The sequence below is a fragment of the Pseudomonas sp. GX19020 genome (genome assembly GCF_023371075.1).
Classification (GTDB): domain Bacteria; phylum Pseudomonadota; class Alphaproteobacteria; order Rhodobacterales; family Rhodobacteraceae; genus Pseudogemmobacter.
Window position 1 is genome coordinate 57,672 of sequence record NZ_JAMCCR010000007.1, and the last position, 56,961, is coordinate 114,632.

Sequence of the window (56,961 nt, forward strand, 5' to 3'; positions counted from 1 at the left end):
CAGCCGGGCCGCGATTTCGCTTCGCGGTCCGTCGGCTGATACAGGGCCCCCAATCGTCGGGAAAATGATCCCCGGATCGTTTTCTGATCCTCCTCATATCCCGACGCGGCTTCGGCGCTGTTCTGCGCCCCACCTTCGCCAGAGCGCACGACCGGGGTATTTCAATGCCCGCCGTGTTCGTTTCCTGCGACCACGCCAGCGGTGACTGTCCTCCACGGCTTGGCGTTCTTGCGGGAAGAAATGACAGCCCGGGCGCTGCGGTCAGCATTGGCATCGCAGCATTTGCGGCTGTCGCAGGTGACGCCGCCGATCTGCTCATGCGCCAGGATCTGTCTGAGCAGACCTGGTAACACCGGCGCATCGCCGATGTGGCTGCCTGTGATCTCCACAGCCCGAACCTCCCGAAATCCCGCATCGTCTCTCGGCCCAGTGGCCAGCGGCTTCACCTGCAAGGAACCGATCCCAGCCACGCCATGCGTTCCGATTGGTTTGCCTGGCCGAAAAATTTGAGACATAAAGGATCACAGCTGGATGTGAGAATGAGCATGGCCGATCCCGTCGAAGACCGTGAACTCGCCCGACAGAGGTTGCGCCTGTGGGTCTCGATGCTGAAATCGGTCCGCAGCATCGAGACCGAATTGCGAGGTCGTCTGCGCAGCAGTTTTGACACCACATTGCCCCGTTTCGATGTGCTCGCGGCGCTGCATACCGCACCGCGGGGGCTGACGATGACGGATCTGTCGCAGCAACTTATGGTGTCGAATGGCAATGTCACAGGCATTGTGGACCGGCTGGTCGCGGATGGTATGGCGCTGCGGCAAAACGAAGAAACCGACCGCCGTGCCTTTCGCATTTCGCTGACCGAGGCAGGGCGCGCGAAAATGACGGAGATGCTGGAGGAGCATCACGGCTGGATCGACGAGTTTTTCGCGGGAATCTCAGAACATGACCTTGCCCGGGGCATCGCGATCATGATGGACCTGCGCCACAGCTGTGGCCGCGCGGTCTGAGATCGCGCCCGCGAAGCCCGGTCAGAACTGTCGCCTCTTCCCCGTATGCGGCAAGATCGCAAATATTTTACGCGCTTATATGATTTAAGCTTGAAGTAGTTCGGCTTCATTTCGCATGATAATCACAGGCTCATGATCGCGGAGACCGCCATGCCTGGCGCGACGGCTCATACTGACGGCCTTACCAGTGATGATTTGCTGACCGAACCCGGTATGCCGGTCCTCCTGCCAGGTGCTTCCATATATCCCGAACATCCCGATGCAGCGGTCGAACTGACTGGCCAGATGGTGGACAGGGGCACCGCGGACCGGATCCGGCGCCACTCGTTGACGCGCGTCTTTGAACCACCCCATTGAAAGGAGTACCGATGTGGTATCACATCTCTGACTGGAACGCAGTCTATGACAATGCGCCCAATATCCCGCGCGGCGCGGACTGGCCGGCGGCCTGGGTCGAGCCAGCTGCCACGTTTCGCACAGACCAGGCTGCGAAAGGCCTGCTGGAGGCGGGTCTGAGCTATGGCCCCGGCGCGCGGCAGATCTTTGACCTGTTCCACCCCGCCACCCAACCGAAGGGGCTTGTGGTCTTTGTGCATGGCGGCTTCTGGATGGGGCTCGACAAGAGCTATTGGTCGCATCTTGCCGCCGGGCCGCTGGCGCAGGGCTATGCGGTCGCAATCCCGAGCTACACTCTGGCGCCCGAAGCCAGGATCCACGCGATGACGCAGGAGATCGGCGCCGCGATCACGGCGGCGGCGGCGAAAATCGCGGGCCCGCTGCGGCTGGTGGGCCATTCGGCGGGCGGCCATCTGGTGACGCGGATGGTCTGCGAGGATACACCGCTGGCGCCGGAGCTGCGCGACAGGATCGCGGCGGTTCTGTCGATTTCGGGGCTGCATGACCTGCGCCCCATGCGCAATATCTGGCGCAATGCGACGCTTGCGATCGACGCGGCAGAAGCGGTCTCGGAAAGCCCGGCCTTGCAGGTGCCCCTGGCAGGAACGCGGCTGACGGCCTGGGCGGGCGCGATGGAGACTTCGGAATTCCTGCGGCAGAATGCGCTGATTGCGAATATCTGGGCCGGGCTCGGCGTGGCCACAAGGGCAGTGGTCGAGCCAAATCGCCACCATTTCAACGTGATCGACGGCCTGGCGCTGCCGGATCATCCACTGGTCGCGGCGCTGCTTGATCTGCCTGCCTGAGGACGCGGTATCAGAAAAGCCCGGCCTTGCGGCCGGGCTTTTGTCTTTCGATCAGAGGGTCGCCACCGGCAGCCGCCGCTTTGCGCATAGCGTCATCAGAACGATGAGGAACAGCGCTTCGGCAATGACAAAGGCGGTGAAGGCCATCGGAAACCCGCCGCTGCCGCGAATGATCACGCCCATGATGCTCGGTGCGACAAAGCTCGACAGGATGCCGAAGACCTCGGCATAGCCGATCGCGGCCGAAGCCAGCGCCGGGGCGTAGGTGTCCGAGATCAGTGCAAAGATCGCACCGCCGCCGATCACGGCGATGCCGCTGATTGCCGCCATGAGAACCAGAACCGCAAAGGGCAGCGCCCAGAGCGTTGCGGCCAGAAACATCAGGCCGGTGAGGATCGCCATGATGACCGAGACGCGGATCAGCTTCAGCTTGTCGCCTTTGTCGGCCATAAGTCCGCCGATCACCAGGAAGACCACCTGCGACAGGCCCATCAGCGTGCCGATCAGCGCAGCGCTGGCCTCGGGCATTGCCTGATGCGTGATAAAGGCCGGTACAACCCAGGTGGCCGTGCCCGCGATGGCAAAGGTGCAGGACGCGATGCCGAAGCCCGCGATATAGACCCAGGGCTTGCGGAAGATCGAGGCAAGCTCCAGCCTGTCGGGGTTAGGTGGCTCGCCAGACCATCTGAACCCGGCAAAGGCTGACCCAAGCGCCGCCGGGCCGGGTTTTGCGAACAAAAGCACCAGCCCCGCCGCAAGTGCGGTGCCGCAGGTCAGGATCGCAAAGAAATTGCGCCAGCCATAGCTGATGGTCAGCGGAATCCCGATGGCGAAATCCAGCGTGATCGCAAGGCTGTAGGCCGCAAGGATCAGACCGACCACCAGCCCGCGCCGTGCGGGCGGGAACCAGGCCAGCAAAAGCTTCATCACCCCGATAAAGACGCCCGCGTCGAAAAAGCCGATGATCAGCCGCAGCGTCAGCAATTGACCGTAGCTTTGCACATAGATCTGCAGGCCCATGCCGATGGTGGTGCCGATCAGCCCGGTCAACAGCATCGCCCGCGCCGACCAGTCGCGGCTGAGCGCCGACCAGACCACCATGCCAAGCCCATAGGTCAGCGCGAAAATGCCCTGGGCAAAGCCGGCCTGGGCCTCGTCCAGCCCGAGATCGGGTGACAGGAAAGGCAGAACGGCGGCCAGACCATACCAGTCCGCCGCCAGCATGATCTCGCAAAACAGCCCGAGCGCCAGCACACCCCATTGCCAGCGCCTGATCCTTGCCTGATCAGGCGGGGCAAGATTGTCCCATGTTGTCATTTCATCAGTCCCTGTTGGTTTTTGTTTTTTCGCCGGTTCCAGGCCGTCCCCCCCTCCCGCCCCGGCGCGGGAGAGGGTGCCGGGGTCAGGCCCCGGCGGGTGGCGGCAGGAAGTGGATATTGTGCAGTGCAGCCAGGCGCACCACCTCGGCCGGGTCCGGCACCTGATGGATCGCCTCGAAGAGCGCGCGCAGATCGCGGGTGGGCGCGACCCAGAACAGGCAGGTGGCTTCACTGCCCGAGAGATTGAAGATCCCATGCGGGATGCCGCGCGGCATCACCACCAGATCGCCGGGACGGGCCTTTTGCTCGGCCCCGTTGAGGCGGATCGTATATTCTCCGCTGAGCACCCAGATGAACTCGTCCTGATCCGGATGGACATGCGGCGGCACGAAGGTGTCGGCGGGGAAAATCGCATGCCAGGCCATGCTGTCAGGCCCGGCCTGTTTCAGCGTATAGGTCTGGCCGAGAATGTTCCAAGTCACGCCGTCCCAGGCACCAGATTGCGCGGTGATGCCGCCGGGCATGGCGGGCACTGTGCGGGCAAGGAAACCGGTCACGAGGCCGGCGCTTTCAGGCGTTTCTTCCAGAACGAGGTGACCCGTCGCCGGAACCAGCGCAAGCTCGGCCCCGGGCAGCTGTGCCAGCCAGTCCTGCGCCTGACCGGTCGGGCGCAAACGGTCTTCTGCTCCCCAGAGCAGCAGAACCGGCATCGTCAGACGCCAGAGCCTGCGTGCCAGATCCGGGTTCCCGTCGGGATGGGGTGCCGAGAGTTTCAGAAAGCCACCGACCTCGCGCCCGAGGGCCGCATCGAAAGCCGGATCCGGGGCGGCGGGGAAGAGCGGCAGGATCCTGGCCGGATCATGCGCCAGATAGGCCGGCAGTTCAGGCGGGGTGATTGAGGTCATCGCAGGTGCGGGGGCGGCCTCGCTGATCAGACCGGCCGGTGCGATCAGCACGAGGCCCGAGACGCGCCCGGGCTGTCGCACCGCGAATTCGGCCGCGATCCAGCCGCCAAGCGAAAATCCCGCCAGCGCGAACTGCTCCATCTTCAGCGCGTCAAACAGCGCCATGTAATGGAAGACCACATCCTCGATGGTCGTGATCCCGGGCGCGTCGTCGCTGAGACCAAAGCCGGGATGGAAAGGGATGACCACCCGATGCGTGGCCGCCCAGTGCCGCGCGGCCTCGAACCCGGTAAAGGTGCCGGTGCCATGCAGAAAGACGAGATCGGGCCCTTGCCCGAGGGTCAGAACGGCGGTGCGGATGCCATTCACGACCAGATCCTGCCGGTGAAATCCGGCGGTCAGATTTGCGAGTGGGTCAGACATGTCTGCTCCTGTGATGTTGGTGGGGCAGCGCCTCAGGCGGCGCAGCGGATTTCACGCAAAGACGCGGCGAGCTGGGCCACGCCGGTCTCGAGCCGTTGTGCCAGCGCCCCGGTCGGGGCGTCATCCGCGTCGAGTTCCGGCGCGCAGGCATAGACTGCCGTGGGCATGGTCAGCGCCTCAAAGAAGCCAAAAAGCGGGCGCAGCTGATGTTCGACCACCAGCGCATGACGCAATCCCCCGCCGCAGGCCGTGATCAGCACCGGGCGGCCTTTCAGGACACCCGGCGGGATCTGGTCGAAGAGATGCTTGAAGAGGCCCGGATAACCGCCCTGAAACACCGGGCAGCCGATGATCAGCGCCGGCGCCGCCTCGATCCGCGCGATAAGAGCCTGAGCGTCAGAGCCCATCTCCTCGCGGCGAAAGGCGGCAATGCCGGGGCCTGCATCCAGCAGATCGCAGGTCTCTGCCCCGATCCCATGCAACCGGTCCAGCCGGTCGACCGCCGCCTCGACGAGGCGGCGCGGGCTGGCGGGGCGCCAGCTCGTTGCGGAAAACGCGAGGACCGGGGGCACGTCATTTGCCCCCGTCTGCCACGCCGAACACCGTCCAGGGCGCATTGGGATCGGTGGTGCCCATCAGCGCGCGGCCGCATTCCTCAAAGATCTGATCCGACATCAGGATATGCTGGGTGCCCGCGTGAATATCGCGGTAAACCCGCTGCATGACGGTATTGTGCAGCGAGGCGCCGCGCGCCGCCCTATGGGCAAAGGTCGCAATGTCAGAGATCACATCATGGCTGTAGCGCAGGCAGAGCTTGATCATCGTCATCTGATGCTGGCTGAGCGGTTGTCCGGCCTCCAGCGTGTCCGATGCGCTTCTCCAGGTCTCCAGCACCAGGGCCCGCATGGCGCGGAATTTGGCCTCGTTCTGGGCAAACTGGAACCTGAAACTGGCGCTCTGGGCCGAGGGGCCAAAGGCATCGCGGCGGGGGACGATGACCTTGATCAGCTCGTCGAGTATCCGCCGCCCGGTGCCAAGCGCAAAGGAGGTATGGGCCCAGGCGCTGAAGCCGGCAAGCCCGATCGTGCCCTGATGCGAGCCGCGCAAAGGCGCCTCGATATCGAAATCATAGACCATTTCATCGGGGACAAAGATCTCGGTTCCCTCTTTGACGGCGTAATCAAAGCTGCCGGTGGCGCGCAGCCCCAGCACATCCCAGTTGCCTTTCAGCTCGATCGTCTCGCGCGGGTGATGGGCGATGATCACTTTCGGGCCTCCCGGCCCCATGATCATCTCGCCCGCCTCATCCACAAGGAAGGCGCCGGTATGGATCCAGTCGGCGTGCTGGATACCGCTGCCATAGGCCCATTGGCCCCAGATCATGTAACCGCCATCGGTCTTGCGGGCGAAACCGCGCGGCACGCCATTGCCGGCGATGGTGATATCAACGCCTTTTGCGAAGACATGATCCACCCCGGCCTGGTCAATATAGACCGCCATGGTGGTGCCTTCCATATTGTTCACGCCGACATACCAGCCGGCGGAAGCATGGGCATAGGTGATCTTTTCATGGATCAGCATCGCATCGAAATGGCTGATCTCAGGGCCGCCGACCACGCGGGGATAAAGCATGGTGAAAAGCCCGGCTTTGCGCAATTCGCGCACGACCTCATCGGTCAGATGCCCGAGCCGTTCCGCTTCGGCCGATTGCGCCTCGATCAGTGGCAGAAGCGCCTCTGCGCGTGCCATCAGCTCTGTGGCGGTCGGCGGCTCTGCGGTCACGTTGATGTTCATCCGGATACCTCTCTGTAGCGCGGCTCGTATCTGCACCCCTTGCCGGGGCTGGCCGCTTTTAAAGAACTGCACAAATCGGCCCGCCGCGCCGCGCGGGCGGAGACAGGGCCGATCTGTCGGACGATCCTGGTGGTTGGGGCCGGCCCGCCTCAATCCCCCCGAACAGGGGGGCTGTTGCGGCGGGGTTGCGGCAGGAATGCTTTGACTACGAAATTTTTACACCCGAATGATCGTGAAAGTTGCAGACAGAATTGACCGAATCATCCTCTCCTCTGAAACTGTGCGACGCAGGCCACTTCCGGCCGCACTTTCGGACTGGACCATGACCGCAGCGCCACTCTCTGCCGATCTCAGCGCTGCGGAGCTGATGGAGGTTATTTCTGCGGCCTCCATCCCGTTGCTTGGCGCGCAATGTCATGCCGCGCTGGAACGGCATTGCGGCGCTTCGGGAATGGGGATCTATGTTCTGCGCAGCGGCGTGCCGGATCTGCTGTATTCCAGCGGCGTGCCGGGTGGTTTTCTGGAAGATTATGCAACGCTTTACGGCACCGATGATCCGCTGATCCGGCAGCTCAGCGCGCAGGTGCCCGTCACCGATGGCCGGACCTGTCTTGGCGAGGCGGACTGGGCCCGCAGCGGGTTGCGAGAATTGCTCAGCTCCTGGGGGCTTGGGCATAATATGTGCGGGCTGATCCCGATCGACGCGGCGACGATGGGGGTCATCTATACTGCCACGCTGCAGCGCACCGGACCTTTCACGCCCCAGGCGCGCGAGCAGCTGGTTTTTTTGTGCCGTGGCGCCGGGATCGCACTGCGCTCGCTGGTGCGGCCTACCCCTGTCGAAGGCGACCTGCCGCCGCAGCAGGCGCGGGTCGCAGCCCTGGTTTGCGAAGGGTTTTCAAACAAGGAAATCGCCCGGGCCGTGGGGCTTTCGGAACATACGATCAAGGAATATGTCCAGCGCCTTGCGCAAAGGCTGCGGGCCGACAATCGCACCGCTCTTGCCGTCGCCCTGCTGCGCCAGGGGTTTTTGCATTAGGCCGGGGGATCTGGCCCGGGGGGCAGAAGCAAAAAAGACCGCCCTGGGGCGGTCTTTTCGGGTCAGGGCCGATGCTGCGGCTTACAAGCCGCAATCATTGACATAGGTGTCCTGGTAGTCATCGAAGATCTTCTCGACCACCGAGGTGGCATAGCGGCCATCCTCACGTTTCACGACTTTGGTCAGGTAGAAATCCTGAATCGGGAAGTGGTTCTTGCCGAACGAGAAATCGCCGCGCAGCGAGGTGAACTCGGCTTTCTGCATCGCGGTTCGCAGCCCGTCCCGGTCCGACATTTTGCCATCCACCGCTTTGACCGCGCTGTCGATCAGCAGCGCCGCATCATAGGCCTGCATCGCGAAAGTCGCGGGCACTTTGTCATATTTCGCGATAAAGGTATCGGTGAAGGCCAGTGATTGCGGCGTGTCGAGATCAGGTGCCCAGTTCGACCCGGCAAACATCTCAAGCGCGGCATCCTGCTGTGCCGGAAGGGTGGATTCGTCCACCGTAAAAGCCGAGAGGAAGGGAATGCCGCTCATGCCGGCCTGGTTGAACTGCTTGACCAGATTAACACCCATGCCGCCCGGCATGAAGGCATAGATCGCATCCGGGCCGGTCGCGGCGATCTGCGCCAGCTCGGCCGAGAAATCCAGCTGCCCCAGCGGGACCAGCATCTCATCGGCAATGCCGCCTTTATAGGAATGCTTGAAGCCTTCCATCGCGTCTTTGCCGGCCTGATAGTTCGGCGCCAGCAGATAGACATTCTGGTAGCCGCGATCCTGGGCTACCTTGCCCGAAACCTCGTGGATCTGGTCATTCTGATAGGAGGTCACGAAGAGGTTCGCGTTGCATTCCTTGCCCGCCAGCGTCGAGGTGCCGGCATTGGTCGAAATCAGGAAAGCGCCGCCTTCTGTGACCGGCGGCATGATCGCGTTCAGGATGTTGGAAAAGATCGGGCCGACCACGAAATCGACCTTATTGCCCTCGACCAGTTCGCGCGCCCGGCTGACGGCGACTTCGGGCTTTTGTTCGTCATCGACAATGATCAGCTCGACCTGCCTGCCGCCGATCTGGCCGCCCAGATCGTCAAGCGCCAGCTGGAAGCCGTCGCGCGCCTGTTCGCCAAGGACGGCCGCCGGCCCCGACAGCGTGTAGATCAGGCCGATCCGGACAACATCATCATCGGCCCGCGCCACGGATGCGAGCCCGGCGAGGATGCTGCCAGCCAGCAGGGATGCTTTCACTTTATTCATTTATTACCTCCATCGGGCCTGTTGGCGCCCAGTGTTTTCTGGTGGCCGGTCTGTTGGCGGCCAATTTTTGTTGGACGCGCGCGCGCCAGGCGGGCGCGCGCCGTCAGGTCTCGTGATCAGTCAAGCGCCGGGGGCGGCACGAATTCCAGCTCGTGGAAGCCGGCGATCCGCACCACTTCGGCCGGGTCCGGCACATTATGGATCAAAGAAAACATTTCCCACAGCTTTGCCGTCGGGGAAACCCAGAACATTGCGACCACGTCCGCCCCCGACCGGTTGAAGAGCCCATGCGCAATGCCGCGCGGCAGGACAACCAGATCGCCCGGGCCAGCACGGCGCAGCTTGCCGCCGACCTCGGCCTCGAGTTCGCCCGAGAGGATATAGACGAATTCATCCTGGGTGAAATGAATGTGATGCGGCACAAAGGTGCCGGGCGGGAAAACCGCATGCCAGGACATCGAGCTTTCGCTGCAGGATTTCGGCGTATAGGTCTGGCCCAGAATGTTCCAGACGATGCCTTTGATGCCATCTTCACCGGCGACCACACCGGGGGGCATGGGAACGGGCGGCAGCGGATAGGTCGGGGTGGTCATCTTTTGCTCTCCTTCTTCATCTCATTCAGATTTAAAAATTTTGTGTGTAAAGCTATTTCTGCGCCTCACTGGCGTTTCCGGGTCTGGTCATCCGAAAAACCGGCGGTCGAAGCATAGCCGCGCACGATGGCGGCGCGTTCCTCAGACGTGATCACCTGGTCGAGATCGGAGAAGCCCGCCGGCGCCCGGCGCTCGACCTCGTCGATCAGCCCTTCGGGGCCGCCAAGCCGGTTCAGCCGCACGATCTCGGCGGTGACGGGGCGGCGCGCCGCATCATAGGCGGCAAGTGCGGCCCGGATGGCATCCGGTGTCGTCGCCCCGGCCAGCAGATCCGCCAGTGCTCTGGTGTCAAGGATCGCCTGGCTCGCGCCATTTGATCCGACCGGATACATCGGATGCGCGGCATCGCCGATCAGCGTCACACGGTCATGGCTCCAGCCCGGCAGCGGATCGCGGTCGCACATCGGATATTCCAGGAAGACCGGCGTGGCGCGCACCAGCGCCTCAAGGTCGATCACATTCACATCAAAGGCGCGCACATGCGGGATCAGCTCTTCCAGCGTGCCCTGACGGTTCCAGTCCTCGCGTTTCGGGGTCGGGCTGCCTTCGGCGCCGGGGCGGTAGGTTACGACCCAGTTCATCAGCACCTTGCCGGGCGCGGATCCGGGTGCGATCGGGTAGAGCACCAGTTTATAGGTAAAGCCGCCCGCAACGATCATTGTGCGGCCATCTGCGAAAGCATCCGCCTCGACCGCGCCGCGCCACATCATGACGCCATTCCATTTCAGGCCGGGTTCGTTCGGGTAAAGCTGTGCGCGGATCGGTGAATGCACCCCATCCGCCGCGACCAGAAGATCGCCCTGTGCTGACTGGCCGGTGTCGAATTCCAGCCTGACGCCATCCGCATCCTGGTGGAATCCGGTACTGCGATGCGAAAGCTGCACGGCAGCGGGGCCAAGCCGGTCCAGCACCGCCTCGCGCAGCATATTATGCAGCCGCCCGCGATGGATCGAGAATTGCGGGTAGTCGCCGCCGGCCTCGACACCGCGCGGTTCGCGCCAGACCTCCTGGCCCTGCCTTGTCTGGTAACGCAATTCGCTGGTGCGAATGGCGATCCGGTCCAGCTCGGGCAAAAGGCCCAGCTCGGTAAGTTCGCGGATGGCATGCGGCAGCACATTGATGCCAACACCCAATTCGCGCATTTCGGGGGCGGCCTCGAAAATCTGGCAGGAAATGCCGCGCGCCTGCAACATCAGGGCCAGCGTCAGCCCGCCAATGCCGGCGCCACTCACCAATACATTCATGTCTTTCCTCACTTCCCTGTCGCGGCTGCCTGCTGTTATTGCCTGCGGCCGTCATTTGGGCCGATGCTTGAGGGCAGGGGCCGCGCCAGCTATCGCCACAGCGCCAGACTATCAGCAGAGCGCCATCTGATACGCTTTTTCCCGCATGCAGGGCCGTGAGGGACAAAAGACCTGCGCGGTCAGATACAGCCTGTGCAGAAAGCTTTTGCAAAGGTCGCCCGGCCCATGGTTGAATTGCCGTCTGAAACTATAAGCCTGAAATAAATTCCGCCCCTCACTGACCCGGTTGATCGCGTTAATGCACACCTTGCCGCCGCCGCCCTTGCCGCCTCTGTCGCCGCCCCCTTTGTGGAAGCGCAGCAGCTCGCTCGAGGAATTCGAGGCGGTGATGTCTGATCTCTTGCGCCCCTGCCGGGTGCGGGGCAAGGCGCGGCGCGGATACCGGACCGAGATCCTGCATCAGCGGGTCAATGGACTGGGGCTGACGGCGGTACGTCTGGGCGCGCCCGCTTCGGTCAGGGTGGCACCCGACCGGGCCATTTCGCTGTTGCAGATCCCCGTCGGGGGCACCTTCCTTGCACGCAGCGGGCGAAGGGGAGAGGAGAGCTTCCGCTCGGGCCTTGAGGCCCAGGTGGTCGATGCGCCAACCGCGCTGGATCTGGATTTCTCCCAGGACAGCCGGATGCTCATCGTCGATCTGAGCGCGCCGCAGATCACGGCACTGGCCTGTGGGCCGCTGCCCTCGGGCAGTCTTTCGCTTGCCACGCCGGAAGGTGCGCAGCTGTGGCGGCTGGCGCAATATCTTCTGACGGAACTGGAATCCGGCGTGCTGGTGGGCGACAGCCCGCTGGCGCTTGGCCTGGAGCAAAGCCTGATCGGCGCAATCGCCCGCGCGCTGAAAGCCCATATGCCGGCGGGCGGCGGGCGCGGCGCGGCCTGGGGCGCCGCCGCAGAAGCGGCGCTGCCCCCTCAGCCCGGCGCAGTGGCCGTTCAGTCGCCGAACACCAGCTCGCAAAGTGACAGGATGCTTTTGCGTGCCGAGGCGTTCATGGCCAGCCATCTTGACCAGGTGATCGACCCGGCGGCGATAGCGCAGGCGGTCGGGACAAGTGTGCGCAGCCTGCACCGGCTGATGCGTGACAAGCGCGGCACCACGCCGCTGGCAGCCCTGAAAGAGATGCGCCTGCAGCGCGTGCGGGCCGAGATCGAGGCCGGTCTTTGTCCGCCAAATGGCATCACCGATCTGGCACTGCGCTTTGGCTTCAACCATCTTGGCGCTTTCGCCACCGATTTCCGTCGCCGCTTCGGGGCGCCGCCATCCGAGCTGTCCCGCCGCCACGCGCAGCGCTGACTTACGGGGCGCTGACCCGCCTCAGACCTTGAGAAACCGATCCTTGATCCCGGGGCTGTCTTTCAGCGCCTGCGTGGTTCCTGACCAGACGACCCGGCCCTTTTCCACGACATAATGCCGGTCAGCGAAGCGGGTCAGCGCGTCGACATTCTTGTCGATGACAAGGATCGCCTCGCCTTCCGCCTTCAGTTTTGCAAGGCAATCCCAGATCTGATCGCGGATCAGCGGCGCGAGCCCTTCGGTCGCCTCGTCCAGCACCACAAGATCCGGGTTGGTCATCAGCGCCCGCCCGATGGCCAGCATCTGCTGTTCACCGCCCGAGAGCTGGTTGCCCATATTCGACGCCCGCTCTTTCAGGCGCGGGAAAAGTGCGCAGACGCGCTCAAGCGTCCATTTGCCCTTCTTTCCGCCGGAACGGGCGGTGGCGATCAGGTTTTCGGCGACGGTGAGATTAGGGAAGATCATCCGCCCCTCGGGCACCAGCCCAAGCCCCATCCGCGCGATCCTGTGCGGCGACAGGCCGGCGACGTCACGGCCATGCACCGAGATCCGGCCCCCGCGTGGTTTTACAAGGCCGAAGATCGTGTTGATCGTCGTGGTCTTGCCCATGCCGTTGCGGCCCAGAAGCGTGACGACCTCGCCCTGGCTGATGGACAGGGACATGCCGAAGAGCACCTTGCTGTCGCCATAAGAGGCCTCGAGATCCTCGACCAGCAGCATCAGGTGCCCTCCTCTTCTTCGCCGAGGTAAGCCTCGCGCACCTTCGGGTGATTGCGGATGTCTTCGGCGGTGCCGCCGGCGACGATTTCGCCGTAAACCAGCACCGAGATCCAGTCGGCAAGCTGGAACACCGCGCTCATGTCATGCTCGATCAGCATCATGGTGACGCGGGATTTCAGCCTGAGCATCAGCGCGACGAGGATCTCGGCCTCTTCCGGGCCGGTGCCGGCAAGGGGTTCATCCAGCAGCAAAAGGCGTGGCTTTGTCGCCAGGGCAATCGCGATTTCAAGCTGGCGTTTCTCGCCATGCGACAGGGTGCGGGCCAGCCGCCGGGCCTGGGCGTCCAGCCCGACCTCGGTCAGGCAGGCCATGGCCTCGTCATTCAGCGCGCGTTCCTGGGCGGCAACCTGCCAGAAGCGAAAGGAGGATCCCGTCCGCGCCTGAACCGCGATGGCGACATTTTCCAGCACCGACAGCCCGGGCAGGATCCGCGTCAGCTGAAACGACCGCGCAAGGCCGCGGCGCACCCGCCCCGCCATGTCGAGATGGGTGATGGTCTCGCCATCATAACGCACTTCGCCGCTGTCGGGCGCAAGCTGGCCGGAAAGCTGCGAGATCAGCGTGGTCTTGCCTGCCCCGTTCGGCCCGATGATCGCGTGGATCTGACCGGAAAAGACCTTCAGCGAAACGTCATTGGTGACGGCAAGCGCGCCAAAGGATTTGCGCAGCGACGTGACTTCAAGCAGGGGCTGGCTCATCTGTCATCTCCCTTGCCGCTGACGCGCCCGCCGATGCGCTCCACGAGGCGGGTCAGGCCACCGGGCGAGAACAGAACAACCGCCAGAAGCAGGATACCGAACCAGAGCTTCCAGTGTTCCGAGAACCGTGCGAGCGCCTCTTCCAGGCCGATGGTCAGAAGGGCACCGGCCAGCGCCCCGACGAGGTTTCCGACGCCACCCAGCACGACCATGATGATGAATTCACCCGAACGCTGCCAGCTTGAAAGCGTTGGCGAGACATATTGGAGCTGGTTCGCGATCAGCACCCCGGCGATGGCGCAGATCACGGCCGAAATCACATAGGCGACCATCTGATAGGGCATGATCCTATAGCCGATCGCCTCCATCCTGAGGCTGTCTTCGCGGGTGCCGATCAGCACCCTGCCAAAGCGCGACCGGGTCAGGCGGCAGAGAAAGCCGAAGATCACCACGAGGATCGCGAGGACCAGATAGAACAGCGTGATCTCACTGCGCAGCAAGTCCTGGCCGAAAAGGGTGGCGCGCGGCAGGCTCATCCCGTCATCGCCGCCAAAGGCCGAGAGCGAGATGAAGAAGAAGAACGCCATCTGGCCGAAGGCCAGCGAGATCATGATGAAATAAACCCCGCGGGTGCGCAAAGCGATGGCCCCGGTCACCAGCGCGAAGGCTGTGGCTGCAAGGCTTGCCCCCGCGAGATGCAGGAAGAAATCGGTGATCCCCCTTGTTTGCAGGAACAGCGCCGCATAGGCGCCGATCCCGAAAAAGGCAGCATGGCCAAAGGAAACCAGCGCGCCATAGCCCAGGATCAGATCCAGTGACAGCGCGGCGATGGCATAGATCATCATCCGCGTGACGACCGAGGTGTAATAGTCCAGCCCGGCAAGGTTCAGAAGCGGCGGCACGATGGCAAGGGCCGCGAAGATGCATAATGCGATGCGGATGCGGGGGTCGCCGGTACGGGTAATCTGCGAGGGGATCTGGGTCATTTGGCATGGCTCCGACCGAAAAGCCCGTTCGGGCGCCAGCAGAGAATGGCGATCATCAGAAGATAGACCAGCATGGGGGCAAGGGTGCGGCCCAGTTGATTGGCCACCGCCGGATCAAAGGCCATTTTCAAAAGCATCGGCCCGAAAATCCGCCCGACCGTATCGATGATGCCGACCAGCAGCGCGGCGATAAAGGCCCCCCGGACCGAGCCGACGCCGCCAATCACGATCACCACGAAGGCGAGGATCAGGATCGAATCTCCCATCCCCGGATCGACCGAGAGGATGGGCGAGACAATGGCCCCTGCAAAGCCGGCCAGCATGGCGCCAAAGGCGAAGACCACGGTGAAAAGGCGTGAAATATCAATGCCAAGTGCCGAGACCATATTGCGGTTCGAGGCGCCTGCCCTGAGCAGCATCCCGAGCCTTGTGCGCCCGATCACATACCAGAGCCCAAGTGCAAGACCGAGCCCCGCAAGGATAATCGCCAGCCGGTAGACCGGAAAGCGCATCGGCCCGGCCAGCGGCATCGAGCCCGAAAGGCTCTCGGGCATCGGGACGTTCAGTGGTGCCGCCCCCCAAATCATCTTGACCAGCTCAGAGGTGATCAGCACCAGCGCGAAGGTCGCCAGAACCTGATCGAGATGCGGTCGCTGATAGAGTCTTCGGAAGATCCCGAGCTCGAGCAACAATCCGACCACCAGCATCGCCGGCAGGGTCAGCGCCAGCCCGAGCCAGAAATTGCCGGTCGTCGCGGCGAAAGTCGCCATCAGATAAGCCCCGACCATGTACAGCGCACCATGGGCCAGGTTGATGAAATCCATGATCCCGAAGATCAGCGTCAGGCCTGCAGCAACGAGGAAGAGGAGGATCCCGAACTGAACGCCATTCATGACCTGCAACAAAAGCAGGGTGCTCATACGAGCCCTCCTTGCCAGGAGGCCACCTTTCCAAAGGGAGCGCGCGCCCCGGCCGGATCGCCGCAAGCTCTCATCATCATGGCTTCCTCTCTGTTTGCAGTTCGCTTCCAGCGTCATGCCGCGCCGGTTCTGCAATTTATTTTATATACGAAACATCTCGATTCAATCGGAATGCGGCCCCCCACGCAATTTTTTACATGCGGGCAGGGCCCGGGAAGGGCATTTTTCAGCTCTGGCGGGAAAAATCCCCGGCGCGGTGCGTGCGGCAAGGCCATTTGTGGCAACTGGCGGATAGGGCGGTCGCTCTCCAGGGCCGCCAGTCACATTTCAGCTCATAGGGCAGAGAGGAAATTGACGAACATATAGTGAACATATACTGTCCTGCGCATGGCAAGACCCCTTCAGGACAAGCTGGCGATCCTTTCGGACGCGGCAAAATATGATGCCTCCTGCGCCTCCAGCGGAGGCGAGAAGCGCGATTCCCGCAAGGGTGGTATCGGGTCTTCGGGCGGCGCCGGCATCTGCCACGCCTACACGCCGGACGGGCGCTGTATCAGCCTTTTAAAAATCCTGATGACCAATTTCTGCATCTTCGACTGCGCCTATTGCATCAACCGCGTCTCTTCGAATGTCGAGCGCGCGCGATTTTCGGTCGATGAGGTCGTCACGCTCACGCTGGAATTCTACCGGCGCAATTACATCGAAGGGCTGTTCCTGTCTTCGGGGATCATCCGTTCGCCCGATCAGACCATGGCGGATATGGCCCGCATCGCACGGGTCCTGCGCCAGGATCACGGTTTCAGGGGCTATATCCATCTGAAGACCATTCCCGATGCCAGCCCGGATCTGATCCGCGAGGCAGGGCTTTATGCCGACCGCCTCTCGATCAATGTCGAATTGCCCGCCGATGCCTCGGTGCGCCGCTTCGCTCCGGAAAAACGCCCCGAGACAATACGCTCTGCCATGGCGCAGGTGCGGATCGAGGGGGAGGCCGCGAAAGAGAAAACCCTGACCGGCAGGCGCCCGCCGCGCTTTGCCCCTGCCGGCCAGTCGACGCAGATGATCATCGGCGCAGATGGCACCGATGATGTGACGATCCTGCAAAGCTCGACCCGGCTTTACACCGGCTACAAGCTGCGGCGGGTCTATTACTCGGCCTTCTCGCCGATCCCGGACGCGTCATCGGCCCTGCCCCTGGTCCAGCCGCCACTGTTGCGCGAACACCGGCTGTATCAGGCAGACTGGCTTTTGCGCTTTTACGGCTTCAGCGCCGAAGAGATCGCGACCGGCACGACTGCCGGGCATCTGGATCTGGAGATCGACCCGAAACTGGCCTGGGCGCTGCAGCATCGCGGGCTCTTCCCGCTGGATGTGAACCGGGCCGCAAAGGATATGCTGTTGCGGGTTCCGGGCTTTGGCACCCGTACGGTCGACCGCATCCTGGCGGCGCGCCGCTCGCGCGGCTTACGCTATGAGGATCTCGTGCGGATGGGCGCTCTGATGAAAAAAGCGCGGCCCTTCATCACGGCCCCGGGCTGGTCGCCGGGCGGGCTGACTGACAGCGCCGGCCTGCGCGCCCGTTTCGCGCCACCGCCAGAGCAGCTGTCGCTTTTATGAGCTTCGCCGTCACCCTGCCCGAACAGGGGCAGTTCGGGGCATGGCGGCAGGCGGCACGGCTTGCGATCAGCCACCGCATCCCCCCAGGCGATATAGACTGGACCGGCGGGGCGGGGCTTTTCGCGGCCGATCCGCTGCCGGACGGCCCCGGCCCGCATCAGGCAAGGGTGCCCGGGCAATTCGTGAAACTGGCAGGCTCGGTCATCTGGCATTCTGCGCCAGAGCGGTTCGCCCTGCTCTATCAGGCGCTTTGGCGTCTGGACGCGCGCGAGGGGGACACTCTGTCGCAAACCGATCCGCTGGGGCGGCGACTGAACCTGATGACAAAGGCCGTGGGCCGCGACATCCACAAGATGCACGCTTTCGTGCGGTTTCGCGAACTGCCCTCCGAAGGCAGACGCCGTTTTGCGGCCTGGTTCGAGCCCGGTCATAACACACTGGAACCCGGCAGCAGCTTTTTCGCAAAACGCTTTGCCGATATGGATTGGATGATCGCCACGCCGCGCCTGACCGCCCGGTTCGAGGCCGGGCAGCTTGCCTTTCATCCCGGCGGGGCGCGCCCCGATCTTCCCGAAGATGCGTCAGAAAGCCTCTGGGCCACCTATTTCGCCAATATCTTCAACCCGGCACGAGTGAAACTTGATGCGATGCGTTCGGAGATGCCGAAGAAATACTGGAAGAACCTGCCCGAGACCCGGCTGATCCCTGATATGCTGAAAGATGCAGAAGCGCGGGTACAGCGGATGCGCGAGGCGGCGGCCAGCGCACCGCGCCCCGGTGCCGCCGCTGTTTCGACCCGCTACCGCGCCACGATGCCCGCAGCTCAGGATCTGCCAGAGACGCTGGCGGCGGCCCAGGATGCGGCGCTGCAATGCCGTCGCTGCGGTTTGTGCGAGGCGGCTACTCAGACTGTCTGGGGAGAGGGCTCTGCGACCGCCCGCCTGATGCTGGTCGGCGAACAGCCCGGCGACCGCGAGGATCTGGAGGGGCGCCCCTTCATCGGCCCCGCCGGACAGCTTTTGCGGCAGAGCATGGCCTCGGCAGGCCTCGACCCGGCTTCGGTCTGGCTTACCAATGCGGTAAAGCATTTCAAATTCAGCCCGCGCGGCAAACAGCGCCTGCATCAAAACCCGGCCCGGCAGGAAATCCTGCACTGCCGCTGGTGGCTCGGGCTGGAACTGGGCTTTATCCGGCCAGATCTTGTGCTGGCGCTTGGCGCCACGGCGGCGTTCGCCCTGACCGGCAGCGAGGCTCCGATGACCGCCCGGCGCGGGCAGATCGAAACCGGCCTTCATGGCGGGCCGGTGCTGATCACCTGGCATCCATCGGCAATCCTCCGGCAGCAGGACCCCGGGGCCCGGGCCCGGATGACCGAACACCTTGCAGCCGATATTGCGACGGCGCGCCATCACCCCCGAGTGAACGCAACGTCATCCCAGGGAACCTGAGAGCCGCTTTACCGTTGGACAGGTGTGAGTTCGTTTACTTGTTCTAAAAGGAGAGCTGACTATGGCAGAGGCAGCAGACGATATCCGCGCCAATCTGGAGAAGCAGATCACCGATCTGAAGAAAGAAGTTTCCAGAATGAGCAAATCTCTCGCGTCGCGGGCGTCAGACGCGATGGATGACGCGGAAGATGCCTTCGAGGAAGGCAAAGGCCGTGCGCGTCAGGTCGCGTCGCAAGTTCGCGAACAGGCCAGTCTTACGGTCGGCGCCATGCGCGAAAACCCCGGCACAACGGCAACCGTTCTGACCTCCGTTGGCCTGATGGGCGTTGCAGCGGGCTTTGTGCTGGCAGGACTTTGCGCCAGTGATCGCCGGCGCTGACGCCTCTTTCGGCATCTGATGGCCGGGGCCCGGCCTCCTCCCTCTCCCTGCCCCGCCCCGGCCTGCTGCGGCCCGTGTATTTAAACGCGGGCCGCGCCCTTATGGCCTCGCGACCAGGACAGCCCGAAGGAGAGCCCCAACCATGCTGAGACCGCTTTTATTCGTCGTGCCGGTGGTCCTGGCCGGCTTGCTGATTGGCTGGCTCAACATCCCCGGTGCCTGGTATGAGAGCCTCGCAAAGCCCGGCTTCAACCCACCAAACCAGGTTTTCGGCCCGGTCTGGACCGTTCTTTATGTTTTGATCGGCATCGTCGGCTGGAGGGTCTTTGACAGAATACAGGATCAGCCGCTCCGCTGGCTCTGGGCCCTGCAGCTGGGGCTGAACTTCGCCTGGTCGCCCGCCTTTTTCGGGCTGCAGAACATTGCGCTTGGATTGGTCATCATCCTTGCCCTGCTGGCGACGCTGGTCGCCTTCTGTCTGAGAGCCAGGACGAGAGAGCCGGTCTCAGCCCTCCTGTTTCTGCCCTATATCGCCTGGGTTGCCTTTGCTTCGCTGCTCAATATCGCGATCTGGCGCCTGAACTGAGCCGAAACGCGAATAACCACTCCCACGCTGCGCACCCAGGCAGATAAATCGGTGCTGATCATTGACCTTTTGCGAGGGCAGTCAGCTACCGCTGACCCTTTTTCGGGCGGCGGAAGCGGCTTTTCAGCCGCTCCCACCCTTTAAAGATCCCGCGCTTTGAGGGGCTCTCGAACATCTCGTCCGGGCCGTTCGGGTCGAGGATCTCATTCTCGGCAAGCCATGCTCCGATGGCAGAGAGGTCCGGAACCTCATACGGGACGAGGCTGCGACCTGGTCCGCGCAGCGCCCCGACCGTGGCGATCAGCGAGCCGGTCGCCTCCAGGCTGGCGGCAACCTCTGCTGGTGTGACGCCCAGATGTTCGGCCAGCAGATCATTGCGCAGCGCCGCGATTTCATCCTTCAGATCCGCATTGCCCGCCTCATCCGCCGAGAGGATCACATCGCATTCACTGTCGAGCCGCATCGAGCGGTTGTTGAAATTCGAAGATCCCACCCGCAGGATCTGATCGTCCACAACCATCACCTTGGCATGGACATAGATCGGCTGTCCGCCTGCGGTCTGCGGATGCCAGATGCGCAGACGGCCGTGGTGGTCGATCCGCTGCAACGCTTCGACCAGCTTCGCGCGGGCAGTGTCCATCGCCAGCGGTTCCAGCCAGCCATGGGCGGTATGCGGCATGATGATAACGATCTCCGGCGGGTCCGCCTCTGCAAGCCGTTCGGCAATGGCATGCGCGATCCTGCGCGAGGCGAAATACTGGCTTTCGGCATAGATCATCCGCTTTGCCCGCGCGATCATATCGATCCAGGCGGCCTCGATCTCATGGACCGGCTCCTGCCCGTCCATCTTCGGGATGGTCCGCGAAATACCAAGCCGCATCTTTGTGAATGAAGTCGCCAGCCCTTCGGGCCAGCAGTCGTGACACTGCGAACAGGGTTCAAGGCTTTCCCCGGTGGCAGTCAGCCAGCGCGCCCGCGCCAGATCGCCGATGGCCCGCGCGGCGTCCCCGTCAAAGGCGCTGGTCGCATCATGCCAGGGATCCGTGGGCCGTCCGCCCGGGCCGACACGGCGCGGATCATCATCAAGATGATCGCGCGTGTCCCATCGCTGCATGGTCAGATCAATGCCGCCCGCAAAGGCGATACTGTCGTCGATCGCCACGATCTTCTGGTGATGCGATCCGGCCAGCGGATGCTTTGCATCAAGCTTCAGCGTGATCCGGGGATGCGCCTTCCAGCGCAGAATGGTGAAGATCGTATTGCCGCGCAGCATCGCCCTGAACGCACCCGTATCCCAGCGAAGCAGCCTGATCTCAAGCGACGGCGTCCGATCCGCCAGCCAGAGGATAAAATCCCCCAGCCGCTCGGGCCCCCCGTCCCTGCTGTCGCCAAAGGTGATCCGGGTGTCGAAATCCCAGCCCACCAGCATGATCGAATGCCGGGCCTGAAGAAGCGCCTTGCGCAGGGATACGAAATAATCCGCGCCATCAACGACAAAGGCAAATCGCTGCGCGGTCTCGACCCTCCAGCAGGTTTCACCTGGTCGCAGCAGTGGGCTTTCGGACATTTTCCCTCACACCGCAATCATCACATCGGCAACGCCCGGGCCTGGCAGAGGTTCCCTCGCAACCGGCACGGGCATCGGCCTTCAGCGCGTCACTGCGGCGCTTCTGCACCCGCGCAAATGATGCGGTTGCCGCTTTTTTCCTGCAGCAGCGTGAAATGGGGATGTTCCTGCGCGGCGGCGTCCATGATGATATGGTCGGGTTCACCGGCCGATGCAAAAGAGATGCGACCGCAGCGCCCCAGTTTCGATCCGTCTGCCAAAAGGATCCGGCGCGTGGCGCTGGCAAAGACAGCCCGCGCGATCTCGGCCTCTTCAACGAGCATGCTGGTCGCGCCATCCGCCGCGCTCAGGCCATAGGGCGATGAAAACGCGATATCGGCCCGCACATTGGCGATTGCGGCAAGGGTCGTCATGCCACAGGTCGAGGCCGGTGCCGAAATGAAATCGCCGCCAAACAGAATGGTGCGATTCTGGCGCGCGCGCGACGTGGCCGTGCTCAGATGATTGGCGACCTCGACCGAATTGGTGAAGACCAGCAGGCCGCTCAGCCCGGCCAGTTGCCCGGCAAGGCAGGCGGTGGTGCTGCCCGCATCGATCAGCAAGGTCTGGCCGGGGCTGACAAGCCCGAGACAGGCCCCGGCAATCGCCCGCTTTTCGCGCAGGTTCTGGCGGGTCCGTTCGGGATATGGCGCTTCATTCTCGGCATGTGACGGCACGATACCGCCATGAACGCGCCGCAGGGCACCCGCTTCTTCCAGCTCTTTCAGGTCGCGCCGCACCGTCTCGCGTGAGACGCCAAGTTCGGTGACGATCCTGTCGATGCTGACCTGACCAAAAGTTTCCAGAAGGGCGCGGATCCGCTGATGACGCTTTGCCTGCCACATGGGGCGAAGACCTTTTATTAGCTGTTCAAAAAGGCCAGGGCTTCGCGATGCAATGCGGGCGTTGCGGCAGCGATGACCTGCTCGCCAGAGCCTGGGGTCAATGGTTTACCCTGCCAGTCAGTGATGACGCCGCCAGCCTCGGTGACCACGGGCGCGATAGCAAGGAAATCATAAGGCTGCAGGCGGCTTTCGACAATGAGGTCGATATGTCCCGAGGCAAGCAAGCCGTATCCATAGCAGTCGCCGCCGAAACGCCGGACCCGGGACGCATCGCGGATCGCCTCGTAATGCGGGCGTTCGCTGCTGTCGAAATAGTCGGGAGATGTGGTGTAGAACCGCGCCTGGGCCAGGTCTTCACAGCTGCTGGTGCGCGCGGCACTGCTTGTTCCGTCAGCGCCGTGAAAGCGACAACCATTGCCGGCGCTTGCGACCCAGGTTTCGCCAAGGGCCGGCATATGCACGATGCCAAGCTGCGGGCGATCATCGGTGGTCAGGGCCATAAGGGTGCCCCAGATCGGCCAGCCGGTGATAAAGCTCCGGGTGCCGTCAATCGGGTCGACGACCCAGGTCGGAGCGCCGGACTGGCCTTCCAGGCCGAATTCTTCGCCCAGAATTGCGTGTTCCGGAAAGGCCGCGCGCAGTCTCTCGCGCAGAAAGGCCTCGACCGCGCGATCTGCTTCGGTGACGGGGCTCTGGTCTTCCTTGATGTCAATTGCGACCGGCTTGCGAAACCATTGCATCCCCAGCCTTCCGGCCTCGGTCGCGATTTTGAACGCATAATCAGCAATTTCGGCCTGAATTGTCCGATTTCCTGGCGCGTCTGTAACCATGTCCGGACAACTCCCGTGCTGGAATGATGATTTTTGAAAAACCTCAATATAGCACAAATGCACAGATTGCCACATCGTCAAGCCTGCGTTACCGTTTCTGAAAAATAAAACCAATCAACAGGAGAAGGCTTATGAAGAATACTATTTCACTTCTTGCCGGGCTTGCTCTCGGGGTGGCGGCATTACCGGCACTGGCGGGCGAGATCACGGTCTATTCAGCGCTGGAAGAAGACGAGATTGCTGCCTACCTGGAGCGGGCAGCAGCCGATATGCCGGATGTCACCGTCAACCTGCTGCGGCTTTCGACCGGCGACCTTGGCGCGCGGCTGATCGCCGAGGCCGGCAATCCGCAGGCCGATGTCATCTGGGGCTTTGCCCTCACCAATATGCTTAACCCGGCGATCTATGATCAGCTTGCGGGCTATGATGCCAAAGGCGAAGATGCCCTTGGCGCGCAGTTCCGCGACAAGGATGGCCGCTGGTTTGCGCCCACGGGCTATGTCGGCGCTTTCTGCGTCAATACCGAACGTCTGGCCCAGCTGGGCGCGCCGGTCCCCACCTCCTGGGAAGATCTGAAGAACCCCGCCTATAAGGGCGAGGTGGTGATGCCTGATCCGTCCTCTTCGGGCACCGGCTATCTGCAGATCGCGGCGATCCTGCAGGGCGCGGGGGATGAGGCCGGCTGGCAGCTGATCAAGGATATCGACCCGAATATGGCACAATATACCACCTCTGGCTCGCGGCCCTGCCGCATGGCCCAGGCCGGTGAATTCGCCATCGGGGCATCACTTTCCTACGTGGCGATGCAGGGAATTGATGAGGGCTATCCGATCCAGATGGTGATCCCCTCGGATTACGCCGGCTTTGAGCTGGAGGCCAACGGGCTGATGGCTTCGGCGAAAAATCCCGATGATGCCAAACGTTTCCTTGACTGGACGCTCGGAGAAGGCGCGGCCGAAGCCTATGCGGCGCGCAAGGATCTGGTCACCATTCCCGGTGTGCCGCGGTCGCCCCAGGCGGAAAAAGCCGGTCTGCCGGAAGATCTTTCCTCGGTGCTTTTCCCGATGAATTTCGCAGCTTCGGGCGAGGCGCGTGACGCGATCCTCACCAAATGGCGCGAGACCGTCGGGCGCTGAGACGCCTGATCTGTGGGATGCGGAGCCTTTTCCGCATCCCGTCTTCACCAGCTGCCGCTGCACAGAAACTCCGTATTGAGTGAGGTATGATGACCCTGGACATCCGAGGGCTGTCGAAGTTCTATGGCACATTTCAGGCGCTGAACGAGATCGATCTCTCGGTCGGCGACAGTGAATTCGTTTGTCTGCTCGGGCCTTCGGGCTGCGGCAAGACCACGCTTCTGCGGGTGATCGCCGGGCTGGAAAGCTTTGAGACCGGCGAGATGATCCTGGGCGGGCGCGATCTTGCCACGATCGGGGCGCGTGATCGCGGTTTCGGCATCGTCTTCCAGTCCTATTCGCTGTTCCCGCAGATGACTGCGGCGCAGAATATCGGCTATGGGCTGAAATTGCGGCAGCGCCCCCGGGCCGAGATCTCTGCGCGGGTCGAAGAACTTCTGGCGCTGGTCAGACTGGAACAATTCGCCGACCGCCTGCCCTGGCAGCTTTCCGGCGGGCAGCAGCAAAGGGTGGCGATTGCGCGCGCCCTGGCAGTTCAGCCGGCGCTTTTGCTGCTGGACGAGCCGCTTTCGGCGCTGGATGCGCGGGTACGGGCCGGGCTCAGGACCGAGATCCGTCAGATGCAGAAGCGGCTTGGCATCCCGACCATCATGGTGACCCATGACCAGGAAGAGGCGCTGACCATGTCGGACCGCGTGGTCTGCATGAGCGCGGGCCGGATCGAGCAGATCGGCTCTCCGGCGGAAATCTACGCGCGGCCGGCGACCCGCTTTGTCGCAGATTTCGTCGGCAGTTCGACCCTGTTAAGCGCCGCGCGCGCGGCGGGGTTCGGCGTCACACCGCCCCAGGGCCAGGGCGACAGCCTTTTCGCACTGCGTCCGGAAGATGTGCTTATCCGCGAGGATGCGGCGGCCACGGGCCGGGTGCGGTCGATCACCTTCCTCGGCAATGTCAGCCGCGTCGAGGTGGACTGGCAGGGCGAAACCATCCTGGCCGAAACCCACCGCCTGCCCGGTTTCAGCGAAGGCGCTTCGGTTGACCTCAGCCTGCAGGCGGGTGCCGGTGTCTGGGTTCAGCCATGAGCATTGCAGGTAAACGCGTCGCGCGCGGCCTGGATACCCCTTTTGAAGAGCGGCTCTTTCAGCGCGTGGTGCTGCTGGTGCCGCTGGCGGGGCTGGCGCTTTTCTTCCTCTATCCGCTGGCGATTGTGATCTGGCGCAGCCTGTTGCAACGCGACGGGGCGGTGGGCTTTGGCAATTACCGCGAGATCCTCGCGCTTGATCACCTCTGGCGCGTGGTGTGGAATTCGATGGTGATGAGCGGTCTGACTGCGCTGATCTGTGTCAGCCTTGGCCTTGTGATCGCCTATGCGATGAGCCGCAGCAGGATACCGCTGCGCTGGCTGGTCTCGCTGGCACTGATCCTGCCACTGCTGGCGCCCTCGCTGGTACAGGCGCTTGGTCTGATCTTCATGTTTGGCCGCAATGGCCTGCTGAATTATCTGACCGGGATGCAAATGCAGATCTACGGTCTGCCCGGCCTGGTGATCGCCAATTCGATGTATGCTTTGCCTCAGGCCGTGATGATCCTTGCGGTCGCGCTGCGCTATGCCGACCGGCGCCAATATGATGCGGCGCTGGTTTTGGGCGCCTCGCCCTGGCGGCGTTTTGTCGATATCACGCTGCCATCGCTGCGCTTCGGCCTTCTGAGCGCGGGTTTTGTCTGTTTCACCGTGACCATCACCGATTTCGGCAATGCGGCGGTGATCGGCGGCAATTACCGGGTGCTGGCCTCCGAGATCTACGCCCAGGTCGTCGGCCAGATGAATTTCAACATGGGCGCGGTGGTCGGGATCCTGCTGCTGATCCCCACTTTGCTGGCCTTTTATCTTGAAAAAGTCGCCGCACAGCGCGGCGGCACCCAGGAAGGCGCGATCCCGGTCGAGCCCGACCGCTGGGCGCCGCGCGATATTCCGCTTTGGGCCGCCAGCTACCTGACCGCGCTTTTCCTGATCGCGATTGTCGCCGTGGTGATCTTCGCAAGCTTTGTGCAGCTCTGGCCCTATAAAATGAGCCTGACGCTGAAGAACTACAATATCACCACCCATGGCGGCTATGATCCGCTCTGGACCTCGCTTTATGCCTCGCTGATCACCGCGACGTTTGGCACCCTGATGTTGTTCGCCCTGGTTCTGGCGCAACGCAAGATGTCGCGCGGCCCGGCAAGGCTTGTCTATCTGCTGGCGATCATTCCGGTTGGCGTGCCCGGTCTGGTGCTGGGGCTTTCCTACGTGCTGTCCTTCAATGTGAAGCCGGTCTTTCCCGGCATTCTTTACGGCTCGGCCCTGCTGATCGCATTTTGCAACTTCTACCATTACCACTCGCAGGGGTTCCTGACGATGGTAACGGGCGTGCGCAATGTGCCGCGACAGCTTGAGGAAACCGTGACCACGATCGGTGGCGGTGTCTGGGCCAACCTGCGCGATGCGATCATTCCGATCATGGTGCCAACGCTGATTTCGGTGTTCTTCTTCCTGTTCATGCGCGGGATGGTGACGCTGTCGGCGGTGATTTTCCTGATCACCCCGAAGCTGAGTGTCGGCGCGGTTTCGGTGATGCGGCTTGATCAGGCAGGCTCATCGACACAGGCCGCGGCCTTCTCGGTGCTGATCATGCTGACCGTGCTGGCTGCCATGGGGCTGATGCGTCTGCTCCTTCTGGCGCAGGCGCGGTACAATGGCCGCCCGGGACGGGGCGAAATGGCCGGTTGAAAGGATGACCACGCCTTGCCGCGAGGCGGTTGCGCTTCGCGGCCCCCCTGAAGACCGCTCCGCGACACCAAAACTACGCGGTGTCAGCGGGCAGATAAAAGCGACGCGAGATGGCGCAGCCTGGCGCTGGTCTCCTGGGTCCAGCGGAATGAGAAATTCAGCGCCAGCGCCGCAGCGAAATTGCCCCCGGCATCGGGCATTGCGGGCGCGAAGATCGTACCGGGCAGAAAACTGGTCCGGGCCATGCCCGCTTCGCGCAAAAGCACGCCCTGGTCCAGCGGCGCGGGCAGGCTCAGCCAGCAGGTGAAGCCACCCGCCGGATCGGAAAGCGCGCCCCGCCCGCCCAGGGCTTCAGTCAGGATCGCACGGCCCTCCTGCATCCGGCGCGCGAGCGTGCGGTTGAGGTTACGCAGCTGGCGGTCATAGCTGCGCCCCGAGAGATAGCGCGCGATGCCCCATTGCACGAAACCATCGCGCAGGCGGTGCCCGTTCATGTAATGGGTGACCAGCAGGTCGCGCTTGTGCAGCCCCCCCACCACCCAGCCATAGCCATATTCCGGCGGCAGGGTGAATTCGAAACTGCCGATCTGCACCACCGTGGCGCCCTGATCGAAATGCCGCAGCGTGACGCGCGGACCCGGCCGGTAGCCAAGGTCGCCGAACATATCATTCTCGATGATCACGGTGCCATGCCGCGCGGCGATGGCGACAAGCCGCTCCATCACCTCTGGCGGGCAGGTGACACCGGTCGGAAAGTGGTTGGTCACTGTCAGGATCGCTGCGCGCACCGGATGCGCCGCCAGCAGCCGGGCAAACTCCTCCGGGTCAAGGCCGCGCAGCGGATCGGGGGTGATTTCAATCACCTTCAGATCGCGCCGCCGCAGCGTGGCCAACAGTGGGAAATAGCCGGGGCTTTCGACCAGCACGGTATCACCCGGCCGGGTAAAGCTGTCGAGACAGAGATTGCAGGCCTGGATCGCCGAGCCGGTGATAAGGATCTCGCCTGGCTGGGCAAAGGTGCCGCGCCTGGCGATATGGCGGCAGATCTCCTCGCGCATCCGCAGATCGCCATCGGGTTCCAGCCCCTCGGCAAGGCGGCGGCTGCCGGTGCGCAGTGACTGGCGCATGATGCGGTCGGCCTGAGCGCGCGGGATCAGATCGTCGCAGATCCACATGGCGCCGAAGGTCTCGAACCGGCGATCCTGCTGCGGACGCAGGAGCTGGCTGTGCAGATCCTCTGCCCTGTCGTCAGGGGCCGGATCGGGCGGGGTATCAGGCGCGGGCGGAACGGCTGTGACGAAATAGCCCGAGCGCGGCTGCGCCCGGCACAGGCCGCGACTTTCCAGAAGCTCATAGCCATGCAGCACTGTGACCGCGCTGAATCCGGTGATCCGGCTCATCTGCCGCACCGAAGGCAGGCGATCCCCTGGCCGCAAAGCGCCCGAACCGATGCGCGCGGTGATCATCCCGGCCACTTTCTCATACCTGGTCATCAGCTGGGATCTTTCAATCTGTACTGATCGAGAATGCGCGGATCTGCTGATAGGAAACAATGGCACAGCGCGTTAATCTGAGGCGTAACAGCCATTATTTGCGCGAGGCGCGGCCCGATGCGTCGGAACAGACACCGTCGCGAAGGATAAAAAGTTCCGTCTGTTCTGATTGCCCCACCCGCCTGCATCCCCCTTCACCCTCTTCGCGAGGAATGACCGCGATGACCGAAATCAGCCCGCTTGCCACCACCACCATCGGTTCCCGGATCGAAAAGCTCCTGGCACTGCAGCCGCCGGGGCGCTCGCCTTTGCAGCCGTTTTACACCGATCCCGCGATCTATGCCGAGGATCTGGAACGCTTCCTGTTCCGTCATTGGATTTGCGCCGGTCATGTCAGCAGCCTGGCCGCCCCAGGCGATTTCTTCACCGTCGAATTCGCGGGGGAGTCGGTGATCCTGGTCAGGGGCCGCGACAATGAGATCCGCGCGCTGGCCAATGTCTGCCGTCATCGCGGATCGCGCGTCTGTCTGGAACGTTCTGGCAATACGCGGCTGTTCATCTGCCCCTATCACGCCTGGGCCTATCATCTGGACGGCTCGCTCCGCGCGGCGCGCGATATGGGCCCGGAATTCGGGCGCGAGGATCATGGGCTGCGGCAATTGCAGGTCAGGATCGCCGGCGGGCTGATTTTCTTCACCTTCGCCGATCAGCCGCCGGATTTTTCTGCGGCGCAGGAGGTGATCACCACCGTCGCCCGCGCCTATGGATGGGAGACCGCGAAAGTGGCTCTGCGCAAAAGCTGGCGCATCGCGGCAAACTGGAAGCTCGCGGTCGAGAATTATCTGGAATGCTATCATTGCGGCCCCTCGCATCCCGAATTCAGCGAGATCCATTCCAATGATCAGTCGCCCGAAAAGGTCGCCGATCTTTTTGCCGCGATGCAGGCCGAGGCGGCGGCCCAGGGCCTTGATCTGCCCGAGACGGATCTTTGGGGCATTGCAGCCGGGGAAGACCGCGAACCGGTCTGGTGCAAGCGCTTTGCCCTGCTTGACGGTGCGCGCAGCGGCAGTGCGGGCGGAGAGCCGGTCGCGCCGCTGATGGGCCAGTTCACGCGCTATGACGGCGGCACCACGTATCTGAATATGGGGCCGGTCAGCTACAGCCTGTCCTATCCCGATCATACGGTGATCTACCGGTTCATCCCCCATGGCGTGAGCGAATGCGAGATGGAGATCCTCTGGCTGGTGCATGGCGAGGCCGAGGCCGGGCGCGACTACGATCCCGAGGCGCTGTCCTGGATGTGGGTCGTGACCTCCGAGGCAGATAAGCGCATCACCGAGGACAACCAGAAAGGCGTCAATTCGCGCTATTACCAGCCCGGCCCGCTGGCCGTGATGGAGGGGCGCCAGCGCCGCTTTGTCGAATGGTATCTGGCCGGGATGGGCCGGGCGGCAGACTGATCTCGCCGGTATCTGCGATCTGCGGATCTCGACAGGCTTGGCTGCCAGCCAGGTAAAGACGGCCCTGTCAGAACGAATTTGACACATCTGAGCGAGTTCTGTTCACTGCGAAAAGCGCAGAAGTCCGGGGAAAGGACATGCGTTTATCGCGTCTGATTGACCGCATTTATGAAGCCGCTTTCGTCCCTTCGGTCTGGACAGATGTTCTGGAGCAGCTGGCGCTGCGGACGGGATCCGAGGGCGGCGTCATCTTTGCCGGCGCGCCTGCGGCCCCGCCCCGCTTTGTTGCATCCGACAAGGTCGCAGCCGCGATGGCGGCTTATGCAAGCGGCGGCACCGGCGCGAACAGCCGGCCCGCCCGGGCGCTGGCGAAAAACCATTTCGGCTTCCTGCGCGATATCGATTTTCTGCCGGTCGGGGATCTGGGCCAAGACTGCCAGCAGCGCGCGCTGCGCAGCTTCGGGCTGGGCTGGCAGGTTGGCACCGTGGCGCCTTTGCTGACGCAGGAGCTTGCGGTGATGACAATCGACCACGCCTATGACAACGGCCCGCATCAGCCCGAACATGTCGTGCTGCTTGATCAGCTGCGGCCGCATCTGACGCGGGCGATGATGATCTCGGCGCGTCGTGGCATGATGATTGCGGAAACATCGCTGGCTTCATATGAGGGCGATGCGCCGGGGTAGATATGCAAATCCCGCGACCTGCTCAGGGCAGGCCGCGGGATTTCAGGTCACAGACAGAATCTGCCGGAGATCGTCGCTACATCCCCATCAGACGTGGCAGGAACAGCGTTATTTCCGGGATGTAAGTGATCATCATCAGGAAAACGAGCGCGGTCAGCAGCCAGGGCACCACCGATTTCGAAACCTCGGTCAGGCCCAGTTTCGAGATCGCCGATCCGACATAAAGGTTCAGCCCGACAGGCGGTGTCGCCAGACCGATCTCCATATTGACGATCAGAATGATGCCGAAATGGACCGGATCGATCCCCAGCTTTACCGCAATCGGATAGAGGATCGGCGCCATGATCAGGATGATCGCCGAGGGCTCCATCACCATGCCGATCACCAGCAGCATGATATTGACCATCAGGAGGAAGCCGATCTTGCCAAAGCCCAGGCTGACGATCCAGTCCGACATATGCTGCGGGATCTGCTCGGAGGTCAGGATGAAGGCGAACATCACGGCATTGGTGATGATGTAAAGCAGCATCGCCGACATCGCTGCCGAGGTCAGCAGCACCTTCGGCACATCGCGCATCCGGATATCCTTATAGACAAAGACCGCGATGACGAAGGCATAGACGGCCGAGACCGCTGCGGCTTCGGTGGGGGTGAAGATACCTCCATAGATGCCGCCCATGATGATGACGATCAGCAAAAGACCCCAGATCGACTTGCGAAACGCGGCAAAGCGCTCTCCCCAGCCGGCACGCGGCAGCCGCGGATAGCCGTTCTTCCAGGCGCGCCAGACGGTGGTGGCCGCATACATCGCAGCCAGGATCAGCCCGGGCACCACGCCCGCGATGAAGATCTGCCCGATCGAGGGCGAGAAGACGACCTCGCCATCCGGCCCGGTCGCCATCATCCCCGATGTGGCCACCGCATACATCACCATGACGATGGACGGCGGGATCAGGATCCCAAGCCCCCCGGCCGCCGCCACCGGACCAACCGCGAATTGCGGCGGATAGCCCATTTTCACCATGGCCGGGATCATGATCGAACCCACTGCCATCACGGTCGCCGGGCTTGACCCCGAAATCGCCGCGAAAAGCGCGCAGGCCACCACGGCCGCAAGACCCATGCCGCCATGCCAGTGCCCGACCATCGAGGTGGCAAAGGCGATCATTCGCTTCGCCACCCCGCCATGGGTCAGGAAGTTCCCCGCCAGGATGAAGAAGGGGATCGCCATGATCTCGAATTTCTCAATGCCGGTGAACAGCTTCAGCGCGATGCTGTCCATCGGGATCGAGGTGAAGAAATAGAGGAAGCTGAACACCGTCAGACCAAGCGCGATAGACACCGGCATCGAGGTCGCCAGCAGCACGGTCAGAATGGCAAAGATGATAAGTGCGGTCATTTCGCGGCACCTCCATTGGCAGGTGCCGGCGCGTCATCCATGCCGTCGACATGACCATGCTCGTGATGCACGATCTGGCCGGTGGTAACATAGAGATGCAGCGCCTGGATGAAGCGGAAACACATCAGCGCCGAGCCGAGCGGCACCGCGAGATAGACGATCCACATCGGCATTTCGAGGTCGGCCGAGATCTGGCCGCCGACACCCACATGGTAGACAAAGGTCGAGCCGATCCAGACAAGGATCGCGGTGAACAGGATGCCGCCCGACATGGCAATGATCGTCACGATCCGCTGCCATTTGGCATCAAGCTTCAGCACAACCATATCGACGCCGACATGGATGCCGATCCGCACGCCATAGGCGGCCCCGAATTTCGCCATCCAGACAAAGAGATAGATACAGGCTTCCTGGGCCCAGGTCAGCTTGATCGAGTTGATCGAGGAATAGACCGAACGCGCCCAGGCTTGCAGTTCGGGCATATCATTGGCACGCGCATAGCGCACCAGATCGGCGGCATAGCCGATCGAAAAGCGATGGAAGACCGCAACAAAGATCAGGATCACGGCGGCTGCCATCAGCACCGAGATCAGGACCTCCTCGAAACGGTCGAGGATGCGCAGAAACATGGCAAAACCTCGTGTCAGGGGACCAAAAAAGGGGCGCGAAGAGACCGCGCCCCCGGGTTCATGCAGGGAGATCTGTCAGACGGGATTATTCGATGCCGAGAACGCCATGCGCTTTGGCAATCAGATCGGCGCCGATCCGGGACGCCATCTCGTCATGAACCGGACGCAACCGCGCGATCCATTCGGCGCGCTCGTCTTCGGTCAGCTCATGAAAGGTGGTGTAGCCGGCCTTCACCATTTCGGCCATCGCCCATTCATTCTCTTCGCGGGCGATGGAATTGGCATAGATGGTCGATTCTTCCATCGCGCGGTCCAGCTGCTCGCGGATCGCGGGATCCAGACCGTCCCAGAAGGCCTTGTTCACGATGACCGCATAGCCGAGATAGCCATGGTTCGAGAGCGTTGCATGCTTTTGCACTTCATGCATCTTCTGGGTGAACATATTCGAGGGCGGGTTTTCAGTGCCGTCGACCACACCGGTCTGCAACGCCTGATAGACCTCGGAGAAAGGCAGCACCTGCGGCACCGCATCCAGCGCCAGCATCTGCGCCTCAAGGATCTTCGAAGACTGAATGCGCATCTTCAGACCGAGGAAATCATCGGTGCTTTCGATCCGCGAATTTGCGGACATGATCTTGAAACCATTATCCCAATAGGCCAGTCCTTTGATGCCCTTAGGATCGAGGAGGCCCAGAAGTTCCTGGCCGATCTCGCCATCGGTGATCTTCCGCAGATCGTCGTAATCCGCCATCAGATAGGGCAGATCGAACAGCTCGAACTGCTGCACGCCCAATGGGCCGAATTTCGCAAGCGAGGGCGCGAGCATCTGTACGGCGCCAAGCTGCAGCGCCTCCAGCTCTTCCTTGTCTTTGTAAAGCTGGCTGTTGGGGTAGACTTCGACCAGCACCGCGCCTTCGGTGTATTTCTCGGCCAGTTCCTTGAATTTCTGGGCCCCTTTGCCCTTGGGCGTGTCGGGGGCAACCACATGGCTGAATTTGATGGTGACAGACTGGGCCAGGGCCGGGAAGGCCGCGGACAGGGCGAGAGCAGCAGCGCCGGCCAGAGTGGCAAGTGAACGACGAGTGATCATGATATCCTCCTCAGATCCCACCGCCCTCCTGCCGTGGGATTTCCGTTTGCTTCCTTGCCAGCGTGATCACGGTTTCGCTATTGTGGATTCCCGCAATAAGGCAAGAAAGTTGCGTATGGGGCGCGGGGGCAAACAGATATGGCAACACAGGATCCCGGCAACAGGAGCAAAGGGTGAGGCGATGCGGTCACGGACCCGTCAATGACTGAGGCTGCGCCTTTGAATGCCCGCGCCCGGCCCGGTTCTACCGATCAGGCCGGGCGGGCGGCCCCGCGTGGCGGCTCCTGGGCGCTGGAGATCGCGCATCCGCCGCGCAGGCGTGTGGATCTTTTGTCCCTCGTGCCGCTGCTGGCGATCATCGCGCTGGTTGGTATGGTCTGGGCGCTGGTCTGGCTGGTGGCCCGCGACGATGTCGGGAAAGCCCGCGACAAACTGGCGACCGATGCGCTCTGGGTCGAGCAGACCCTGCGATTCCAGCTGGGTGTGGATGAGGATATGCTGGTCCGGCTGGCGCTGGATCATGCCGGCGGCGTGTCGGATCAGGTGATCGCCGCAAGGGCGCGCAGCCATATCATGTCAAATCCCGAAGTGGTTTCGATCCTGTGGTATGATGCCGATGGCGCGCCCGGATCAGCAGTGCCCCCCATCGGCTCGGAGGCGGATGACGCGCTGGTCGGGCGGATCCTTGCCAGCCCCGCAGGGGTGATCCGCCCGGTTTACGGCACGGTCGGGCGCGACGGTCTGGTGACCATCGGCGTGCCGCTGGCCGAGCGCCAGGGCGTGGTGACCGCGACGCTTTCCCTGCCCCGCGTGCTCGAGCGCCATCTGCCCTGGTGGATTGCCGAACAATATGGCGTCATGCTGGTCGATCTGTCCGGCAATGTTCTGGCCAGCCGCCAGCGCATTGAAACAGACCCTCAAAATCCGAAACATATCATCAGCTTCGACCCGCCGCTGCGGGGAACCTGGCTGCATATCAGCGCCTATACCGCGCCCGGAGCCTTTCGCGCCACCGCGCTTTTCGGCGCCATTGCCGCCCTTGCGGCCTTTGCGGTGCTGGCGCTTGGCGTGCTCTACCGCTCGTCGAAACGGCGCCGCGAGACCGAGATGCGGCTCTGGAGTGAAACCGCCTTTCGCCGGTCGATGGAGGAAAGCCTGACCGTGGGTCTGCGCGCCAAGGACCATGAGGGCCGGATCCTGTTCGTCAATCCGGCCTTTTGCAATCTGGTCGGCTGGGAGGCGGAGGAGCTGATAGGGCATCAGCCACCAATGCCCTATTGGGACCCCTCGATCCTGACCGAAACGCAGGAGCGCCATAGCCAGCTTGCCGCCGGCGGCGCGGTCAGCCAGCGCTTCGAGACCCGTTTTGTCGCACGCGACGGGCGCGAGATTGACATCGAAGTCTATGAGGCACCGCTGATCGACGCGATGGGCGCGCATCGCGGCTGGATGGGCTCGGTGATCGATATTACCGAAGCCCGCCGCGCGGCCCGGCGCACCCGGCTGCAGGATGAGACCCTAGCGCGGACCGGCCGGCTGGTGACATTGGGCGAAATGGCCTCGACGCTGGCGCATGAGCTGAACCAGCCGCTGGCCGCCATCGCCTCTTATGCGGCGGGGATGCTGAACCTGATGGAACGCCAGAAGGCCGATCCTCAGGTGCTCAGAACCGCCACGGAAAAACTGGCCCGTCAGGCCGACCGCGCCGGTCAGATCATCCGGCGGATCCAGGATCTGGTGAAAAAGCGCGAGCCGCATTTCCAGCCGCTTGATCTGAGCGCAGTGGTCGATGAAACGCTGGGCTTTTTGCAGGCCGATGCGCGCGAACACCGGGTCAGGCTTCTGCGCGACGGCGCGGCCAGACATGCGGTGGCCGCTGACCGTATCCTGCTGGAACAGGTGCTGATCAATCTGATCCGCAACGGTATGGAAGCCATGGCCGAGACCCGCCATGGCGATACGGTCACCGTCCGGCTGTCGGAAGAGCCAGGCAAAGTGGTGCTTGAGGTCGACGATTGCGGCGCCGGCATTTCTGCCGATCTGCGCGAAAGCATTTTCGAAGCCTTTGCCACCACCAAGCCGCAGGGTATGGGAATGGGTCTGAAAATCTGCCGCTCGATCATAGAACTGCATGGCGGCAGCCTGACCTGGCGCGAAGCGCGGGACGGAGGAACGGTGTTCACGGTCGCCTTGCCGGCCATGAGATCCGGGGAAGACGAGGGAAAAGCTGAGGAGAGCAGGGGGGATGCATGACCGGACTGGTTGACATCGTTGACGATGAAGAGGCGATCCGCGACGCGCTGGCCTTTTTGCTGGCCTCGCGCGATATCGAAACCCGGCTCTGGGCCTCGGGCGAGGATTTTCTCGCCGCGCAGCCGCTGGAGGATATGACCTGCATCATCATGGATGTCCGCATGGGGGGCCTGTCGGGGCCAGAGGTCTATGAACGGCTGCGTTCCATGGGCTCGGTGGTGCCGGTGATCTTTCTGACCGGCCATGCCGATGTACCGATCGCGGTTCGGACCCTGAAGGCCGGGGCCTTTGATTTTGTTGAAAAACCCTTCAATGACAATCACATCGTTGATCTCGCTTTGCGCGCGATTGCCGCCGGCCTGGCCGCACAGACCCAGGCGGCGCATCGGCGCGATTTCGACCATCGCCGCGCCTCGCTGTCGCAGCGCGAGGCCGAGGTGATGGACCTGATGCTGACCGGCGCGATGAACAAGCAGATTGCCGATCAGCTTGGGATAGCGATCCGCACGGTCGAGGCGCATCGCGAAAAGGTGCTGAGCAAGATGGGGGTACGCAATGCCCTCGAACTCGCCGCACGGGGGCGGGCGCTGAGCCCTGATCCCTGAAGGCAGATCCCGCGATCAGCTCATCGCAGCAGGGATCCGGCTCTTCCCGACCCCGGTGGCTCGCCGCATGTTCCATATCCGATCCGCCCGCATCGACGGAAGACAGCCTGGTGCAAAAGGCATTACAGGCCGGTTTGCGATACGGGCTGCGAAACCCCGGTTCAAAAGGGGCGGGTATCAGCCCCGTCCCTCAGTGAAAATCCCGGCTCGGGAACAGCTTCTTCGCCTGCTCTCTGGGGTGCCGCGCCCTGCCCGCTGTCCGCGTCGGTCTGACGGTCTCCCCTGCCCTCTCGGTTTCAGCCCCGATCCGCAGCTGATGCCCGATGGTTGAAAGCCGCGCTGACAGGTCCTCGATTGCTTCCGCGATCAGATGGGTGACCTGCCCGTCACGCTCGATCCGCCCCGTCACCCGCAACAGCCGCCCTGCCACCACGGCGGGGCGGAAGGTGTCATAGATCTTCTTCCAGACCACGACATTCGCAGTGCCGGTCTCGTCCTCAAGGGTAAGAAAGACCACGCCCGAGGCGGTGCCCGGGCGCTGGCGGGTGATGACCAGGCCTGTGAGCCGGATGCGGCCTGTCGCGTGCAGGAGCGAAGCCGCCGGCAGGCTTTCGGGCAGATTGGGTCGCAGGAGTTCCAGAGGATGCGCCCGCAGGCTGAGGCGCAGGGACAGATAATCCTCGATCACCTCCTGGCCGAGCGTCATCCGGGGCAGATGCGCCACCGGCTCCTGCCCGCCTTCCCCATCGAGACCGAACAGCGGCAGCGGCTTTGGCGCCTTCAGCGCTTTCGTCTGCCAGAGGGCATCGCGCCGCGAGAGACCAAGTCCTGCGAAACCATCGGCTTCTGCCAGCCGGTCCAGCGCGTCGGGCCTGAGCCCTGCGCGCCGCCAGACGCTTTCGACATCGGGATAGCCATTGCCACGCGCGGCCTTGATCCATTCCGCATCCTCTTCGCGCATCCCCTTCACCTGACAAAATCCAAGCCGCAATGCGTGCGATCCATCGGCCCGGGGCTCGATGGTGCACTCCCAGATGGACTCGTTCACCGAAACGGGGCGCACCTCGACACCGTGGTCGCGCGCATCGCGCACCAGCTGGGCCGGTGCGTAGAATCCCATCGGCTGGGCATTCAGCAGCGCGCAGGTGAAGATCGCCTGATGGTGACGCTTGAGCCAGGCCGAAATATAAACCAGCCGCGCAAAGCTGGCCGCATGGCTTTCGGGGAAACCGTAAGAGCCGAAGCCCTCGATCTGGGCAAAGCAGCGGGCCGCGAAATCCGCGCCATAATCACGCCCGACCATGCCGTTGATAAAACGGTCGCGGAAGCCGCCGATGGTGCCCATCCGTCTGAAAGTGGCAAGCGAGCGGCGCAGCCGGTCGGCCTCGGCCGGGGTAAAACCGGCTGCCACAACGGCGATCTGCATCGCCTGTTCCTGGAACAGCGGCACGCCATAAGTGCGGCCCAGCACCTCCATCATGGCCGGGCAAAGATCTTCAACCTTCTCACGGCCCTGGCGGCGGTTGATGAAGGGATGGACCATGCCGCCCTGGATCGGGCCTGGCCGGACGATGGCCACCTCGCAGACGAGGTCATAGAATTTCCGCGGCTTCATCCGGGGGAGGAAATTCAGCTGCGCCCGGCTTTCGACCTGGAACACCCCGATCGCATCCGCGCGGCAGAGCATGTCGTAGACCGAAGCATCATCGGGTGGGATATTCGCGAGCGTCAGCTGCTCTTGCCGGTGATGACTGATCAGGCCGAAGGCATTGCGGATCGCGGTCAGCATCCCGAGCGCCAGCACATCGACCTTCAACAGCCCGAGCGCGTCGATATCATCCTTGTCCCATTCGATGACGGTGCGGTTCTCCATCGCGGCATTCTCGATCGGGCAGAGTTCGTCCAGTCTTCCTTGTGTGATGACGAAGCCACCGACATGCTGCGAGAGATGCCGGGGGAAGCCGATGATCTCGGCGATCAGCTTCACCGCAAGGGCCACGCGGTTGTCCTCGGGGCTGAGGCCCGCGTCGCGCAGCCGGTCCTCGCCGGGGGCTTCTGACGACCAGCCCCAGATCTGGCCGGAAAGCCGGGCGATCACGTCCTGGCTCAGCCCCATGACCTTGCCGACCTCACGGATCGCGGCACGGGCCCGGAAATGGATCACCACAGCGGTCAGCCCGGCGCATTCGCGGGTGTAGCGCTTATAGATCCACTGGATCACCTCTTCGCGGCGCTCATGTTCGAAATCGACATCGATATCCGGCGGCTCGCCGCGTTCTTTCGAAATGAAGCGTTCAAAAATCTGGGTGATGCTCTCGGGAGGCACTTCGGTGATGCCGAGCAGGTAGCAGATCACGGAATTGGCGGCAGACCCCCGGCCCTGGCAAAGGATCCCCTTCGAACGCGCAAAGCTGACGATATCATAGACCGTCAGGAAATAGGGCGCATATTCCACCTCGGCGATCAGGCGCAGCTCCTTTTCGATGCCGGACATGACTTTTTCGGGCGCGCCGTCCGGATAGCGCCAGGCCAGCCCCTCGCGGGTCAGCCGCTCAAGACGGGCCTGGGCGGGCTCGCCGTTTTTTGTCTCATCAGGATAGCGGTAGCGCAGCTGGTCCATGCGGAAGGTACAGCGGTCGGCAATTTCGACCGTGCGGCGCAGCGCCGCCGGATAGCGCTGGAAGATACGGGACAGTTCCTCGCCGGATTTCAGGCGATGTTCTCCATTGGCAAGGCGCCGGTCACCGATATTGTCGATGGTGCAGCCCTCGCGGATACAGGTCAGCACATCAGCGACAGGGCGCCGGCTTGATCGGTGCATCAGCACATCGCCGACCGCGACTTTGGGCAGGCCGGTCGCCTGCGAAATCCCGGCCAGACAATCAAGCCTTTCCTGATCCTGCCCGTCATAGACGGGGGCCGCGCCAAGGAAGCACTGACCGGAAAAGCGGGCGGACACCCGGAGCAGATCCCGCTCGAAGCCGCTCTCTTCCAGCGGATCGGGCGGCAGGGCGATCAGGATCATCCCCCTGCCCCATTCCTCGAGATCGGCCAGGCCAATATGGCAGCTGCCCTTTTCAGCGCGCCTTTTCCCGAGCGATAACAGCCGTGTGAGCCGCGACCAGGCGACCAGATCGGTTGGCAGCGCGAGCCATTGCACAGGACTGTCGGTCAGCACGAGACGCGCCCCGGGGATCAGGCGGGGCAGAGAAGCCTCCTGCCCTGCCTGGCTTTGGCCCGCCTCCTGCGCAACCCGCGCGAGTTCCTTCAGAGCAGAAAAAGCCCGGACCACCCCCGCGACCGAGTTGCGGTCGGTGATGGCGATGGCCGTGAGGCCAAGATCGGCCGCGCGTTTCACCAGTTCCTCGGGGTGAGACGCCCCGCGCAGGAAGGTGAAATTCGAGGTCACGCAAAGTTCGGCATAAGCGGTCACAGGAAAACTCCCTGGGCATACCAGTCCGGTGATCCCGATTGCGGCGTGCGGAAGAGCCAGAGCCGTGGCCCCTCACTGGTTTCTACCCGCCAGTAATCCCGCACGCCGGAACGCCAGGCCGGGTCGTCACACCACCATTCCGGCGTGATCCGCTCCGGGCCATGGGCCCGCAATGTGGTGAAACCCATCCTGCGCCAGCTGAACCGCGCGGGCGGGTTGCCCGAGACCTGGGTCAGCGGTTCTGCCGGAAAGAGGGTGACGGGCCGGCGGGGGCGCCGCCCCTGCGGGAATGGCACCGGCGGCGCAGAGGCGGCCGGAACGGCCACGAAACTCCGCTCGGGAATGCGGCTGCTGGCGGGCAGGAAGCGCTGCACGGCATCAAACCCGAGCCGGTTGCCGATCCGGGAGACCAGATCTGAGAGCTCATCCCCGGCCCGCGCCTCTGTATTGCCGATCTGCTCGGGGGCCAGCGGCTCGGTCATTGTGGCGGTGAGGCGCAGCCCGTCGATCCCGAAACCGGAATCGACCTCATCGACCCCTTTGAGGAACAAAGCCGAGATCCGGGCCGGGTCGCGCATTGCGCGGGCAAGCCCCACATCGACCACCGCCGCCGAGCGGTCCACGCGCTGCAGCTCCAGCCGGACCGCGCGCGCGCCCATCCGGGCCAATGCCAGCTTGTCGCAAAGCCGGATGAGCAGCCGGTCGAGCACGCCCATGACATCCGCCGTCAGCCCGATCGGATCGGGCAGGGTCATCCGCACCCCGAAATGCGGGGCCTCCGCCCCGGCCGCAACCGGCTCAGACTGCGCCCCGAGCGCCTGATCAAGGCGGCGCAGAAGATCCGCGCCGAACCGCCGCGCCAAGGGCGGCCGGGGAACGGTGGTCAGATCAGCGATCCTGTGCAGCCCAAGCCGGATCAGAGCTTCGGCAACTGCAGGGTCGATCCGAAGCGCGCTGACCGGCATCGGCCCGAGCCGGGCCAGGAGCCCGCCTTCCGGGATCACGCCGCCGCCATGGCGGGCCAGGGCCCAGGCGCCGCCACGGGTTTCGGCTATGGCGCTCTTTGCACAAACGCCGGTCCGCTCACACCGCGCCTCGAGATCGGCAAGCAGCTCTGTCTCACCGCCAAAAAGATGCGGCACGCCCGAGACATCGACGACCAGCCCATCCGTTCCGTCTTTCGCTGCATGTGGTCCGTAACGGCTCGCCCACCGTCGGAGGCCCTCAAGCGCCCTGCCCTCGCGGATCAGATCGGCCGGACGGGTGGAAAGCGCCGGGCAAACCGCGCGCGCATCGGCGAGCGGCATGCCGGGATGGAGGCCTGCCGCCGTGGCGGCCTTGTTCAGACAATGCAGATGTTCCGCGTTCGACGCCCTGAGCGTCAACGCAAAAGGCCCGTCAAGCGGGCGGATCCTCAGGCTGACATCGCTCGCGAGCCTGGGGAACCAGATGGACAGCAGCCGTCGCGCCATTCCAGCTCACATCACAGAATACAGTTGTTCCCTTTTTGTTCTTATTAAGGATCCAGCGATGGCGAGTCGAGTCCAGAGGTGAAGGCAGCGGATCACATTTCCAGCGCGTCTCGGCGGCATTGCTGCCTTTGCCTTCCTGGATCAGCATGAGGCCCGTAGTGTGCCCGGCCTCGGCGGCAAGCTGGAGCCGCCTGCCCGCGGTCAGCGTGATGGGCTTTTCCGGCGCTGCGATGACCAGAGACACCGGTCGCGCCCGCAAAGCCTCTTCAACGGCCCAGAGCAGATCCGTCTCACCCGGGGCCTCGATGAAATGCAGCCGCCCGGCAACACCTTCCGGCAGGGATCCCGGCAACAGCCTGTCCCGGTCATGCGCAAGCATGATCCAGAAAACCGGCCCCGCCAGCCGGGCGGCCTGAAAGAGAGCGAACCCGATCCGACCGCGCCCTTCGACCTCATGAACGCGGCTGTTCAGAAGGTGCAGCGGGTCCGCATGGCTCTCATATGTAAGCCGGTTACGCAGGGTCTGCATGGTGCCCCTCCGCCACGATCTGAAGCTGTCCGTCGGGGAGCGGGCGCTGCAGATTCAGCGCCGTATTCGTGTCCGCGGTCAGCCAGCAGCGCCAGTCCTCGGGGCGCGTCAGGATCACCGGCATGGCTTTGGGATGCACGGGCCGAACCTCGGCATTGGGCTCGCAGGTCAGGAAACCGAAAAGGTCCGCGGTCACTTCGCCCTCTTTCAGTTTCCTGACCGAAGTCCATTCGGTACGGATGCCGGCGAAGAAGGCAAGCGGCCGGTCCTGGCCGAGGGCAAACCAGACCGCGCTGTTGCGAGGTGCTCCCGGTCGGCCATCAGGTTCGGAGAAGCTGGTGAAGGGAACGAGGCAGCGATGTTCTGCTCCGAGCCAGCGGCGCCAATGGGGCGATCCGACATTGCGGATATTCGTGACGCCCGGATCGGTGCGCTTGCCGGTCAGATAGACTGATGGGGTCGGCATGCCCCATCGGGCGGTGGTCAGGGTCCAGCTGCGGCCGTTACCGTGGCGAATGATCGGTGCCGGATAGTCGGGAAAGAGACCGGAAGCAGGCGCGAGATTGCCCGTGGTATCGATAAGCTCCTCGTCTTCGCCCAGCACGTGACGAAAGACCTGGCGCATCGCATCCTGGCTTTTGGTCTGGGCGTAAAGGTTGCACATGATTTCACCTCGCAATGTTCCCGCATGAGAACAATCAAAGAACCTATCTGATTCCTTTCGGGTGGTCTATCTGTCCGATCTGATCCGGGTGCGGGGTTCAGGCCCGCAGGACGGACCTGACATAGGCATCAGGGTTGAGGATGGATCCGATCTGTTTTGCCATGCGGTCTTCGAGCTTCAGAAGCCCCCATAGCCCGAGCCGGTTCGCAGCGCTTGCCAGAATGTCCTGACTTATTCTCAGCATCTTTCCGAATTCAAAGGCGATGCGGGTGGCGTCTCTGGACGTGGCTGGTTCGGGGTAAAAGGTGCTGACCTCGGTCAGAGCTGTCCAGCTGGCAATCTGTCCAGGTTCCCGTTTTCTTTTTTTTGTATCTGACTCATGCTCTATGTGACGGACAATCTGTCCGTCAGAGGCGGGCGTTTGGTTGGTCAGCGCGGCGAAGCGGGCGTCTTGTGTGGTAGGGGCAGGTGCTTCCTCTACAGCCATGGCCCCGTCGTAGTCGACAGCATTTTCCGAGGGGCAGGCAGGGTGCGCGCGACCGGCATCCGGGGGCAGGCGGGTCTCATCCCGTCCTGCCTGAGGATCCTGTGCTGACTGAGGCGAGCTATCAGATGAAAAGACCGTGGTCAGCCGGGCGAGCGCTGCGCGTGCCTCACAAAGGGTAAGCGTTGTGCGGCGCACCAGGTTGCGCAATCCGTCGAGGAAGGCGGTGAGCGTCTCATCCAGATGCAGTTCGGCGCAGGCCGCACGGAGCCTGAGGATCTGCGCCCGCAGCCCGCGCAGCTCATCCGCTTCTTCGCGGCGCCGCCGGGCAAGCGCGAGCAATGCGTCGGATTGCGCGAAGAGGGGGGAGAGGTCGAGCCCAAAGGCACCGATCGGTTTGCCCTGCTGCATCACGGGGAAGCGTTTGCCATTGGCGCTGTCGCGGCGGCGGATCAGGCCTGCGGTTTCCAGCGTCTCGAGATGCCGGCGCAACTGTCGGTCGGTAAGCCCCCTGGCGCGAAAGCACAGGGTGTCGTTGCTGGCATAGATGGTGAGGAGGGTGGCAGGGGACACGAGAGTCTCGCGCCCATCCGCGCCCTGGCAGGGCAGGCAGCTCAGCAGAGCGTCCAGGACAACAACCGCCCCTTGCCGAATGCCGAGATCGCGGCCGCAGGTATTGACCGCGGCCATGATCTCACGCCGCGAGATCGGGCGGAACGCCGGCTGCAGGGTGATCGTTCCCATCCCGGGAAGCGAATGCTCCGCGGATTTGGCACAAGTATCCTGTGCCCCGGCCGCAAGGGCCGTGGATGTGATGTGCTTCATGCGATTTCAGACGGCAAATAAGGTCCGTTCACCGAAATCGGTGTTGCGCTGATTCGATTTTGGGGGTACCTAGTAAGTGCTGAAGTTACAGGGACCCTTCGTTAGCTCACCGCTTTCGGGGGGTTTCTTTTTGCCTGAAGTCTGCTCCTTTTCTCGTGGTTTGCCTGAGGGGGTGATTTCATCGATTGACCATGGTCAATCTTTATAAATCAATGGGTTATTTGTTTCCGCCTGCGCGCTGGACCAATCAGAATAAAGCTGGGCCAGTTGCTCCTCTACATAACGGAGGAAGGCGCGATCCTGCTTTCGATCGGCGCGCAGAACCAGATTTCCGGTCGCAAGATGGCAGCTGACAGAACCCGCAATGACGGTCCGCTGTGACACCGGGCGGGACCGCTGGGCTTTGGGCTCGTCATTGATTGTGCCCGAAGACAGGGCGCTGATGACCGCTTCCAGCCGTTCTGCCGCTGATCCGCTTTCCGGGACGATGCTGACCGCTTTTTTGACGACCTTGTCGCTGGCGCCCTTGATCAGGTCGCGCAGTTCCATCCAGGGACGGCGCCCGATGCCCTGGGCCGCTCCGATGCGCTGAATGAGCTGATCAGGGATGTCGCGTACGACGGTCCGCAACCGGCTGAGGGTGCTGGAATCGATGGCAAGCGCCTGGCATATGCGCTCGGCAGTGAACCCTGCCTCCTCCAGCTTGGCGGCGAAAACAGCCTGTTCAATGAAGCTTCGTTCGAGCCTTGCGGAGTTTTCAAGCGCCTGGGACATGAGGGCCTCATCGAGGCTCATCTCTCTGATATAGGCTGTGACCCTGATCCCGAGGGCACGGCAGGCGGCAATCCTGCGCCGGCCATAGACCACTTCGTATCTGGGTCCCGCGCCCCGGCGATGGCGCAGCATGACCGGAAGTTGCTGGCCTGAGGAGCGAATTGACTCAACCAGATCGCTCAGCCCGTCCTGTACGTCGAACCGGTCTGCGATTTCGGAATTGGCGATCTCTGCGGGATCGACATCCTGGGGGGCCTGTGCGGAAACACTCGACAGCACATCCGCCATCGATTTCAGGGATTTCGGGCCGTCTGCATTGGGGGCAGGGGAGGGCGCAGCGACCTCTGATGCCTTATCGCTGCCTTCAAGGCTTTTCCGGAGGCTTTGAGCCAGGATGTTATTTCGCATCGGACACCTCCCGGCCCCAGGCCGCCTGAATGAGTTTCTCGATATCGTTGGAAAACCCGGTCGCAGAATCCAGCGCCCGTTCGAAGGTCTTACGGTTTTTGACCGAAGACAGATCGACCTCAAAGATAGTGCGCTGCGACAATCCCGCCTCGCTGACGGCCGATGACTTTACGAAGGGGGTCGGTATCACGCTTGTCCCGAGGAGTTCGCGTATCCACTCCGCAAGATCCTGTTGGGTGCTGATCGAAGTGTCGAACCGGGTAAGCAGATAGGCGAAATTGTCAAAGGCGCCGGCGGCGCCGTTGGTGTGCAGCACCTCCATGACACCGGAGGCCATCATAAGGAACTGGCTGGCCGAAGCCAGGTCCACCCGCTCGGGGGTGATCGTCATCAGGAGAGAGGTGGAGGCGCAAACCGCCGACATTGTCAGGTAGCCGAGCTGCGGCGGGCAGTCGATCAGAACGATGTCGTAATCATCTTCGACTTGGCGCAGAGCATCCCGGATACGGTTGAAGAAGACAGGCTGCTCGCCCCGGCTGAGCGCCGTTGGCGTCTCTGTTTCGAATTCGGAAAGCAGGATCCCGGCCGGAACCAGATCCAGCCCCGGGAAATAAGTGCTTCGCAAGACAGTGGTGATAGACGCGCGCGTTGTATCGCCATCATTGTAGCGGATCGCATCATAAAGCGTGCCGCCCTGGCGGAAGTCGATTTCCGGCTGATAGCCGAAGAATGTGGTCAGCGAGGCCTGTGGATCGGCATCCACCACCAGCACCCGATAGCCACGGAGCGCAAGCCGCATGGCAAGGGTGACGGTCGTCGTGGTTTTCGATGACCCGCCCTTGAAGTTCACGGTGGACCAGATCTGCAGCTTGTCGCCCTGGCGGCGACCGGGCAGGAACTGAAACGGGTCTTTGGCGGTCTGGGCCAGAATGCGGCGGATATCGATGATCGAGGCGGCCGTATACTGGCGCTTCCCGCTCAGACCCTGCTCGACCTCGGGGATCTTGCCGTCGAAATGGGCCTTGCGCAGATAGCCATCGCTGACCCGCAAAAGCTCTGCGACCTCTGAAGAGGTAAAGCTGCGGAGGGCCTTTTCCTCTTTTGGCGCAAGGAACAGCTTCGACATACGCTCCAGGGCCTCGGAAAGGCGGTGGGCATCTGCCTTCAGTTTGTCGTGAAGAACAGGTAGGGTCATGGTCCGCTCGTCATCTGTCGCAGGTTTGCGTTACTCGGTGAAGCCGGTGCTTTATCCTGCCTCAGAAACGCAGTTTGCGATCATTTCTTACTTTTGTCGTTACACGTATGCCTGCGCGGTCCTCAGTTCTCAAGAAAAATCGTTCACGGGCATTTTGCGTTGATCGTGACCAATCCTACCAGATTTTGCTTTCTTCCTCAGGTGGCCGTTGAGTAAATTTACTCAACGTGTTGTTTTTAAAATATTTAGTTATGAACAGGATGGGGGCGGGGGCTCTGTTCTGACCTCTCGCTCCCTGAGTGAGCCCCGCAGGCCCGGTAACGCAAGGCAGGCCGTTTTCTACCCAGGGCGTGTTCCGGAAAACCCCCGGACGATTCTTGTCGCGGCCTGAGGTGGAATGCGAATCCTACAATGATCCGGCGCAATAACGTTACCGGAGTGGATTGTCCGGATCACGCGCAGCCACATCCAAAGCCGGGAGAAGACCCTCACGGCCCGGCGGTTCTGGGGCAGCCGGTCAGCCTGAAAGCGCAAATCCGCTGGAACAGCTCCGGTCGGGGCTTTGCTATGCCGTTGTTCTTCAGGGTTTCATGGGAAATGTATATAAGTCCGATAATGTAATATTATTGGATATATTTACAAACAACAGATAGCGGCGGATTATTGCATATTTTATGAAATAATCCGCCGAATTTCTTTCACCTGCCGCCATTCAACTGCAGTGAAGCTGTCCTGTAACCCACCCTTCATAGCCGCTTGTGGCTTCTGTGCGGGCATAACAGTGATCATATTGAAATATAATAATTTATTTATATCCGGAAGACAGTGGCGGGCCTGAGCCGCGAGCGTTTTGATTGCCGGTTGACGCGGCCTTACCTTTCAAATGTTTGGCTTAAGCTGCGCAGGTCTCGCTGTGCGCCGCGTCGCCTGCCCTGGCCGGACTATGATGGGTTCCAGGACCGGGCCCGCGATACGCGGATCGTGCCAAACTGCCGTCCAGTGCGCCCGCTGAACGTTTTGCGCCACAGGCGGGGGGATCCGCATTGTTTGATAAGCGCAATCCCTCGGCGTCAGGGGCGATGGGAATAATCTTTTCAATTAATGTCTATATACAAAATAGATAAATCTGTGTTTTGGGCCTAGCCTCCGCCGGAACCAACCTTCCCATGTTCCGGATTGCAAGATGCCATTTTCGCTGTCTCTTCGTGGACACCCTCCGATGCCCTGCGCGATCACCTGATTGCAGGGATTGGTCCGGGGCAGGATACAGGGCTGCGGATATGCAGCACCGCAGCGCCCATGCGACTAGGCTTCGGCCTCACGATCACGCGCGAGGGGCAGGCGGCCCACGGCTGATCTGAACGCAAGGGTCTGTCGTGACCGCCTCGGACATCCATTCTGGCGGGCGGGCTGAGGAGGTTTCGCGCCATAACCTTCCCGGACAGGGCGCCACCTTGCTCGAAGACCTTACCCGCGCTCCTTGCGCAGCAGTCTGGGGCCTGCTGATCAGTGGCCGTGGCGGGATCGAGCCGCCGCCCAACCATTTCCCCGGTGCCAGCGTCAATGCCGCGCTCGACCTGCTGGTGCAGGGGCTTGGCCGTCGCTACGGGCCGCAGGGAGTGCGCAGCAATGCGGTCGATCCCGGCCCGATTGAATCGCCCCGGCTGAACAGCCTGAGCAGTGTCACCGAGGAACTGACGCGCAGTCGGCGCACGGCGCTGCCCGGTCCCGGCAGGCCGCGCGATGTGGCGGGGGCATCCGATCGGGGCGCTCCGTGGCACGACGGCGCTCAAGGCCTCCTCGATCCAGTTTATCCGGCAGCAGGCGGACCGTATCGCACAACCCGCAGCTTTGCCGGGGCATGGCGCGCAGGAGGCCACTGAACGGCGGCTGCCCGGCGTATATGGTCCAGCTTTTACCTGTCCGCACAGCGAAAGACTCAGGGCTGCGCTGTGCTCCGGGCCCCTTCTGCCGTTCAGGCTGAAACGTACCTCCCGGTTCCGATATCTCCTGCGTTCATTGCGTTTGGTATATCGGTGACGGGCGGGAATAGCGAAGAAACCGCTCTGCAGGGTTTTGAATTTGGATGCAGGTTCCCTTCCATATCATCTTATAAATCTACAAAGATTATAGATATAAGTTTACCACCTTTTACGCATCGACTTTTGCGCGTCACGGGCAGGAGCATGTCATGCCATAAGACCAGCAATCCACGCACCAGGTCGATATCTGGTACACCGTCTGCCCGGTGCCTGCAGGGTCCAGCATTGGCCTCGGGCGCGGCGATTTCGCCGCCGCCTTTGCCGACCGGCCGGTGAAGCTGAACAACATCCGCACCCATGCCGACAGGGCAGTGCGCGAAACGCATTGCAACCACAGCCAGCGCAACGGCTTCCGTGAGGGCGGCAATGTGCCCCCGATCTGGGCGCGCTCTGAGGGCGAGGATGTCCGTTCAGGACCAGGATTCCGACATGATCTCCATCTCTCCCCGCCGTTCCGGCGGGTCGGCCGTGCTTGCCTTTGTGGCGGCTACGGCCCCCGTATCACCCGCGCTGCTGCATGCGGAAACACCTCAGGCAGGCGGCACCTTGCGCGCAGCGATTGCACTCCTGCCCGAATGCGTCGATCCGCAGCAAGACATCTATGGCTTCGGGCTCGGGCCGGGGCGGCAGCTGATCGACACGCTGACCTTTGCCTCGGTGGCCAGTGGCGGTGCGCCAGAGCCCTGGCTTGCCACCGCCTGGACGGTGGATGAGGCGGCGCAGGTCTTCACCTTCACCCTGCGTGACGATGTCACATTCAGCAACGAAGAGAAGCTGACCGCGCAGGCGGTGGCCGACAATTTCATCTGGCTGTCGAAGCAGAAGGCTTCGGTCGCGGGGGCTGCCGCCATCGAAGGCTTTGTCAGCGCGGTGGCCCCCGATGCAAGAACAGTGGTGATCACCTTCGACCACCCGCGCGCCGATTTCCTGTTCCGCAGCTCGAGCGGCATACCTGGTATCGTGGCCCCGCAGACGCTGCAGAAAACTGCCGAACAGCGCTGCGTCGATGGGATCATAGGCTCCGGCCCCTTCGTCCAGGATGGTGCGGTCAACTTCAACAGCACCGTCACTTTCAAGCGCCGCGAGGGTTACAACTGGGCTCCCAAAGGCCTGGACCATGGCGGCAAGGCCCATGTCGAGACAATCGAATGGACGGTCATTCCCGAAGGCACGGTGCGCAGCGGTGCCTTGCGCTCGGGTCAGGTGGATCTGATCTTCCAGACCGCGACCAAGGATGTGCCGTCATTCAATCGCGAAGGTTTCACGGTCTAAACAGATACGGTGAATGCCCTGAGCATCGGCTTCTTTGCCAATAAGAAGCGTGGCAATCTGGCGGCTTCGGGGCGGCGGCGCGGGCAAGAGGCATAAGATGACCCATCACGATTTCACCTCGCAAGACAGCCTCGCCTCCATGGCACGGCCCGGGCTGGCCGAGGCCACCGGACTGGCGCGCCGGGCGCTGACCAGGCCCTTCCTGCAGCTGTCCTGGGCGATTGCCGCCCTTCTGCTGCTGGCGGCCTTCGTCCCCGGCCGGATCACGGTTAATGACCCGCTGTTCGGCGAACTCGACCGCCTGTTGCCCCCTGTCTGCGACCATTTGTTTGGCACAGATAATTTCGGCCGTGATCTCTTTGCCCGTGTCGTCTTTGGCGCGCAGGAAACCGTCAAGGCGGTGATCATTGCGGTGCTGGTCGGGCTGCTGCTCGGCTCGACCCTCGGGCTGGTGGCTGGCTGGTATGGCGGTCTGGCCGATGATGCGATCATGCGGCTGGTCGATGTGCTGCTGTCGGTACCGACGCTGATGATCGCGCTGGCGATCATCGCAGTACTGGGGTTCGGCACGGTTAATCTGGCGATTGCAGTGGGCATCGGCAGCGTCGCCTCTTTCGCGCGGGTGATGCGAGGTGAAATCCTGCGGCTGCGCGCCGCCGAATGGGTCGAGGCCAGCGCCTTCTGTGGCACCGCTCAGTGGCGTCTGGTGCTGATACGGCTCCTGCCCAATGCCTTCGGTCCCATCGCGGTTCTGGCCACGATCGAGGCGGGCTGTCGCAATGAACGCGTCTAGCGGTGGTGTTCCTGATGGTGCGGCTCATCCGTTCGACCTGGCCGTTGGTCCAGAAATGCTTGGGCCTTGTCAGATGGTGCTAGATGCCATTGGCTTCGCAGATCGTGTCAAAGCGCATCGGCCGGGAGGAGATGGTATTCCGGTTCCGGGGCTGCTCTACGACCTGAATGCCGCAGCATGTCGGGAATGACGCTTGGGTGATGGTTATGGCCGCCTGGGCAGCGTCCCAAATTGCGCGAACGAGGCGGCCATAACCGGGTCTCAGGTCTCTGAGGTGGTTTTGCGAACCATATCACAGAGGAGACCGGCCATAGCCAAGGTTGAGCATACTTTGGAGGCTCACGTTCTGGCAGGTATCGACATTTCCAGACATCGGCATGAGGCGATGATCGCTGTCCCTGGCAAACGCGCCGCCGGCGCCTGACGATCGCCAACGGCGCTGATGACTGCATGCGGCTCATCGCGATCTTGCGGGACTACGGCCTGCCTGTCCGGATCGGCTTCGGGTCCCCTTTTTTGACCGCAGATTCGAAGCCGTGCGGTGCGCCTTGAGACACTTGTGCAGGCTCACCCGAACGCATGGCGTTCGCCTGCTCACATCGATCATCACCGTCTTCGGAACGCCTGCCCCGGAAGCAAGCCCTTACATCATCCGGGCAAAAACCCGGCGCATCACAGGTGCGCTCGAACCAGTGACGCTTTGCCCGTGATACTCCACCGCTGCCAGCGGTGTAGAGAATCTTCGTGGGGCCATACTTCCTCGGGGTACCCCGCCACCGCAAACCATTGCGATTCACAAAGATTATGTCACTTAGAACACGACGATCATCGACGCGCGGCTTGCCATGGCTTTTGAGAAAGAACGGCGAAAACCGCCCCATTCGCGCGTCAGTCAGTAAGAACAGGTTGCTCATCAAAGGGCCCTGAGCCTGGCTGAGGAAATTTTCTGTCGGTATCTTTACAGCTGACAGCAAGATAACTAGGATGCGCGGCGAACAAGGCAGAATCCTGTTTCTGCCGCGACAACTGCGTCGCAGCGTTCAATTGAGCCAGGATCAGGACAACCGGGTCCGTAAATCTGGCTTCAAAATCAAAAGTACCACATTGATCAGGGCGTTAGGCACCATTTGCGTTGCTGTCTGTTGCTTGCGCAACACCTGGCCCGTTGCCGGCCCTTCCCCCCAACATCGGAGCTTCCATGTCCATGAACCGCCGTCAGGCGTTGGGTGCCTTTGGCGCTGCAACTGCCCTCAGCTTCACCTCGGCCCGTGCCTTTGCGCAGGAGGGGCCGATCACAGTATCCGCCCTTTACGACCAGTCGGGGGGGCTTGAGTCCTATGGCCAGCCCATCGTCGACGCGCTGCGATTTGCCGTGGATGAGCAGAACGCGAAAGGTGGGCTGCTTGGGCGTGAGGTGAAGCTCAACGTTTATGACCCGCAGACCAATATGCAGCTTTACGCACAATTCGCCCGTCAGGCGGCGCTGTCGGACAAGCCGGCGGTGGTCTTTGCCGGGATCACCTCGGCCTCGCGCGAAGTCGTGCGCCCGATCATGCGTCAGTTCAACACGCTTTACTTTTACGCGAACCAGTATGAGGGCGGCGTCTGCGACCGCAATATGTTCGCAACCGGCGTGACCCCGGGCCAGACCGTTGAAAAGCTGGTCGATTATTCGGTCAAGAACAACGGCGGCAAGGTTTATATCGTCGCGGCCGATTACAACTATGGCCAGATCATTGCCGATTGGGTCAAGAAATACACCGCAGATCACGGCGGCGAGGTGCTGGGTGTCGAGTTCTTCCCGATGGATGTGACCGATTTCAAGACCTCGATCTCGAAGATCCAGGCGGCAAAGCCGGACTATGTCTGGTCGGCGCTTGTCGGCGGCGCGCATATCTCTTTCTATCGTCAGTGGAAGGCCGCGGGGATGCTGGGCAAGATCCCGATGTCCTCGACCACCTTCGCGGGCGGCAATGAACATGTGATCCTGACGCCCGAGGAATCCGATGGCATCATGGTCTGCCAGAACTATCTGCAAGAGCTGGACAATCCGCGGAACCAGCAGTTCGTGGCTGATTTCCACGCGAAATTCGGCGCGGATTACCCCTATATCACCGAACTGGGCATGGGCGCCTATCAGGGCTTCCGTCTTTGGGCGGCCGGCGTTGAAAAGGCCGGCACCATCGACCGTCTGCCGGTGATCGAGGCGCTGGAAACCGGCATCTCGCTGGATGCGCCCAGCGGTCGCGTCACCATCGATCCGAAAACCCATCACACCACAATGGATGTGCATATCGCGCGGGTCGAAAACGGCGGTCTGATCCCGGTCGAGACCTTCGAGCAGCAGCCCCCGGCTGATACCGCGCTGGTCTGTGATCTGGTCGCAAACCCGGATGACAACCAGCAATACGTCATCGATTTCTAAGGAAAAAGCATGGATTTCGCGTCCGTCCTCGTGATCGAAATCCTGGGGTCCATTGCCATTCTGGTGCTGATCAGCATCGGTCTGGCAGTGGTTTTCGGGATGATGAAAGTCATCAACATGGCCCATGGCGAGTTTCTCATGCTCGGCGGCTATGTGGCAATCTATGGCACCAACCATGCCGGTCTGAACTTCTGGGTCAGCGCGCTGATCCTTGCGCCCCTTGTGGTAGGGCTTGTCGGTCTGGCGCTGGAATGGCTGGTCATCCGCCACCTTTACGGGCGGATGATCGATACCATGCTGGCAACCTGGGGCATCAGCCTTGCGCTGATCGGTGGCATGACCATGCTGGTTGGCAATACGACCACGGGGATTCCGACGCCGCTTCCAAGCGTCAGCATCGGCGAATACTCCGTCAGCGGCTATGTGATCTTTCTGATCATGCTGGCGCTGGCGGTGTTCGCCGGGCTGTTCTGTCTGTTCAAACTGACGACCTTCGGGCTGCAGGCGCGGGCAACCACGCAAAATGCCGATATGGTTGCGGCCCTTGGTGGTAAACCGCGCCGGATCTATGCGCTGACCTTCGGGCTGGGCGCAGCCCTTGCAGGTCTTGGCGGTGCGGCCCTTGCGCCGCTGACCGGGGTGATCCCGACGATTGGCGCTTCTTATATCGCTAAGGCCTTCATCACGGTGATTTCCGGCGGCGCGGCGGTGATCGCCGGCAACCTCTCCGCCTCGGTCCTCTTTGGGTCGGTCGGGCAGATCTTCACCTATATCTATACCCCGGTGATCGGCGAGGTTACGCTTTTGCTGACCGCGATCGTGCTGATCCGCATTCTGCCGCAGGGCATCACCGGCCGCTTCTTCAAGAGGTCGATCTGATGTCCCGCATCCTGCAACCCGCGTTGCTTTTCGTTGCTCTGGTGCTGGGGCTTCTGGCCCCGGGCTGGCTGGAGCTGTTCACCATCTACGAATTCACCGCCTATCTCATCATGGCGGTGTTGGCACTGAGCCTCGCCTTTGTCTGGGGAAAAGGCGGGATCATGTGCCTCGGCCAGGCCGCCTTTTTCGGCCTGGGCGCCTATGCCTGGGCTGTGGGGGCGATTAATTTCGGCCCGGGCATAGCTGCGCTGGCCATCGCGGTTGCGGTGCCCGCGGCTTTCGCGGCGGTGCTTGGCTATTTCATGTTCTATGGCCGCATCAATGACATCTATATCGGGGTCATCACACTGGCGGTGACGCTGATCCTGTTCAACCTGATCAACTCCACCTCCGGGCCGCAATACCGCATCGGATCGGCGCTGCTCGGAGGCTTCAACGGGATGACCGGCATTCCGACGCTGGCCTGGCCGGGGGGGATGCCGCTTGATCCGGCAGAGATCTTCCGCCTGACGGTGATCGTGATCGTCGCCTCCATCGTCGCCATCACGCTTTACCTGAAGACGACCCCTGGCAAGACCGCCATCGCCGTGCGTGAAAACGAGGTCCGGGCCGAACTGCTGGGCTATAATGTGGCGCAATCGAAGCTGATCACCTTTACGCTGGGCGGGGCGCTGGCGGGGCTTGGCGGCTGTCTTTTCGCCAATTGGGGTGCCTTTGTCAGCCCGACGATCTTCAGCCTGGTGCAATCGGCACAGATCATCATCTGGGTGATCGTGGGCGGGCGCGGCACGCTGATCGGGCCGATTCTGGGCTGTATCGCGCTGCAATGGGCGACGATGAAGCTGGGCACGCAGCAGGTGGTGCAGGTCAATCTGGTGCTCGGGCTGGTGCTCGCCTTCTTTGTCCTCGTGGTGCCGCAGGGGATCGTGCCGATGATCACAGGGCTTTTGCGCCGCAAACCCAAAGCTGAAGCGGAGCAGAACGCATGAGCGGCGAGATCATCCTTCAGGCCCGGGGCCTTGGCATCAGCTTTGGTGGTGTAGATGCAGTCAGGGCGGTTGATTTTGAACTGCGCCAGGGCGAGCTGCGCTGCCTGATCGGCCCGAATGGCGCGGGCAAGACCACCTTCTTCCGGCTGCTTTCGGGCCAATATGCGCCGACGCGTGGCGCAGTGACATTCCGGGGCAAGCCGCTGGTGGGGCTGAAGCCCTGGCAGATCGCGCGGCTGGGGATCGGCATCAAGACCCAGGTGCCCAGCCTGTTCGAGGGGCTGAGCGTTCAGGAAAACATCGATATGGCGGCGCGCCGGCGTTTGCGCGGCCGCGCTGTTGCGCCAGTGGTCAGCGATGTGCTGGACCATATCGGCCTTGGCGATCTGCGCCACCGCGCCTGTGCCGAACTGGCCCATGGTCAGCGCCAGTGGGTCGAACTCGGCCAGATGCTGGCGATGAAACCGGCGGTCGCGCTGCTTGATGAACCGGCGGCTGGCATGACCCATAGCGAGAGTCTGAAGACCGTCGAAATCATCCGCGACATCACGCAGCACAGCGCGGTGATCGTGGTCGAACATGACATGGATTTCATCCGCCTGATCGGCGAGCGCGTCACCGTATTCGAGCGCGGCGCCGTGATCGCCGAGGGCAGTTTCACCGAGATCTCAAAGGATCCGCAGGTGCGGGCCGCCTATCTTGGCCGCAAGGAGAATGCCGATGCTTGAGGTAGCCGGGCTGAAATCGGGCTATGGCCGCGTGCCGGTGCTGCGCGGAGTCGATCTGACGCTTGGTCGCGGTGAATGCATCGGGCTTCTCGGCCGCAACGGCATGGGCAAGACGACGCTTTTGCGCGCCATCATGGGCGAATTGCCGAACTGGTCGGGCGAGATCCGCAAGGATGGTCAGGTGCTGACGGCCAGGCCGGTGCAGGCCCGCGCCCGCGCCGGGATCGGCTATGTGCCGCAGGGCAAACAGCTTTTCAAGCTGCTCAGCGTCGAGGAAAACCTGCGCATGGGCTGTGTGAAGAAATTCAGCGCCGCCCGCGAGAGGATCGCCGAGGTGCTGGACCTCCTGCCACGCCTCGTGCCGTTGCTCGAACGCCCTGCGGGCATGCTTTCGGGCGGCGAGCAGCAGCTTCTGGCGCTTGGCCGCTGCCTTTGCGGCGAGCCGGATCTGATCCTGTTGGATGAGCCGACCGAGGGCATCCAGCCCAATATCTGCGACGAGATCATCGATGTGCTGATCCGTCTGCGCAAGGAAAAGGACCTGTCGATCATTCTGGTCGAACAGGACATCGATTTCCTCTGGTCGATCTGTGACCGCGTTCTGGCGGTCGACAAGGGCAGCGTGTCGAAGACCATCGACCCGAAAGCCGCCGGATCGGAAGAGGAAGCCAAGGCATTTATCGGGATCGAGGGCTGAGACGTGACCATCCGCAAACCCAATTTCGACGATATGCTGGCCGCAGATCAGGATCTGGGCCTCGGGCTGAGCGAAGACGAGCTGACGACCTTCACCACCCTGATGGAGGCCGTGGCCGAAGATTACGCCATCGTCGATGCGCTGACCCCGGAACTGCCCGAGGTACGCTATCCGCGCACCCCCGGCCATTACCCCGCCCCCGAAGACAACCCCTATAACGCCTGGTATGTGAAAACCCGGATTGAGGGGCGGCCCGGCGGCCCGCTTTCGGGGCTGCGCATGGCGCTGAAAGACAATGTCATGCTGGCGGGCGTGCCGATGATGAACGGTGCGTCCAGCCTGCGCGGCTATGTGCCTGATGTGGACGCCACGCTGGTCACCCGGCTGCTGGATGCCGGCGCGGTGATCGAGGGCAAGGCGCAATGCGAATATTTCTGCGTCTCGGGCAGCAGCCATACCGGCGCGCAGGGCCCGGTGCGCAATCCGCATGACGAGACGCGCTCGGCGGGCGGGTCTTCCTCGGGCTGTTCGGCGCTGGTGGCTGCGGGTCTGGTCGATGCCGCCATTGGTACCGATCAGGGCGGATCCGTGCGGATCCCGGCGGCCTATGCCGGTTTTGTCGGCATGAAACCGACGCATGGGCTGGTGCCCTATACCGGGGTGATGCCTGTCGAGATGACGCTGGACCATGCGGGCGTGATGTCGGGAGATGTCGCGACCAATGCGCGGGTTCTGACCGCGATTGCCGGGGCGGACGGGCTTGACCCGCGCCAGCAGGCACTGCCGGCCGCCACGGATTACAGCGAAGGGCTTGCGGCGGGCGCCAAAGGCCTGCGTATCGCAGTTATCCCCGAGGGCTTTGGCTGGCCGAATTCCGAACCCGATATCGACGCGACGGTCCGGGCGGGGGCAGAACGCCTTGCCACGCTGGGTGCCACTGTCGAC

49 protein-coding genes and 2 pseudogenes (1 of these 51 cut by a window edge) are annotated in these 56,961 nt (G+C 62.6%); 24 read left to right on the forward strand and 27 right to left on the reverse strand.

Annotated features, from left to right (window positions below):
* Positions 1-102: 102 nt before the first annotated feature.
* A pseudogene (locus M3484_RS12875) lies at positions 103-401 on the reverse strand (IS5/IS1182 family transposase); the annotation flags it as partial.
* A 138-nt stretch (positions 402-539) separates the two neighbouring features.
* On the opposite strand from M3484_RS12875, the gene M3484_RS12880 reads away from it, so the two are divergent.
* Together M3484_RS12880 and M3484_RS12885 are read left to right on the forward strand one after the other, a co-directional pair.
* On the forward strand, positions 540-1,010 hold the full coding sequence (locus M3484_RS12880) for a MarR family winged helix-turn-helix transcriptional regulator (protein WP_249497183.1): 471 nt from the start codon (positions 540-542) through the stop codon (positions 1,008-1,010).
* A gap of 368 nt (positions 1,011-1,378) precedes the next feature.
* The gene (locus tag M3484_RS12885) at positions 1,379-2,212 is read left to right on the forward strand and encodes a hormone-sensitive lipase (RefSeq protein WP_249497184.1); all 834 of its coding nucleotides are present in this window, start codon (positions 1,379-1,381) and stop codon (positions 2,210-2,212) included.
* A gap of 51 nt (positions 2,213-2,263) precedes the next feature.
* On the opposite strand, the gene M3484_RS12890 is transcribed toward M3484_RS12885, so the two are convergent.
* The 4 genes from M3484_RS12890 to M3484_RS12905 all read right to left on the reverse strand — a co-directional run bounded on the left by M3484_RS12890 (position 2,264) and on the right by M3484_RS12905 (position 6,653).
* The gene (locus M3484_RS12890) at positions 2,264-3,529 is read right to left on the reverse strand and encodes an MFS transporter (protein WP_249497185.1); all 1,266 of its coding nucleotides are present in this window, start codon (positions 3,527-3,529) and stop codon (positions 2,264-2,266) included.
* Between the two features lie 85 nt (positions 3,530-3,614).
* Positions 3,615-4,859 (reverse strand): alpha/beta fold hydrolase, encoded by a 1,245-nt coding sequence (locus tag M3484_RS12895; RefSeq protein WP_249497186.1) that lies wholly within the window; start codon positions 4,857-4,859, stop codon positions 3,615-3,617.
* 32 nt (positions 4,860-4,891) lie between these two features.
* Complete coding sequence (locus M3484_RS12900) at positions 4,892-5,431, reverse strand: NAD(P)H-dependent oxidoreductase (protein ID WP_249497187.1); 540 nt, start codon at positions 5,429-5,431, stop codon at positions 4,892-4,894.
* Between the two features lies 1 nt (position 5,432).
* Entirely contained in the window at positions 5,433-6,653 is a 1,221-nt protein-coding gene (locus M3484_RS12905; protein ID WP_249497188.1) for an acyl-CoA dehydrogenase family protein, read from the reverse strand.
* A 322-nt stretch (positions 6,654-6,975) separates the two neighbouring features.
* Here M3484_RS12905 and M3484_RS12910 point away from each other — a divergent pair, with 322 nt between their 5' ends.
* Positions 6,976-7,692 carry a response regulator transcription factor gene (locus M3484_RS12910; RefSeq protein ID WP_249497189.1) on the forward strand — a complete coding sequence of 239 codons (717 nt, stop codon included), beginning with the start codon at positions 6,976-6,978 and terminating at the stop codon, positions 7,690-7,692.
* A gap of 81 nt (positions 7,693-7,773) precedes the next feature.
* On the opposite strand, the gene M3484_RS12915 is transcribed toward M3484_RS12910, so the two are convergent.
* The 3 genes from M3484_RS12915 to M3484_RS12925 all read right to left on the reverse strand — a co-directional run bounded on the left by M3484_RS12915 (position 7,774) and on the right by M3484_RS12925 (position 10,840).
* On the reverse strand, positions 7,774-8,943 hold the full coding sequence (locus tag M3484_RS12915; RefSeq protein ID WP_249497190.1) for an ABC transporter substrate-binding protein: 1,170 nt from the start codon (positions 8,941-8,943) through the stop codon (positions 7,774-7,776).
* A gap of 116 nt (positions 8,944-9,059) precedes the next feature.
* Positions 9,060-9,536, reverse strand: a complete 477-nt coding sequence (locus tag M3484_RS12920) for a cupin domain-containing protein (RefSeq protein ID WP_249497191.1) — start codon at positions 9,534-9,536, stop codon at positions 9,060-9,062.
* Positions 9,537-9,601: 65 nt separating this feature from the next.
* Positions 9,602-10,840: a flavin-dependent oxidoreductase gene (locus tag M3484_RS12925; protein WP_249497192.1), complete on the reverse strand. Its 1,239-nt coding sequence runs from the start codon at positions 10,838-10,840 to the stop codon at positions 9,602-9,604.
* Between the two features lie 298 nt (positions 10,841-11,138).
* Here M3484_RS12925 and M3484_RS12930 point away from each other — a divergent pair, with 298 nt between their 5' ends.
* Positions 11,139-12,191: an AraC family transcriptional regulator gene (locus tag M3484_RS12930; protein ID WP_249497193.1), complete on the forward strand. Its 1,053-nt coding sequence runs from the start codon at positions 11,139-11,141 to the stop codon at positions 12,189-12,191.
* Between the two features lie 21 nt (positions 12,192-12,212).
* On the opposite strand, the gene M3484_RS12935 is transcribed toward M3484_RS12930, so the two are convergent.
* From M3484_RS12935 to M3484_RS12950, 4 genes are read right to left on the reverse strand one after another with little or no spacing between them, the layout of a single operon-like run.
* Entirely contained in the window at positions 12,213-12,911 is a 699-nt protein-coding gene (locus M3484_RS12935) for an ABC transporter ATP-binding protein (RefSeq protein ID WP_249497194.1), read from the reverse strand.
* Positions 12,911-13,669, reverse strand: coding sequence for an ABC transporter ATP-binding protein (locus M3484_RS12940; protein ID WP_249497195.1), 759 nt, complete (start codon positions 13,667-13,669; stop codon positions 12,911-12,913). The genes M3484_RS12935 and M3484_RS12940 overlap by 1 nt, the downstream gene beginning before the upstream one ends.
* Positions 13,666-14,655 (reverse strand): branched-chain amino acid ABC transporter permease, encoded by a 990-nt coding sequence (locus tag M3484_RS12945; RefSeq protein WP_249497196.1) that lies wholly within the window; start codon positions 14,653-14,655, stop codon positions 13,666-13,668. The genes M3484_RS12940 and M3484_RS12945 overlap by 4 nt, the downstream gene beginning before the upstream one ends.
* Positions 14,652-15,575, reverse strand: a complete 924-nt coding sequence (locus tag M3484_RS12950) for a branched-chain amino acid ABC transporter permease (RefSeq protein ID WP_092904482.1) — start codon at positions 15,573-15,575, stop codon at positions 14,652-14,654. The genes M3484_RS12945 and M3484_RS12950 overlap by 4 nt, the downstream gene beginning before the upstream one ends.
* Positions 15,576-15,962: 387 nt before the next feature.
* Between M3484_RS12950 and M3484_RS12955 the strand changes: the two genes are divergently transcribed.
* The 4 genes from M3484_RS12955 to M3484_RS12970 all read left to right on the forward strand — a co-directional run bounded on the left by M3484_RS12955 (position 15,963) and on the right by M3484_RS12970 (position 19,605).
* On the forward strand, positions 15,963-17,192 hold the full coding sequence (locus M3484_RS12955; protein WP_283258426.1) for a putative DNA modification/repair radical SAM protein: 1,230 nt from the start codon (positions 15,963-15,965) through the stop codon (positions 17,190-17,192).
* Positions 17,189-18,640, forward strand: coding sequence for a UdgX family uracil-DNA binding protein (locus tag M3484_RS12960; protein WP_249497197.1), 1,452 nt, complete (start codon positions 17,189-17,191; stop codon positions 18,638-18,640). The genes M3484_RS12955 and M3484_RS12960 overlap by 4 nt, the downstream gene beginning before the upstream one ends.
* A gap of 61 nt (positions 18,641-18,701) precedes the next feature.
* On the forward strand, positions 18,702-19,019 hold the full coding sequence (locus tag M3484_RS12965; RefSeq protein ID WP_092904477.1) for a hypothetical protein: 318 nt from the start codon (positions 18,702-18,704) through the stop codon (positions 19,017-19,019).
* 142 nt (positions 19,020-19,161) lie between these two features.
* Positions 19,162-19,605 carry a TspO/MBR family protein gene (locus M3484_RS12970; RefSeq protein WP_249497198.1) on the forward strand — a complete coding sequence of 148 codons (444 nt, stop codon included), beginning with the start codon at positions 19,162-19,164 and terminating at the stop codon, positions 19,603-19,605.
* 85 nt (positions 19,606-19,690) lie between these two features.
* Here M3484_RS12970 and M3484_RS12975 read toward each other — a convergent pair whose 3' ends face one another.
* The 3 genes from M3484_RS12975 to hisN form a co-directional block, all read right to left on the reverse strand.
* The gene (locus M3484_RS12975; RefSeq protein ID WP_249497199.1) at positions 19,691-21,172 is read right to left on the reverse strand and encodes a phospholipase D-like domain-containing protein; all 1,482 of its coding nucleotides are present in this window, start codon (positions 21,170-21,172) and stop codon (positions 19,691-19,693) included.
* 89 nt (positions 21,173-21,261) lie between these two features.
* Positions 21,262-22,056 carry a DeoR/GlpR family DNA-binding transcription regulator gene (locus tag M3484_RS12980; protein ID WP_249497200.1) on the reverse strand — a complete coding sequence of 265 codons (795 nt, stop codon included), beginning with the start codon at positions 22,054-22,056 and terminating at the stop codon, positions 21,262-21,264.
* A 17-nt stretch (positions 22,057-22,073) separates the two neighbouring features.
* The gene (hisN, locus tag M3484_RS12985) at positions 22,074-22,886 is read right to left on the reverse strand and encodes a histidinol-phosphatase (RefSeq protein ID WP_249497201.1); all 813 of its coding nucleotides are present in this window, start codon (positions 22,884-22,886) and stop codon (positions 22,074-22,076) included.
* A 131-nt stretch (positions 22,887-23,017) separates the two neighbouring features.
* Here hisN and M3484_RS12990 point away from each other — a divergent pair, with 131 nt between their 5' ends.
* From M3484_RS12990 to M3484_RS13000, 3 genes are all read left to right on the forward strand, one after another.
* Positions 23,018-24,022 (forward strand): ABC transporter substrate-binding protein, encoded by a 1,005-nt coding sequence (locus M3484_RS12990; protein WP_092904467.1) that lies wholly within the window; start codon positions 23,018-23,020, stop codon positions 24,020-24,022.
* Positions 24,023-24,111: 89 nt separating this feature from the next.
* Entirely contained in the window at positions 24,112-25,104 is a 993-nt protein-coding gene (locus M3484_RS12995; protein ID WP_092904786.1) for an ABC transporter ATP-binding protein, read from the forward strand.
* On the forward strand, positions 25,101-26,792 hold the full coding sequence (locus tag M3484_RS13000; protein WP_249497202.1) for an ABC transporter permease subunit: 1,692 nt from the start codon (positions 25,101-25,103) through the stop codon (positions 26,790-26,792). The genes M3484_RS12995 and M3484_RS13000 overlap by 4 nt, the downstream gene beginning before the upstream one ends.
* A gap of 83 nt (positions 26,793-26,875) precedes the next feature.
* On the opposite strand, the gene M3484_RS13005 is transcribed toward M3484_RS13000, so the two are convergent.
* Positions 26,876-28,285, reverse strand: coding sequence for an aminotransferase-like domain-containing protein (locus tag M3484_RS13005; RefSeq protein WP_249497203.1), 1,410 nt, complete (start codon positions 28,283-28,285; stop codon positions 26,876-26,878).
* Positions 28,286-28,506: 221 nt separating this feature from the next.
* On the opposite strand from M3484_RS13005, the gene M3484_RS13010 reads away from it, so the two are divergent.
* Positions 28,507-29,745: an aromatic ring-hydroxylating oxygenase subunit alpha gene (locus M3484_RS13010; protein WP_249497204.1), complete on the forward strand. Its 1,239-nt coding sequence runs from the start codon at positions 28,507-28,509 to the stop codon at positions 29,743-29,745.
* A gap of 137 nt (positions 29,746-29,882) precedes the next feature.
* Positions 29,883-30,431 (forward strand): hypothetical protein, encoded by a 549-nt coding sequence (locus tag M3484_RS13015; protein ID WP_249497205.1) that lies wholly within the window; start codon positions 29,883-29,885, stop codon positions 30,429-30,431.
* A 76-nt stretch (positions 30,432-30,507) separates the two neighbouring features.
* On the opposite strand, the gene M3484_RS13020 is transcribed toward M3484_RS13015, so the two are convergent.
* From M3484_RS13020 to M3484_RS13030, 3 genes are all read right to left on the reverse strand, one after another.
* The gene (locus M3484_RS13020) at positions 30,508-31,830 is read right to left on the reverse strand and encodes a TRAP transporter large permease (protein ID WP_092904779.1); all 1,323 of its coding nucleotides are present in this window, start codon (positions 31,828-31,830) and stop codon (positions 30,508-30,510) included.
* Complete coding sequence (locus M3484_RS13025) at positions 31,827-32,459, reverse strand: TRAP transporter small permease (RefSeq protein WP_092904777.1); 633 nt, start codon at positions 32,457-32,459, stop codon at positions 31,827-31,829. Before M3484_RS13025 ends, M3484_RS13020 begins: the two co-directional genes overlap by 4 nt.
* An 85-nt stretch (positions 32,460-32,544) precedes the next feature.
* Positions 32,545-33,549: a TRAP transporter substrate-binding protein gene (locus M3484_RS13030; protein WP_092904826.1), complete on the reverse strand. Its 1,005-nt coding sequence runs from the start codon at positions 33,547-33,549 to the stop codon at positions 32,545-32,547.
* A gap of 201 nt (positions 33,550-33,750) precedes the next feature.
* Here M3484_RS13030 and M3484_RS13035 point away from each other — a divergent pair, with 201 nt between their 5' ends.
* Together M3484_RS13035 and M3484_RS13040 are read left to right on the forward strand one after the other, a co-directional pair.
* The gene (locus tag M3484_RS13035) at positions 33,751-35,802 is read left to right on the forward strand and encodes a PAS domain S-box protein (RefSeq protein WP_249497206.1); all 2,052 of its coding nucleotides are present in this window, start codon (positions 33,751-33,753) and stop codon (positions 35,800-35,802) included.
* Entirely contained in the window at positions 35,799-36,407 is a 609-nt protein-coding gene (locus M3484_RS13040; protein ID WP_092904773.1) for a response regulator transcription factor, read from the forward strand. The genes M3484_RS13035 and M3484_RS13040 overlap by 4 nt, the downstream gene beginning before the upstream one ends.
* A gap of 190 nt (positions 36,408-36,597) precedes the next feature.
* Here M3484_RS13040 and M3484_RS13045 read toward each other — a convergent pair whose 3' ends face one another.
* The 7 genes from M3484_RS13045 to repA all read right to left on the reverse strand — a co-directional run bounded on the left by M3484_RS13045 (position 36,598) and on the right by repA (position 46,191).
* Entirely contained in the window at positions 36,598-39,840 is a 3,243-nt protein-coding gene (locus M3484_RS13045) for an error-prone DNA polymerase (protein ID WP_249497207.1), read from the reverse strand.
* Positions 39,837-41,312, reverse strand: coding sequence for a Y-family DNA polymerase (locus M3484_RS13050; RefSeq protein ID WP_249497208.1), 1,476 nt, complete (start codon positions 41,310-41,312; stop codon positions 39,837-39,839). The genes M3484_RS13045 and M3484_RS13050 overlap by 4 nt, the downstream gene beginning before the upstream one ends.
* Positions 41,239-41,841, reverse strand: a complete 603-nt coding sequence (locus tag M3484_RS13055) for an ImuA family protein (RefSeq protein ID WP_249497209.1) — start codon at positions 41,839-41,841, stop codon at positions 41,239-41,241. Before M3484_RS13055 ends, M3484_RS13050 begins: the two co-directional genes overlap by 74 nt.
* Positions 41,825-42,505, reverse strand: coding sequence for an SOS response-associated peptidase (locus M3484_RS13060; protein WP_249497210.1), 681 nt, complete (start codon positions 42,503-42,505; stop codon positions 41,825-41,827). Before M3484_RS13060 ends, M3484_RS13055 begins: the two co-directional genes overlap by 17 nt.
* A 97-nt stretch (positions 42,506-42,602) precedes the next feature.
* On the reverse strand, positions 42,603-43,733 hold the full coding sequence (locus M3484_RS13065; protein ID WP_249497211.1) for a helix-turn-helix domain-containing protein: 1,131 nt from the start codon (positions 43,731-43,733) through the stop codon (positions 42,603-42,605).
* 276 nt (positions 43,734-44,009) lie between these two features.
* A complete protein-coding gene (repB, locus tag M3484_RS13070) occupies positions 44,010-44,876 on the reverse strand; it encodes a plasmid partitioning protein RepB (protein WP_249497212.1) in 867 nt (288 codons plus the stop codon).
* Between the two features lie 109 nt (positions 44,877-44,985).
* Positions 44,986-46,191: a plasmid partitioning protein RepA gene (repA, locus tag M3484_RS13075; RefSeq protein ID WP_249497213.1), complete on the reverse strand. Its 1,206-nt coding sequence runs from the start codon at positions 46,189-46,191 to the stop codon at positions 44,986-44,988.
* 1,376 nt (positions 46,192-47,567) lie between these two features.
* On the opposite strand from repA, the gene M3484_RS13080 reads away from it, so the two are divergent.
* The 3 genes from M3484_RS13080 to M3484_RS23665 all read left to right on the forward strand — a co-directional run bounded on the left by M3484_RS13080 (position 47,568) and on the right by M3484_RS23665 (position 50,298).
* Positions 47,568-48,074, forward strand: coding sequence for an SDR family oxidoreductase (locus M3484_RS13080; protein ID WP_249497214.1), 507 nt, complete (start codon positions 47,568-47,570; stop codon positions 48,072-48,074).
* 588 nt (positions 48,075-48,662) lie between these two features.
* Positions 48,663-49,505 (forward strand): ABC transporter substrate-binding protein, encoded by an 843-nt coding sequence (locus M3484_RS13085; RefSeq protein ID WP_249497215.1) that lies wholly within the window; start codon positions 48,663-48,665, stop codon positions 49,503-49,505.
* A 139-nt stretch (positions 49,506-49,644) separates the two neighbouring features.
* Positions 49,645-50,298: an ABC transporter permease gene (locus M3484_RS23665; RefSeq protein ID WP_283258431.1), complete on the forward strand. Its 654-nt coding sequence runs from the start codon at positions 49,645-49,647 to the stop codon at positions 50,296-50,298.
* A gap of 496 nt (positions 50,299-50,794) precedes the next feature.
* Here the strand turns inward: M3484_RS23665 and M3484_RS13100 are convergent.
* Positions 50,795-51,212: pseudogene (locus M3484_RS13100) on the reverse strand (transposase); the annotation flags it as partial.
* A 284-nt stretch (positions 51,213-51,496) separates the two neighbouring features.
* On the opposite strand from M3484_RS13100, the gene M3484_RS13105 reads away from it, so the two are divergent.
* The 6 genes in view from M3484_RS13105 to M3484_RS13130 are tightly spaced (at most 9 nt apart) and all read left to right on the forward strand, a layout consistent with a single transcriptional unit that may run on beyond the window.
* Complete coding sequence (locus M3484_RS13105) at positions 51,497-52,723, forward strand: urea ABC transporter substrate-binding protein (RefSeq protein ID WP_249497216.1); 1,227 nt, start codon at positions 51,497-51,499, stop codon at positions 52,721-52,723.
* 9 nt (positions 52,724-52,732) lie between these two features.
* Positions 52,733-53,602: a branched-chain amino acid ABC transporter permease gene (locus tag M3484_RS13110; protein WP_249497217.1), complete on the forward strand. Its 870-nt coding sequence runs from the start codon at positions 52,733-52,735 to the stop codon at positions 53,600-53,602.
* Positions 53,602-54,591, forward strand: coding sequence for an ABC transporter permease subunit (locus M3484_RS13115; RefSeq protein ID WP_249497218.1), 990 nt, complete (start codon positions 53,602-53,604; stop codon positions 54,589-54,591). The genes M3484_RS13110 and M3484_RS13115 overlap by 1 nt, the downstream gene beginning before the upstream one ends.
* Positions 54,588-55,319 carry an ATP-binding cassette domain-containing protein gene (locus M3484_RS13120; RefSeq protein ID WP_092904727.1) on the forward strand — a complete coding sequence of 244 codons (732 nt, stop codon included), beginning with the start codon at positions 54,588-54,590 and terminating at the stop codon, positions 55,317-55,319. Before M3484_RS13115 ends, M3484_RS13120 begins: the two co-directional genes overlap by 4 nt.
* Entirely contained in the window at positions 55,312-56,016 is a 705-nt protein-coding gene (locus M3484_RS13125) for an ABC transporter ATP-binding protein (protein ID WP_249497219.1), read from the forward strand. The genes M3484_RS13120 and M3484_RS13125 overlap by 8 nt, the downstream gene beginning before the upstream one ends.
* Before the next feature lie 3 nt (positions 56,017-56,019).
* A protein-coding gene (locus M3484_RS13130; RefSeq protein ID WP_349306276.1) for an amidase crosses the window boundary here: on the forward strand, positions 56,020-56,961 show its 5' portion. The gene runs 573 nt beyond the window's last position; the window shows 942 of its 1,515 coding nt (coding positions 1-942); its start codon is at positions 56,020-56,022; the stop codon falls past the right edge of the window.

Coding starts and splice junctions, on each gene's coding strand:
- M3484_RS12880 (WP_249497183.1), top strand. CDS start 540: ATGAGCATGGCCGATCCCGTCGAAGACCGTGAACTCGCCCGACAGAGG.
- M3484_RS12885 (WP_249497184.1), top strand. CDS start 1,379: ATGTGGTATCACATCTCTGACTGGAACGCAGTCTATGACAATGCGCCC.
- M3484_RS12890 (WP_249497185.1), bottom strand. CDS start 3,529: ATGACAACATGGGACAATCTTGCCCCGCCTGATCAGGCAAGGATCAGG.
- M3484_RS12895 (WP_249497186.1), bottom strand. CDS start 4,859: ATGTCTGACCCACTCGCAAATCTGACCGCCGGATTTCACCGGCAGGAT.
- M3484_RS12905 (WP_249497188.1), bottom strand. CDS start 6,653: ATGAACATCAACGTGACCGCAGAGCCGCCGACCGCCACAGAGCTGATG.
- M3484_RS12910 (WP_249497189.1), top strand. CDS start 6,976: ATGACCGCAGCGCCACTCTCTGCCGATCTCAGCGCTGCGGAGCTGATG.
- M3484_RS12915 (WP_249497190.1), bottom strand. CDS start 8,943: ATGAATAAAGTGAAAGCATCCCTGCTGGCTGGCAGCATCCTCGCCGGG.
- M3484_RS12920 (WP_249497191.1), bottom strand. CDS start 9,536: ATGACCACCCCGACCTATCCGCTGCCGCCCGTTCCCATGCCCCCCGGT.
- M3484_RS12925 (WP_249497192.1), bottom strand. CDS start 10,840: ATGAATGTATTGGTGAGTGGCGCCGGCATTGGCGGGCTGACGCTGGCC.
- M3484_RS12930 (WP_249497193.1), top strand. CDS start 11,139: ATGCACACCTTGCCGCCGCCGCCCTTGCCGCCTCTGTCGCCGCCCCCT.
- M3484_RS12935 (WP_249497194.1), bottom strand. CDS start 12,911: ATGCTGCTGGTCGAGGATCTCGAGGCCTCTTATGGCGACAGCAAGGTG.
- M3484_RS12940 (WP_249497195.1), bottom strand. CDS start 13,669: ATGAGCCAGCCCCTGCTTGAAGTCACGTCGCTGCGCAAATCCTTTGGC.
- M3484_RS12945 (WP_249497196.1), bottom strand. CDS start 14,655: ATGACCCAGATCCCCTCGCAGATTACCCGTACCGGCGACCCCCGCATC.
- M3484_RS12950 (WP_092904482.1), bottom strand. CDS start 15,575: ATGAGCACCCTGCTTTTGTTGCAGGTCATGAATGGCGTTCAGTTCGGG.
- M3484_RS12955 (WP_283258426.1), top strand. CDS start 15,963: ATGGCAAGACCCCTTCAGGACAAGCTGGCGATCCTTTCGGACGCGGCA.
- M3484_RS12960 (WP_249497197.1), top strand. CDS start 17,189: ATGAGCTTCGCCGTCACCCTGCCCGAACAGGGGCAGTTCGGGGCATGG.
- M3484_RS12965 (WP_092904477.1), top strand. CDS start 18,702: ATGGCAGAGGCAGCAGACGATATCCGCGCCAATCTGGAGAAGCAGATC.
- M3484_RS12970 (WP_249497198.1), top strand. CDS start 19,162: ATGCTGAGACCGCTTTTATTCGTCGTGCCGGTGGTCCTGGCCGGCTTG.
- M3484_RS12975 (WP_249497199.1), bottom strand. CDS start 21,172: ATGTCCGAAAGCCCACTGCTGCGACCAGGTGAAACCTGCTGGAGGGTC.
- M3484_RS12980 (WP_249497200.1), bottom strand. CDS start 22,056: ATGTGGCAGGCAAAGCGTCATCAGCGGATCCGCGCCCTTCTGGAAACT.
- hisN (WP_249497201.1), bottom strand. CDS start 22,886: ATGGTTACAGACGCGCCAGGAAATCGGACAATTCAGGCCGAAATTGCT.
- M3484_RS12990 (WP_092904467.1), top strand. CDS start 23,018: ATGAAGAATACTATTTCACTTCTTGCCGGGCTTGCTCTCGGGGTGGCG.
- M3484_RS12995 (WP_092904786.1), top strand. CDS start 24,112: ATGACCCTGGACATCCGAGGGCTGTCGAAGTTCTATGGCACATTTCAG.
- M3484_RS13000 (WP_249497202.1), top strand. CDS start 25,101: ATGAGCATTGCAGGTAAACGCGTCGCGCGCGGCCTGGATACCCCTTTT.
- M3484_RS13005 (WP_249497203.1), bottom strand. CDS start 28,285: ATGACCAGGTATGAGAAAGTGGCCGGGATGATCACCGCGCGCATCGGT.
- M3484_RS13010 (WP_249497204.1), top strand. CDS start 28,507: ATGACCGAAATCAGCCCGCTTGCCACCACCACCATCGGTTCCCGGATC.
- M3484_RS13015 (WP_249497205.1), top strand. CDS start 29,883: ATGCGTTTATCGCGTCTGATTGACCGCATTTATGAAGCCGCTTTCGTC.
- M3484_RS13020 (WP_092904779.1), bottom strand. CDS start 31,830: ATGACCGCACTTATCATCTTTGCCATTCTGACCGTGCTGCTGGCGACC.
- M3484_RS13025 (WP_092904777.1), bottom strand. CDS start 32,459: ATGTTTCTGCGCATCCTCGACCGTTTCGAGGAGGTCCTGATCTCGGTG.
- M3484_RS13030 (WP_092904826.1), bottom strand. CDS start 33,549: ATGATCACTCGTCGTTCACTTGCCACTCTGGCCGGCGCTGCTGCTCTC.
- M3484_RS13035 (WP_249497206.1), top strand. CDS start 33,751: ATGACTGAGGCTGCGCCTTTGAATGCCCGCGCCCGGCCCGGTTCTACC.
- M3484_RS13040 (WP_092904773.1), top strand. CDS start 35,799: ATGACCGGACTGGTTGACATCGTTGACGATGAAGAGGCGATCCGCGAC.
- M3484_RS13050 (WP_249497208.1), bottom strand. CDS start 41,312: ATGGCGCGACGGCTGCTGTCCATCTGGTTCCCCAGGCTCGCGAGCGAT.
- M3484_RS13055 (WP_249497209.1), bottom strand. CDS start 41,841: ATGCAGACCCTGCGTAACCGGCTTACATATGAGAGCCATGCGGACCCG.
- M3484_RS13060 (WP_249497210.1), bottom strand. CDS start 42,505: ATGTGCAACCTTTACGCCCAGACCAAAAGCCAGGATGCGATGCGCCAG.
- M3484_RS13065 (WP_249497211.1), bottom strand. CDS start 43,733: ATGGGAACGATCACCCTGCAGCCGGCGTTCCGCCCGATCTCGCGGCGT.
- repB (WP_249497212.1), bottom strand. CDS start 44,876: ATGGCGGATGTGCTGTCGAGTGTTTCCGCACAGGCCCCCCAGGATGTC.
- repA (WP_249497213.1), bottom strand. CDS start 46,191: ATGACCCTACCTGTTCTTCACGACAAACTGAAGGCAGATGCCCACCGC.
- M3484_RS13085 (WP_249497215.1), top strand. CDS start 48,663: ATGATCTCCATCTCTCCCCGCCGTTCCGGCGGGTCGGCCGTGCTTGCC.
- M3484_RS23665 (WP_283258431.1), top strand. CDS start 49,645: ATGGCACGGCCCGGGCTGGCCGAGGCCACCGGACTGGCGCGCCGGGCG.
- M3484_RS13105 (WP_249497216.1), top strand. CDS start 51,497: ATGTCCATGAACCGCCGTCAGGCGTTGGGTGCCTTTGGCGCTGCAACT.
- M3484_RS13110 (WP_249497217.1), top strand. CDS start 52,733: ATGGATTTCGCGTCCGTCCTCGTGATCGAAATCCTGGGGTCCATTGCC.
- M3484_RS13115 (WP_249497218.1), top strand. CDS start 53,602: ATGTCCCGCATCCTGCAACCCGCGTTGCTTTTCGTTGCTCTGGTGCTG.
- M3484_RS13120 (WP_092904727.1), top strand. CDS start 54,588: ATGAGCGGCGAGATCATCCTTCAGGCCCGGGGCCTTGGCATCAGCTTT.
- M3484_RS13125 (WP_249497219.1), top strand. CDS start 55,312: ATGCTTGAGGTAGCCGGGCTGAAATCGGGCTATGGCCGCGTGCCGGTG.